General features: G+C 53.6%; 55 protein-coding genes and 1 pseudogene (1 of these 56 only partly in view). 8 read left to right on the forward strand and 48 right to left on the reverse strand.

All coding sequences use genetic code 11. The features are described from left to right. The 30 genes from NSJP_RS18465 to NSJP_RS18610 all read right to left on the reverse strand — a co-directional run. Positions 1 to 653 carry the 5' portion of a glycosyltransferase gene (locus tag NSJP_RS18465; protein WP_080888336.1) on the reverse strand. 352 nt of this gene lie to the left of the window's left edge, so the window shows 653 of its 1,005 coding nt (coding positions 1-653); its start codon is at positions 651 to 653; its stop codon lies off the left edge, out of view. A gap of 106 nt (positions 654 to 759) precedes the next feature. After that, a complete protein-coding gene (locus tag NSJP_RS18470; RefSeq protein ID WP_080888337.1) occupies positions 760 to 1,524 on the reverse strand; it encodes an FkbM family methyltransferase in 765 nt (254 codons plus the stop codon). Positions 1,525 to 1,569: 45 nt separating this feature from the next. Further along, positions 1,570 to 2,433 (reverse strand): glycosyltransferase family 2 protein, encoded by an 864-nt coding sequence (locus NSJP_RS18475; protein WP_197685447.1) that lies wholly within the window; start codon positions 2,431 to 2,433, stop codon positions 1,570 to 1,572. Positions 2,434 to 2,456: 23 nt separating this feature from the next. Continuing rightward, positions 2,457 to 3,293: a class I SAM-dependent methyltransferase gene (locus NSJP_RS18480; RefSeq protein WP_080888339.1), complete on the reverse strand. Its 837-nt coding sequence runs from the start codon at positions 3,291 to 3,293 to the stop codon at positions 2,457 to 2,459. Positions 3,294 to 3,355: 62 nt separating this feature from the next. Next, entirely contained in the window at positions 3,356 to 4,864 is a 1,509-nt protein-coding gene (locus NSJP_RS18485) for a DUF6298 domain-containing protein (protein ID WP_231989436.1), read from the reverse strand. Then, a complete protein-coding gene (locus tag NSJP_RS18490) occupies positions 4,864 to 5,955 on the reverse strand; it encodes an SGNH/GDSL hydrolase family protein (protein WP_155970483.1) in 1,092 nt (363 codons plus the stop codon). The genes NSJP_RS18485 and NSJP_RS18490 overlap by 1 nt, the downstream gene beginning before the upstream one ends. Positions 5,956 to 6,320: 365 nt before the next feature. Beyond that, positions 6,321 to 7,166: a DUF5672 family protein gene (locus NSJP_RS18495; protein ID WP_080888342.1), complete on the reverse strand. Its 846-nt coding sequence runs from the start codon at positions 7,164 to 7,166 to the stop codon at positions 6,321 to 6,323. A gap of 36 nt (positions 7,167 to 7,202) precedes the next feature. Then, positions 7,203 to 8,096, reverse strand: coding sequence for a glycosyltransferase family 2 protein (locus NSJP_RS18500; RefSeq protein WP_080888343.1), 894 nt, complete (start codon positions 8,094 to 8,096; stop codon positions 7,203 to 7,205). Between the two features lie 112 nt (positions 8,097 to 8,208). Further along, positions 8,209 to 9,714, reverse strand: a complete 1,506-nt coding sequence (locus NSJP_RS18505) for an alginate O-acetyltransferase AlgX-related protein (protein WP_080888344.1) — start codon at positions 9,712 to 9,714, stop codon at positions 8,209 to 8,211. A 46-nt stretch (positions 9,715 to 9,760) separates the two neighbouring features. Further along, positions 9,761 to 10,480, reverse strand: coding sequence for a polysaccharide deacetylase family protein (locus tag NSJP_RS18510; RefSeq protein ID WP_172834470.1), 720 nt, complete (start codon positions 10,478 to 10,480; stop codon positions 9,761 to 9,763). 46 nt (positions 10,481 to 10,526) lie between these two features. Then, positions 10,527 to 11,540, reverse strand: a complete 1,014-nt coding sequence (locus NSJP_RS18515) for a glycosyltransferase family 2 protein (RefSeq protein WP_080888346.1) — start codon at positions 11,538 to 11,540, stop codon at positions 10,527 to 10,529. Between the two features lie 91 nt (positions 11,541 to 11,631). After that, complete coding sequence (locus NSJP_RS20240; protein ID WP_080888347.1) at positions 11,632 to 12,729, reverse strand: Gfo/Idh/MocA family protein; 1,098 nt, start codon at positions 12,727 to 12,729, stop codon at positions 11,632 to 11,634. Between the two features lie 19 nt (positions 12,730 to 12,748). Then, on the reverse strand, positions 12,749 to 13,681 hold the full coding sequence (locus NSJP_RS18525) for a phytanoyl-CoA dioxygenase family protein (protein WP_080888348.1): 933 nt from the start codon (positions 13,679 to 13,681) through the stop codon (positions 12,749 to 12,751). Between the two features lie 36 nt (positions 13,682 to 13,717). Continuing rightward, a complete protein-coding gene (locus tag NSJP_RS18530) occupies positions 13,718 to 14,746 on the reverse strand; it encodes an ATP-grasp fold amidoligase family protein (RefSeq protein WP_080888349.1) in 1,029 nt (342 codons plus the stop codon). 48 nt (positions 14,747 to 14,794) lie between these two features. Then, positions 14,795 to 16,102: a DUF4910 domain-containing protein gene (locus tag NSJP_RS18535; protein ID WP_080888350.1), complete on the reverse strand. Its 1,308-nt coding sequence runs from the start codon at positions 16,100 to 16,102 to the stop codon at positions 14,795 to 14,797. 25 nt (positions 16,103 to 16,127) lie between these two features. Next, entirely contained in the window at positions 16,128 to 16,658 is a 531-nt protein-coding gene (gene rfbC / locus NSJP_RS20245; RefSeq protein WP_080888351.1) for a dTDP-4-dehydrorhamnose 3,5-epimerase, read from the reverse strand. Next, positions 16,655 to 17,890: a class I SAM-dependent methyltransferase gene (locus NSJP_RS18545; protein WP_080888352.1), complete on the reverse strand. Its 1,236-nt coding sequence runs from the start codon at positions 17,888 to 17,890 to the stop codon at positions 16,655 to 16,657. The genes rfbC and NSJP_RS18545 overlap by 4 nt, the downstream gene beginning before the upstream one ends. A 55-nt stretch (positions 17,891 to 17,945) precedes the next feature. Then, positions 17,946 to 19,004 (reverse strand): NAD-dependent epimerase/dehydratase family protein, encoded by a 1,059-nt coding sequence (locus NSJP_RS18550; protein WP_080888353.1) that lies wholly within the window; start codon positions 19,002 to 19,004, stop codon positions 17,946 to 17,948. Positions 19,005 to 19,014: 10 nt separating this feature from the next. Then, on the reverse strand, positions 19,015 to 20,211 hold the full coding sequence (lhgO, locus tag NSJP_RS18555; protein WP_080888354.1) for an L-2-hydroxyglutarate oxidase: 1,197 nt from the start codon (positions 20,209 to 20,211) through the stop codon (positions 19,015 to 19,017). Positions 20,212 to 20,214: 3 nt separating this feature from the next. Beyond that, the gene (gene rfbF / locus NSJP_RS18560) at positions 20,215 to 20,988 is read right to left on the reverse strand and encodes a glucose-1-phosphate cytidylyltransferase (protein ID WP_080888355.1); all 774 of its coding nucleotides are present in this window, start codon (positions 20,986 to 20,988) and stop codon (positions 20,215 to 20,217) included. 153 nt (positions 20,989 to 21,141) lie between these two features. Next, positions 21,142 to 22,431: an ABC transporter ATP-binding protein gene (locus tag NSJP_RS18565; protein WP_080888356.1), complete on the reverse strand. Its 1,290-nt coding sequence runs from the start codon at positions 22,429 to 22,431 to the stop codon at positions 21,142 to 21,144. Beyond that, the gene (locus NSJP_RS18570) at positions 22,431 to 23,309 is read right to left on the reverse strand and encodes an ABC transporter permease (RefSeq protein WP_080888357.1); all 879 of its coding nucleotides are present in this window, start codon (positions 23,307 to 23,309) and stop codon (positions 22,431 to 22,433) included. Before NSJP_RS18570 ends, NSJP_RS18565 begins: the two co-directional genes overlap by 1 nt. 109 nt (positions 23,310 to 23,418) lie before the next feature. Then, the gene (locus NSJP_RS18575; RefSeq protein WP_080888358.1) at positions 23,419 to 24,309 is read right to left on the reverse strand and encodes an XrtA system polysaccharide deacetylase; all 891 of its coding nucleotides are present in this window, start codon (positions 24,307 to 24,309) and stop codon (positions 23,419 to 23,421) included. After that, positions 24,306 to 25,379: a TIGR03013 family XrtA/PEP-CTERM system glycosyltransferase gene (locus NSJP_RS18580; protein ID WP_172834471.1), complete on the reverse strand. Its 1,074-nt coding sequence runs from the start codon at positions 25,377 to 25,379 to the stop codon at positions 24,306 to 24,308. The genes NSJP_RS18575 and NSJP_RS18580 overlap by 4 nt, the downstream gene beginning before the upstream one ends. Continuing rightward, on the reverse strand, positions 25,351 to 27,561 hold the full coding sequence (locus NSJP_RS18585; RefSeq protein WP_172834472.1) for a polysaccharide biosynthesis tyrosine autokinase: 2,211 nt from the start codon (positions 27,559 to 27,561) through the stop codon (positions 25,351 to 25,353). The genes NSJP_RS18580 and NSJP_RS18585 overlap by 29 nt, the downstream gene beginning before the upstream one ends. A gap of 93 nt (positions 27,562 to 27,654) precedes the next feature. Then, complete coding sequence (locus NSJP_RS18590; protein WP_080888361.1) at positions 27,655 to 29,211, reverse strand: hypothetical protein; 1,557 nt, start codon at positions 29,209 to 29,211, stop codon at positions 27,655 to 27,657. Beyond that, the gene (locus NSJP_RS18595) at positions 29,192 to 29,833 is read right to left on the reverse strand and encodes a polysaccharide biosynthesis/export family protein (RefSeq protein WP_080888362.1); all 642 of its coding nucleotides are present in this window, start codon (positions 29,831 to 29,833) and stop codon (positions 29,192 to 29,194) included. The genes NSJP_RS18590 and NSJP_RS18595 overlap by 20 nt, the downstream gene beginning before the upstream one ends. Before the next feature lie 64 nt (positions 29,834 to 29,897). Next, positions 29,898 to 30,578 (reverse strand): polysaccharide biosynthesis/export family protein, encoded by a 681-nt coding sequence (locus NSJP_RS18600; protein WP_080888363.1) that lies wholly within the window; start codon positions 30,576 to 30,578, stop codon positions 29,898 to 29,900. 113 nt (positions 30,579 to 30,691) lie between these two features. Further along, entirely contained in the window at positions 30,692 to 31,195 is a 504-nt protein-coding gene (gene nusG / locus NSJP_RS18605; RefSeq protein ID WP_080888364.1) for a transcription termination/antitermination protein NusG, read from the reverse strand. A gap of 45 nt (positions 31,196 to 31,240) precedes the next feature. Continuing rightward, positions 31,241 to 31,588 carry a PilZ domain-containing protein gene (locus NSJP_RS18610; protein ID WP_080888365.1) on the reverse strand — a complete coding sequence of 116 codons (348 nt, stop codon included), beginning with the start codon at positions 31,586 to 31,588 and terminating at the stop codon, positions 31,241 to 31,243. Positions 31,589 to 31,958: 370 nt separating this feature from the next. Here NSJP_RS18610 and NSJP_RS18615 point away from each other — a divergent pair, with 370 nt between their 5' ends. Both NSJP_RS18615 and NSJP_RS19425 read left to right on the forward strand, forming a co-directional pair. Next, on the forward strand, positions 31,959 to 32,564 hold the full coding sequence (locus NSJP_RS18615) for a response regulator transcription factor (RefSeq protein ID WP_080888366.1): 606 nt from the start codon (positions 31,959 to 31,961) through the stop codon (positions 32,562 to 32,564). A 157-nt stretch (positions 32,565 to 32,721) separates the two neighbouring features. Then, positions 32,722 to 33,204 (forward strand): hypothetical protein, encoded by a 483-nt coding sequence (locus NSJP_RS19425; RefSeq protein WP_155970489.1) that lies wholly within the window; start codon positions 32,722 to 32,724, stop codon positions 33,202 to 33,204. A 10-nt stretch (positions 33,205 to 33,214) separates the two neighbouring features. Here NSJP_RS19425 and glgA read toward each other — a convergent pair whose 3' ends face one another. The 17 genes and pseudogenes from glgA to NSJP_RS18705 all read right to left on the reverse strand — a co-directional run bounded on the left by glgA (position 33,215) and on the right by NSJP_RS18705 (position 48,941). Continuing rightward, positions 33,215 to 34,729, reverse strand: a complete 1,515-nt coding sequence (gene glgA / locus NSJP_RS18625) for a glycogen synthase GlgA (protein ID WP_155970492.1) — start codon at positions 34,727 to 34,729, stop codon at positions 33,215 to 33,217. A 23-nt stretch (positions 34,730 to 34,752) separates the two neighbouring features. Beyond that, positions 34,753 to 35,094: a hypothetical protein gene (locus NSJP_RS18630; RefSeq protein ID WP_080888369.1), complete on the reverse strand. Its 342-nt coding sequence runs from the start codon at positions 35,092 to 35,094 to the stop codon at positions 34,753 to 34,755. 113 nt (positions 35,095 to 35,207) lie between these two features. Next, complete coding sequence (locus tag NSJP_RS18635) at positions 35,208 to 35,657, reverse strand: DUF971 domain-containing protein (RefSeq protein WP_331714043.1); 450 nt, start codon at positions 35,655 to 35,657, stop codon at positions 35,208 to 35,210. Beyond that, entirely contained in the window at positions 35,596 to 36,348 is a 753-nt protein-coding gene (recO, locus tag NSJP_RS18640; protein ID WP_080888371.1) for a DNA repair protein RecO, read from the reverse strand. The genes NSJP_RS18635 and recO overlap by 62 nt, the downstream gene beginning before the upstream one ends. Positions 36,349 to 36,405: 57 nt before the next feature. Next, the gene (gene mgtE, locus NSJP_RS18645; protein ID WP_231989437.1) at positions 36,406 to 37,866 is read right to left on the reverse strand and encodes a magnesium transporter; all 1,461 of its coding nucleotides are present in this window, start codon (positions 37,864 to 37,866) and stop codon (positions 36,406 to 36,408) included. Positions 37,867 to 37,875: 9 nt separating this feature from the next. Then, positions 37,876 to 38,760 carry a GTPase Era gene (era, locus tag NSJP_RS18650; protein WP_080888372.1) on the reverse strand — a complete coding sequence of 295 codons (885 nt, stop codon included), beginning with the start codon at positions 38,758 to 38,760 and terminating at the stop codon, positions 37,876 to 37,878. A 4-nt stretch (positions 38,761 to 38,764) separates the two neighbouring features. Then, the gene (locus NSJP_RS18655; protein WP_080888373.1) at positions 38,765 to 39,115 is read right to left on the reverse strand and encodes an FtsB family cell division protein; all 351 of its coding nucleotides are present in this window, start codon (positions 39,113 to 39,115) and stop codon (positions 38,765 to 38,767) included. 9 nt (positions 39,116 to 39,124) lie between these two features. Then, entirely contained in the window at positions 39,125 to 40,411 is a 1,287-nt protein-coding gene (gene eno / locus NSJP_RS18660) for a phosphopyruvate hydratase (protein ID WP_080888374.1), read from the reverse strand. A 42-nt stretch (positions 40,412 to 40,453) separates the two neighbouring features. Further along, positions 40,454 to 41,890 carry an Asp-tRNA(Asn)/Glu-tRNA(Gln) amidotransferase subunit GatB gene (gene gatB / locus NSJP_RS18665; protein WP_080888375.1) on the reverse strand — a complete coding sequence of 479 codons (1,437 nt, stop codon included), beginning with the start codon at positions 41,888 to 41,890 and terminating at the stop codon, positions 40,454 to 40,456. Positions 41,891 to 41,897: 7 nt separating this feature from the next. Further along, positions 41,898 to 42,209, reverse strand: a complete 312-nt coding sequence (locus NSJP_RS18670; RefSeq protein WP_080888376.1) for a YtxH domain-containing protein — start codon at positions 42,207 to 42,209, stop codon at positions 41,898 to 41,900. After that, a complete protein-coding gene (locus tag NSJP_RS18675; protein ID WP_080888377.1) occupies positions 42,199 to 42,606 on the reverse strand; it encodes a DUF948 domain-containing protein in 408 nt (135 codons plus the stop codon). Before NSJP_RS18675 ends, NSJP_RS18670 begins: the two co-directional genes overlap by 11 nt. A 24-nt stretch (positions 42,607 to 42,630) precedes the next feature. After that, on the reverse strand, positions 42,631 to 44,097 hold the full coding sequence (gene gatA, locus NSJP_RS18680) for an Asp-tRNA(Asn)/Glu-tRNA(Gln) amidotransferase subunit GatA (protein ID WP_080888378.1): 1,467 nt from the start codon (positions 44,095 to 44,097) through the stop codon (positions 42,631 to 42,633). Positions 44,098 to 44,172: 75 nt separating this feature from the next. Further along, positions 44,173 to 44,529, reverse strand: coding sequence for an aspartate 1-decarboxylase (gene panD, locus NSJP_RS18685; RefSeq protein ID WP_080888379.1), 357 nt, complete (start codon positions 44,527 to 44,529; stop codon positions 44,173 to 44,175). A 33-nt stretch (positions 44,530 to 44,562) separates the two neighbouring features. Then, positions 44,563 to 44,850 carry an Asp-tRNA(Asn)/Glu-tRNA(Gln) amidotransferase subunit GatC gene (gene gatC, locus NSJP_RS18690; protein WP_080888380.1) on the reverse strand — a complete coding sequence of 96 codons (288 nt, stop codon included), beginning with the start codon at positions 44,848 to 44,850 and terminating at the stop codon, positions 44,563 to 44,565. Positions 44,851 to 44,888: 38 nt separating this feature from the next. Further along, entirely contained in the window at positions 44,889 to 46,718 is a 1,830-nt protein-coding gene (gene glmS, locus NSJP_RS18695; protein WP_080888381.1) for a glutamine--fructose-6-phosphate transaminase (isomerizing), read from the reverse strand. Positions 46,719 to 46,821: 103 nt separating this feature from the next. Next, a pseudogene (gene glmU, locus NSJP_RS18700) lies at positions 46,822 to 48,276 on the reverse strand (bifunctional UDP-N-acetylglucosamine diphosphorylase/glucosamine-1-phosphate N-acetyltransferase GlmU); the annotation flags it as partial. Then, a complete protein-coding gene (locus NSJP_RS18705; RefSeq protein ID WP_080888383.1) occupies positions 48,273 to 48,941 on the reverse strand; it encodes a DUF502 domain-containing protein in 669 nt (222 codons plus the stop codon). The pseudogene glmU and the gene NSJP_RS18705, both read right to left, overlap by 4 nt. Before the next feature lie 132 nt (positions 48,942 to 49,073). Here NSJP_RS18705 and tmk point away from each other — a divergent pair, with 132 nt between their 5' ends. The 6 genes from tmk (at position 49,074) to NSJP_RS18735 (ending at position 56,136) form a co-directional block, all read left to right on the forward strand. Continuing rightward, positions 49,074 to 49,757 carry a dTMP kinase gene (gene tmk, locus NSJP_RS18710; RefSeq protein ID WP_080888384.1) on the forward strand — a complete coding sequence of 228 codons (684 nt, stop codon included), beginning with the start codon at positions 49,074 to 49,076 and terminating at the stop codon, positions 49,755 to 49,757. Beyond that, entirely contained in the window at positions 49,747 to 50,775 is a 1,029-nt protein-coding gene (gene holB, locus NSJP_RS18715; RefSeq protein ID WP_080888385.1) for a DNA polymerase III subunit delta', read from the forward strand. Before tmk ends, holB begins: the two co-directional genes overlap by 11 nt. A 78-nt stretch (positions 50,776 to 50,853) precedes the next feature. Further along, positions 50,854 to 52,863, forward strand: coding sequence for a methionine--tRNA ligase (metG, locus tag NSJP_RS18720; protein WP_080888386.1), 2,010 nt, complete (start codon positions 50,854 to 50,856; stop codon positions 52,861 to 52,863). Beyond that, entirely contained in the window at positions 52,860 to 53,717 is an 858-nt protein-coding gene (locus NSJP_RS18725) for a hypothetical protein (protein ID WP_080888387.1), read from the forward strand. The genes metG and NSJP_RS18725 overlap by 4 nt, the downstream gene beginning before the upstream one ends. A 98-nt stretch (positions 53,718 to 53,815) precedes the next feature. Continuing rightward, positions 53,816 to 54,610 carry a glycosyltransferase family 2 protein gene (locus NSJP_RS18730; protein WP_080888388.1) on the forward strand — a complete coding sequence of 265 codons (795 nt, stop codon included), beginning with the start codon at positions 53,816 to 53,818 and terminating at the stop codon, positions 54,608 to 54,610. After that, entirely contained in the window at positions 54,607 to 56,136 is a 1,530-nt protein-coding gene (locus NSJP_RS18735) for a B12-binding domain-containing radical SAM protein (RefSeq protein ID WP_080888389.1), read from the forward strand. The genes NSJP_RS18730 and NSJP_RS18735 overlap by 4 nt, the downstream gene beginning before the upstream one ends. A gap of 7 nt (positions 56,137 to 56,143) precedes the next feature. On the opposite strand, the gene NSJP_RS18740 is transcribed toward NSJP_RS18735, so the two are convergent. Next, on the reverse strand, positions 56,144 to 57,574 hold the full coding sequence (locus NSJP_RS18740) for an ArnT family glycosyltransferase (RefSeq protein ID WP_172834474.1): 1,431 nt from the start codon (positions 57,572 to 57,574) through the stop codon (positions 56,144 to 56,146). Between the last annotated feature and the right edge of the window lie 97 nt (positions 57,575 to 57,671).

Below are 57,671 nucleotides of genomic sequence, written 5' to 3' on the forward strand. Positions count from 1 at the left end.
GAGTGCACTCGATACTCCGCGAGAACCTTGTCGATATACAGAAAAGAGTGTTTCGTAGATACCCGAAGCCACAAGTCCAGGTCCTCGCAGGTCTTGAAGGTCTCATCAAATCCACCGAATTCCTCAAGCACGTCTTTCGCGGCCAACACGGCACAGGTGCCGATGCAGTTACCCAACATCAGCTCCCAGTACAACTGACCATAGGCAAGGTCACCTTCAGTTACTCTGTGTTCTTCAAGCCAGATCTTAAAATGCGGCCAGCAGGCAGAAGGCAGGATTACTCCGGAGTGGTCGAACATGGCGTAGTCAGAAAATACCAGTGCAGCATCGGGAAAATGTCGCAGCGCGAGAATCTGAGCCTCGATCCTTCCGGGGAGCCAGCGGTCATCTGCATCCTGAAATGCGACAAGAGACCCACGGGCCTGCCTTAGGCCGAAGTTCCTAGCCGCTGAAACGCCTTTCGGTTCTTGATAGAAATAGCGGACTTTCTCACCGTACCGCTCAAGTGCTTGCTTGGTATCATCAGTTGAACTATCGACAATGATAATTTCGAGGTTTGCATACGTCTGTTTCAGAACCGTATCGACCGCCTCCCGAATATAATCTTGGGAGTTATATGTGGGAATGATTACGCTGACCAATGGCTCGAACATTCAGATTCCTCTGCAACATCGTGCCAGAGTCTCAGGGAGGCCAGCGGTCATGCCCTTTCCCCTAATTCAGGTCAAAAACGGACAGACAAGGGATTCAACTCTCTGATCAGAGAGAAACAGGATGAGCAATAAAGTAGTAGTTTAGGCCCTTATTAAACTGTTCGCAAAATCCATCCCGCGATAGCGGCTGTCGACCAACCAGCCAGCCATCCAGAAGCGAAATACCAAGACCGCATTCATCACAAAGAAGATCGTATATCTGCTCGGGCCTCGTCCCGTAGCAATCCGCTGCACCAATTCCGTGCTCGAACACAATAATCGGCTTGCACCTGTTGATCGTACGGGCGCCTCCTCGGAGCACCTGAAACTCAGCACCTTCAACATCTATTTTAATGAAATCGACGCAATCATGCTCGCCGATTATCGAATCCAGGCGGTCGGTGGGTACGGTAATCGTGCAATCCGTTTCGTTGGGGCGATCGTATCTTCGCTTGAGCAAACCGCTGTACGCAGGATTCGAAACGACATAGTTAAATGACACGACATCTGCACGATCACTCAAGGCAAGATTAAACACTCTTACGGGAGGAAACGTAAATGAATCCGAAAGTCTCTTATACAGCTCCGGCAAGGGTTCGAACGCAAAAAATGTTCCCTTCGGAGCCATCTCCATCATCCACCGAAGAAACGAGCCTGCATGGCATCCAACATCCACGCAAACGGATCGCTCCTTCAGGCACTTCTTCATTACCTCATAGGACAGAACGTCGTAGAATTGATTCTTGTCGATCATGCCGAGCAATAGGCGAACTTTCGGAGCGAACGCAGGCCCGGCAATCCGTTTCAGTAATTGTCTTGTACGGAGAATCACGGCTAATTGTGCCCCTCATGATCGGACTATATAGAAGTGTCCAGATTACCACCATGGGGTCACATCTTTCCATCGAGCGGCAGGCTTTATGAATAGCCGGACAAGCGGCAGGACCGCTTTCACGACCGGGTGATTTATGATCATGTTGTAATTCGCCTCGTAATAGGAGAACTGGGTCGCCATCTCGTCCAGCCGTTTCCGAACATACTTTTCTCCTCCCGCCCTGATCACCACCACCGCCGTATCGATAACCATATGATGCCTAAACGCGGTTGTCTTCGCGGTTCCATGTGAGAGGGAAGTAGATAAGAGAGCTTCAACGGCTTGGAACTGTACGCCGCATTTAGCCATCCGTAGCCAATAATCCACATCAAATGCAATATGTGTGTGTTCGTCAAGCGGGCCGACAAGTTCCCATGCCGATCGCCGGAAAAAGCAAGATGGCTGCAGAAAATCCCCGCCATCCAACCACTGACAAAACCGCTCGAATGTGAGTTCCCCTGCTTTTCTAAAATATATCTCCCGCCCGGTGGTATCTACGATTCTCCCGTGACCCACAAAGGCGCCAATCTTGGGGTATCGGCGGACATGGTCGGCGATCAGGTGCAGAGAGCCCGGCTCCACGCAATCATCAGAGTTAAGCCATGTCATCACCTCTCCAGTCGAGTGGTGAAATCCCTTGTTGATAGCATGACTTTGCCCTCGGTCTTTCTCGCTTATCCAGTAAGCCAGATGTTTCTGATATTTCTCAATGACTTGGACGCTATTATCGGTACTTCCACCGTCCATCACGATATATTCGAGATTGGGATAGTTTTGATCGAGGATGGACGTGATGGTCTGCTCGATAAATCGACCATGATTATAGCAGGGAGTTACGACGGTAATTTTAGGGTACGATTCCATCATCCATCCATCTGTTCAGATTGCTTTCAGTCCATCACTTCAAGCTGAAGAAGGGCATCCTCCTCGAACAATGCGGCTCCCATTTGTTTGATTCCCGCGAGGAGACGGACCGATAACTCCGAGCCCAACTCCATGTGCTCAAGCCGATAGCCAAACTTTTTATGGTAATCAGAAATTGTTTCTCGCGCAGCCGGAAGTCTGAATGGATGCTGGGTTCGACCGGTGCGGCCGAAATCGTCCTTGACTCCATTGAGCTTGAAATCATACGCCACTCGACTTCCCGGAAGCAGTTCCTTGGCAAGTAGAGACAAGAATCTGTCGAATGTATCGGTATTGACATAGGGACTCACACCTTCCATAAACACAAACCCTTTGCCCGTCCGATTCCGACTCAGCCATGATTCCAATTCTGGCCATGCCGCATCATTCAAGTTCACGGACATGTAAGCCACATGATCGAAGACTCCCTGCCTCCGAGACATCTCCTCTTTTTGCGCAATGGCCACAGGTTGATCACACTCTAATACCTTGATTCCTTTTTTCTCCAATGCATCGTTGAACCGGTACGGACGCGTATCGGTTCCGCACCCCACATTGATGATGAATCGCACATTATCTTCAATCGCATTGAGGAACAGCCTGTCGTAGTATTCTGTCCTTGCAACGAGATAATAGTAAAAAGGATCGGATCTCAGGTCGGCAAGTTTTCGAGAACTCAACAACGCGCATTGCCATCGCCTGAAGGTGGGGATGAATCTCCGAACCCATGTATCCGGATTCTTGAATTCTCTGGCCTCACGAACGGACTGAATATAACGCAATTCTGCGACAACCATTGAATTACTAAAGCCGGTTCCCGCCATATTAACTCTCCCTTGTCCCTCAATCGATATTACGAAACACTAGGCACACGTGCCTCAGATATCTACTTATTCCCTGCTCGATCTTCGATAGAAACCAGATGCAGAACTGCATCCCCCGGATAAGGAACAGTAAATAGATTGCCGCCCACCCTGGCTACAAGATTCCCGCTCATTCTCTCACCTGTTTCGGGATTAAACCAGTTCATGTGGAATTCTCTCGCAGGAAGGTCCACGGTAATGGTCCGGCTCGATTGAGTGGTTGACGACGCTTCGGACGGAGGTGGCACGTAGATGAGGTATTCGCGATTTTGCTGCGCTAAACAGTAGGTCGTCGAGGAAACTTCCGGTCTGGGTTCCATCAGAGCAAGGTTGATCTGGCCTGCGAATATCAACGTATCTCCCATGGCTCGTCGAGCGGACTCGTCGGCTTTTGGCTGGTCCTGCCTTCCATAGGGATCCATATAGATGGGATTGAGGCCGCGCATGAAACTCTTCCATACCCATACCCGATCTCCCCCAACTCCCCATAGATGATCGGTATCAGTAATAATCACTTTCGCATGACTGGCGACAGGAGGATCTTCACGATAGGACATCGTCAGTGGATCGCCTGGCGCCTCTCTGGTTCCCGGTGATATCCAGTCCGCAGGACTGTCCCATAATGAGTAATTGTGTGGCGCAGCGCCGCCCTGCATCCCCTGAAAAGTCATGCCAACGGGGTGCTGCTTTGGTTTCACGGCTTCATAGGCCTTCACATATCGGACAATGTGATACTGCCATTCTGTAGAGGCTTCGACTATTTCGTTTCCAACTTCGTAGAGCACATTATCCAGATCATTGACCGTATCAATGACTTTGCTGACATAAGCCTCTTGCCTCTTTAAGCGAGTCACTTGGCGTGGATCCGATCCGAGCGTGTGTACTTCGTCCCCCTGATCATTGCCGTTGATGTCGCCATCCACACCGTTCACATTGTTGTCGCGATGAAATGGATGACCGAGCCAAGGATTTCCTGGAAGTCCCAAATCCTCAAACGGCATGACTCCCCATCCATTGAATAACATGATTGACACGTAGATCCCTCGCGCCCCTGCCGCGACGACACGATCGCGGAGACGGTCGAAATATGCTGGGTTGAACTGATCCAAATCGAATTTCGGTTTCCCGTCTCGAGCCATCCCTGGTCCAATCCTGTTGTAAGGCATTGGAGAAAGATAGTAGTCGCTGTGAAGGTCAGCAGAAGGAAACCACCGTGCCTGTTCTTTGACCCAAAGTCGTATGAAGTTATGATTATGTCGCTCCATGAAACTCAGATACTCGGAGTAGTCGAAGAGAGGGGGAGGATCTGATTTTCCGCCATCCTGAAAACTGAACCAATGATGAGATCCGGTCAAATAAACCGGATGCCCTGCTGGATCAATGAAATAGCGTGGGTTGGACTTCAGCAGGCGAAGAGGACCCATTATTGTGGGGTTGCCGTGATCAGCGGGGACAGACGTGCACCCCGCCGCCCCAACCCAAGACACAGCCGCGCACAACACAGAGGGGATTAGACGAGAGGTTATCTTCATCAATGACTCGTGCTCGGCGCCGACGATGCTGGGGGCCGCTGGAACAGTTTTGGAAAGAGGGTACGTAAATGATCGCTGATCAATAAACCAGCCAACCGGTGTCCCTCGACACTCCAATGGCCCATATCTATGTGAAACACATCTTCTCCGCGCTCATATGCTGCGCGGACTTCTCCGGCAATGTCTGGGAAAAATACAATGTCCGATTGATCGGAAATCATTTTGAACGCAGTGTCATATGGTTCGGCTTTCCAGCAAGAGAACGCCACGATTGGAACATCGCCGACGCGCAATCTCGTCTTACGCACCAGCTCTCCAGTTACGCGCATGGCATGTTGAAATCCTTTGTGGGAAAGCCCCTCCTTGGCAATATCATCCTCTACGGTCTTTCCGGGATGCATAGCCAACAATCTATCCCAGCGGGAGAAAGTCCAGTGAAAGAACCGCGAATATCGCTGCGCCCACATGCGCAAGGACCCAGTCCACGTTTTGGGGAGCAGATATTCGATGCGCCCGTCGACCCAATAAGGCCTTCTCCATCCGTTGTTGTTCATTGAACTGGCCATTTCCAACGCCGGGTCATTGTTGATGAAGTCATTGAGACAGAATTGCCACAAGATCAGTGAGGGATGGATCATGTCCACATAGCGATCAAGAATCATATATTCCTGAAGCGTCCCAAACCCGCCGGCACCATAAGCAAAAATCTCAGCGTTAAGTTCGCGCTTGATAATCGCAAAATACGTATCGCCATCGGACACTTGGCTCGCTTGAGTAAATGAATCACCGATGACCAAAATGGTGGGCTTGCCCGATCGGAGATCACCAAACATCCTAAATCCATAATCATGCTGTGAACGCGTGACGGGATATCGCTTTCCATGCGACGTAGTCTCTGTAACTTCGTCATAGTACCCCGCCCTTGCACGCCAACCGAGCGTATCGTCCAAAACAAGCGACCAGGCAGGATTCCAATCCTCTTGTTCCAAGGATGCTCGAATCGGAATTCCATAGTCCCACCGCTGATACAGCCGAAAGACCACTTCCGCCGCAGCCAGGACAAACACGACAGAGAGAATGGGCAGCATCACGATGACAACTGTCTTCAGACTCGGGCTCAGTCTACGCAGAACTTTGCCTATCACTGGAGTTCTCGCGGACGCTCATCAAACGCTTGCTGCCGATGTGGTTGAACGCGGGCCTCCGGATTACGCAGAAGGTTGTTATCAAACCTGTAGGACGGCACCGGCGGCCAGACAAAACCGCTCGCGATTCTATATTCGCGGCAGACGGCCTGACCAATGGTCATGTTCGTCGGATGTACGGAGGTAATGGACTCGACCTCGCGACTCACACGTTAAGGATCAGGCGCTTCGCCCTGTGGTCGCTTCAATTTGGAATGGTTATCGATGCTGGAGATAGGTTGCACCTAGACACGCACTGCGATACCCCTGATTTATTTCAAAAGATAAGGCTCCCAAAACGCCCGGTCATATCGCGGCCAAGCATGGCATCCGAAGGGAAGTTGGTAGTTGTTCATTTGATAACAGAGTCTGGGCGCTACTTCGAATGCAAACCGAAGACCTACCTTGAAGGGAGCGACGTTAAACGGCGGATAGTATCGAGTCGCTTCATCGGCCCAGAAATAGTCCTCATTACCTTTTCCATCCGTCCGAAATGGCCACTGCGCAAGCTCGTGCTTTACATTGTTAAAATACACGAGACGTTTGAGAAACTTACGGGGAAGATTTAACAATTGAGTAGGAAGTGGATGAGCCCGACAAAACCCCTCCCAGTATTCATCCGGATCCACCCAGTGCCGATCCGAGTCAAATACTCTCAAAAAACTCTTGATCTTCCGCAACGATAATCCTCCGTTTCCGACTCGCGACACTTCCACCCAAGGGGTCGCATCACACTTGATCCATGGGGGACCGATATAGTCAAATCCCTCTTCACACCACTTTAGCAACTGATCGGAAAACACAAGCGCGTCAAGATGATGGATGAGGATGTATTCATAGTCCGAAAACGAGTCGTAGAACATTGCGGAGAGCATCAATTTCGTATGCGCAACGATGCTTCCGAAATACCGATCGTCAAACCGTCGGATGCGTGACTCAGGAAAGTCGATGTCCAGGCTCTTAGGAGTCACAAAATATCGATCATACTTTCCGAGGAAGTGCACAAGTTGCTTGTAAGAAATTTCTTCGTCTACCGTGAATGTCGATCGATTCGACAGAGGAATGACCACAGCTACTTTCCTCTTCTCTTGATCTCCAAAAGGCTGGCCGAAATGCATTGGATGCCTACCGCAAGGAAAGAATGAGCGTCATCGTCATACGCCGGGGCGAAAAGGAAGCGGAAGCGGTGAAGTGTGAAACTTGAGGCTTCCGTGGAACACTCCAACCTGCCAACCGAAGTACCACATCCATCTATTCCAAGCCAGCTTGGTACGGACTTTCGGAAGCAACTCAAGTAACCGGATCCAGTTCTTCACATATTCTTTCCAGGCAACCACGCCCTTTCTTGTATCCACACTGTGGCGTTTCGAGAGCAAGACATTATAGAGAGCCCATTCGCGTATCTGGTGAAATCTGGCTGTTGAACCAGGTCGACATCGGACGTGAATAACCGCTTCCGATACCCAGAATAACTGATAACCCGCCAACTGCACTCTAAAGCAATAGTCAGTATCTTGTAGAGCCGGAAAAGCCTCGTCAAATCCACCGATTTGATTATGAATCGCACGTTTGATACCCAAGGTCCCACCCCCGGCATGCTGAAGATAAGGCGGATACCAAGCTTTCTGAAGCCCATGGTGTTGCTCGTGATAGGCATGCTGCGTGGCCAGCGACGGTTCATTCAACTTGGTGAAATCCACACGACATGCGACACAATCCATGCTCTCTAGGGCAGTTCCTATTGCCTTCAACCATCCCGCTCCCACCATATCATCAGCATCACAAAAGGCTATGGCATCGCCTTTTGCGGCGGCGACGCCGGTATTGCGAGCGTAGGATTTACCTCGTCGTTCATAGGCTTTGACGACTCGAAGACCCGGCACTTTTCCCAGGTATTGTTCGACAACTTCAACCGACTTGTCATCCGAGCGATTGTCAACGACGATGACCTCCCATGGCTCTGCCCAAGTCTCTCCAGCCAAGGCCTTGAGCAAATCGCCGATGGTCGATGCCGCGTTGTAACAGGGAATGATGACGCTCAGTTTCATGACATCCTCAATTAGGGAAGAGCACATCCAAGACTCGTGGCATCGGCGGGATCATCGTCCCTACTTTGTTTGGATGGAAATACAACCGTGGCAATTCCGGAGACATACAGTATTATGTTGGGCGTTGTTTCCATAGGGATTGCACAACCGTGTTTGAACGACTTGCAGACTGTCGTTGAACATTCAACCGCTTGCCGACAATTTCCGCGACCACCTCATGGCCTCGCTCATTCCAATGATCATCATCTCGAAAATACAATAGCTCATTTTCCGCATAAGAACGTAGTGCTTCCGACAAATTCACCACCCGAAAAGAGACCGCTCCCGCCTCTTCCGACACGGCCTCCAAAAAATGAGCTCGATCAGAGGCTTGCGGGAAATCATCGAAGTAACTTCCGTAGAGTCTTGCATCACTCGGTGCTAGTAACATGACGACCTCAAATCCATGTTTCTTAGATAAGGCAGCCATGTCTTGAATCGTCCGATGTAGTGCTGACCGGTTCGGATGGCTAGCCACATATTCTCGAGTCGACTTCGCACGTTCAATCTGAAGCGGCGAAAACAGCTTGTATCCGAATCGGGGAGAACGGTAGAGGGGTGTGGCCAATTGTATCCCGTCGACCCAATACGCTCCTCCGCTTCGACCAGCACCCGACATCAAAAACGTTGCGCGCCCGGACCGAAAAATATCGACGACTGATTGATGCTTGATCACACGTGGAATCTTCCAGAGTCCAGAGAGAAGCGTGTTATCCAAGACTTGAGTCATGGTGGACTCAGAAGTCGGACGAACGGTATCGTACGAGTCCTCCAAGTCGTTCCCTTCGAAAATTAGCCATAACAGGAGGCCATGATCCAGACGGAGCTTTCCCTGGTCCAGTAAATGCTCCAACAATAAGTACTCCTGCCTTGGTGAGGAATCATGAATGCCAAGATTGTAAATAGTTTCTCCTAATGATCGTTCAAGATGTCCCACCCATGTTGCTTCCTCATTGACTCCCCACCCGAACGTAAATGAATCACCCAAGGCTACAATTCTCGCATTTCTCGCATTATCAAACGCCTTTCCTCCTCGAAACCCATCCTCATTGATCGCAATTTTGACGTATTTTCTGGAAAGCACCGATTCCATCAGCGTCTTAGACTTAAGCATGCTCGGTGTGTACATATCACCGAAGTGGAACCCTTCTACAACGCGACTGGGCTTATGAAGCCGATAGTTCTCATGATCTGGATAAAATAAATCAGGATACAATTCGCCAACCCAGGAGTTACGATCGGATACCCGCGAGATTTCTCGGTCCCATCTTAATGGTTGTTGAGAACTAAGGTAGCCGCTGTAGGCCGTATCGAGGGCAAGCATTGCTCCGAGAATCGCGATCGCTCCACCACCAATCGCATAGGCCTCACGAGAGGAAAGAACCTGAGACTTCAACGTCCATTGACCAAGCGCCAAAATTAAACATACCCCCACAGCTGCTATCACTACGACGTCGCGGAGTCCAACGGATACGCCAACGATCGTTTCGTCTAGGATACTGACGAAAAGCCCATAAGACCAAAGGAGTCCGACTGCGCATCCGATGGTCAAGAGCGGAAACACTTGCTTCTTGGGCACAAAATCCCCTCTGAAACGAAATTTCCAGGGAACAATTTAACTATGGTCAGTAGACGAACTTCTTGAACCAAAATGTCCGGTATGGGCTCCCACGACGTAGCAGTTCTGGCACGGTGACAAAGTGATACCTACCACTGAGCCGCTTGAGCGCCTCATCCAAGGCTTTCAGCATAAACTTACGATCGGCATGGGATTGTCGTTCGTGTTTTCGTTCACTAGCCGGCTTAGATTGATCGAACAGTGCATCGTGTAACAATACGACGCTTCCTGGCTGAAGCCATTCAACTAAACGATTAGCCATTAAAGACGCGTCTAGTTCATACCAATCTCCGACATCAAAGCTCCAACCGACCACCTCATATCCCAGCCTAAACGCATCAAGACGCGCGGCCAAACTCTGCTCCCCGTAAGGCGGTCTGACTAGTGGTGATCCATAGGGCGCTAGGGCCTCCTGACACGCAAGCATTTGGCGACGACGCTCAGAGCCAGTAAGACGACGAAATGAAGAGTGATCCCAGGAATGGCCGCCAATGGCATGGCCGGCCTCCCCCACTCTTCTTACCAAGTCAGGATATTGCTTGGCGGCCTGTCCGACCATGAAAAAAGTAGCCTGCGCCCGATGACGATCCAGAACATCCAAGACTTGGGGCGTAAATTCAGGATGTGGTCCGTCATCGAAGGTCAGTGCGGCTACTCGATCCTTCGTAACAACACTAGTGAGGCTACCGAGTATTTTTTTTATTTCAGCTTTTACTTGCGTGATCACAGGACGCATATCTCACCGGTCGACCGATACTTGGCCTTCGCCCTTCTCAGCGAAGATGCCGCAATATTCTCGTTGTCAGGGGACGCACAATTGTCGCCACTGACTCCGGACACCAGAGTCGGGCAAGTGACAACCAAACATACTCTACGCCCGGAGAGGTGGGATTATTGGTCACCAGCCCCCACAAGAAGCGTGACGCCCATATCTTTTGTCCTCGATCTCCCTCTTCTCGAGTACGCTCAGAAGCTATTCGCAGTTTATTTCTAATCTGCTGTTTCAGAAACGGCTTCACCTCTTCCGAACAAACCAAGAGGTGCCGCTTGCGCGCCGCAAGGCCGGATTGCACAAATCGAAAGAATTGCATTTGCAACGGGCCGGAGATACTGGAGGTGTGACACCGATAACGTACTAGCGGCTTCTTGACAAGCACCGCTTTGAATTTTTCAGTGAGTCGAACATAGAAGTCATAGTCATCGGAGCGACACAGCGAAAACGGACCAACTACGCTTATCGCACTCGCTGGAATCATGACTTGCGAAGGAGTATCAATCATACAACCCCGCAATGTTCGGCGATAGATATCGGCTTCTAGAGCCTCCCCCTCTTCCATGGCTCCGCATAGGGAATCACCTTGGTCGTGAAACAGCGACGTGCCGAGAATTCTCCCATTCTCATGATTAAATGAAACCCCGTCGACCGCGATAAGCCCCGCATGAGGAAAGCGCCGTGCGGTCTCGACTTGCACGGCAATCTTCTCGGGCTCCCACAGATCGTCACCATCCAAGAATGCCAGGTACTCCCCCCTAGCGATGCGAATCCCCGTATTCCTTGCTGGACCTCCCTCGGCGTTATTCGCCAACCCTTGGTTGGTCTCATGTCGGATATAGGTGATTTGGTCTAGAAAGGGCTTGACGCGATCCGATGTGTCATCCGTCGATGCGTCGTCTACTACGATGATCTCGATATTTCGATAGGTTTGTGCCAAGACAGCGCGAATCGTATCCTGGATACACCATCCCAGATTGTAGGCGGAGACAATAACACTGACCAACGGTTCCATTACTGTTAATTCCTGGGTTACCTCTCGCCATCCATGTTCTACTGCTTTCCAAGCTGTGAACTGGCAGAAGTTCCATCCGACTCATTTTGACTTAGTGATATCTCCTAATCCGTACCCATGTCATGTCCGCCATGGCTTCTTCCACGGCTGCCACTCCCTCTTGGGCTGCGAGTCCTTCATAGAAGGAGGCGTCAACCTCGCCATCAAGCTTCCCGCGAAGACAGGCATCTACGAAGCTCCGCATCATTGCGCCCAAACAGTGCGGAGACTCATCGTCCGTTTTGTCTGGAAGGCATAACTCGTCCCACGTAGGTTTGCTTGGGGTGGATACTTTTAGCACATCCACCCCCCCCCTGCTCAATGAGGCCCGCAAAGCTCCTTCGTCTCCAATCACTTCAACAAAACTTCTTTCTGCCAGCGGGGGGGTCACTCGACTTCCAAACCACTGCCCTCGCACTCCGCTTTCGTGGACAAACCAAGCCGAGGCGAAATCATCCGTTTCGACCTCCTCTTGTATAAGAGGCCCGACATTCCTACGATGACGCGGGATCATCTTCGAGAACCCCGTAACGGACTCAATCGGACCGAGCACAAAGGACACAAGGTCGAACAGGTGAGGTCCAACATCGTAGAGAACACCCCCCCCCGCCAGATCTAGTTTGTCACGAAAGCCCGCACTGAACGACGGGTGTAAGCCGTCCCAGCAGTCATAGTGCGCGCGCACATAGTGCGGCACTCCAATGTCTCCCTGATATATTCTCCGCCGAAGCTCGCGAATCCCGTGGAGGTACCGATATGTAAATGCAACCTGATGGACCTTTCCGCTCGCTTCGGCAACTCGGACCATTTCGCAGGCATCTGATAGATTTGTGGCCAACGGCTTTTCACAGAACACATGCTTTCCGGAAGCCAATGCGAGACAAGCTTGCTCGGCATGAAAGCTATTCGGCGTCACGATGGTCACGGCATCGATGTCGGAACGACTGAGCAATTCTCGATAGTCCGTTGAAATGATAGGAATACTGAACCGGTCGGCTAGGTATTGAGCACGGTCTTTTCGCCTGCCACAAATCGCACGGACTTCTGCTTGTGGATGGGATTGGAGACCAGGCACATGACAAGTTTCGGCGAATGCCCCAGTCCCTAAAACTGCAACCCGTAATCTGCTCCCAGTATGTTGATGCGACATGAGAGTCTAACCACTCGGCTTAAGCACCAGGTTCGGAGGGATTGAACACCAGTTCCCCTTCTATCCCGCTGCCGTCATCATACAATGCGATCAGGCTGTCGGGAATATGCGAGAAATCAGTCCCTCGCAAGTAGTCTCTCATGGTCGTTCCCGTACATTCTTCGTCGACGGATGGAGCACCTTGCTTTTTCCTGACATCGTCTTCGTGCACGATCCTAAAATCTATACTAAATCTCGTCTTTCCGGATGTATTTGGAACGCTCGAATGCATTTGCGCACCGGAAAACATGATTATCCCGCCCGCGGGCACAATGAGACGGATCTGAGGATCCAGATCCAACGCTTCAGTTGATTTGGGCAATGGCCGTGGGTCTTCTTTTAGGAATCTTGCGACATGGGCTCCGCGATTCTGCTGGTTCCAGAGGTAGTAGTTATATCCCTTGGAACTGTTCTTAACCGGTCGGTTCCAATATCGAGGATGAAATGCCATGGCGTTGTCTGCTTGAATGCCATAAATCGGAATCCACCAGTTGATCTGGCAAGACGGCGCGGAATACCACGTGTCGCGGTGAGGATGCCACGCATAGGCAATGCCGGTGGTCAGATAGTTGTCGCTGGTTGAACTGCGCATCTTCGGAACATCAAAATAGGTTTTCTCCAGGTCACATCCCATCTCTCTGAACAAATTATGAATGAGTCGTTTTGACTCGGGATGATGAATAAAACCCGGCTTCAACTTAATCAATACCTCGGCGTATTGCTCAACGGACATTTCATACTGGGCCAGTTCGGGATTTAGCGGAGCAAATGCCTCCTCAATCAGTTTCCTGGCAAAATTGACAAATGCCAAGGAGCTTGGACGAGGAGAATAGACAAACAGCTGGCCTTCGAAGAGAAGCTCTCGGCGCCGGTCATCTGAAAACATCGGATCATAATAGACGGTGTTATTCATGATCGCCTCTTGCCCCCTTTTCAGCCCTAATAGCGGCTATGAACTCCGCGGACTGCCCAACAGTTTGCGTGCGCCGTGCCATTTTGACCAGATTCTGCTTGCGAGAGATGCGTTAACGGGTCGAGGAAGTACGAGTGTCTTCCCTATCTCCAAATCATATTTCTCTGGATTGAACAGTCCCATGCCACCCTCCGGATACCATGTCATTTCTCCGAAAACGACTCGTTCTCGCATCGAATAGAAGTCGACTCTGACGAATGGGAATCCCTCCGATAACGCTCTTGCCAGACCCACCATGGTTTCAAGGTGGTAAGGTTTGGCTATCTGGATAGCACTTGTCGGATACGAATATTGAAATGGAAGCAATTTCCATTCGAGATCGAACAGATCACGACGGTGGTCGGTAAATCGGTCAGTGTCCACCTGAACGAATCGTGGCTCCCCCTTGAAACAGAACAGCTTATAATCAGACGGGATATGTCCTTGGTCATCTGTCAAGAATTTCTCGCAGATAACTCTTGGTTTAATATTCTTATAGGCCCATTCTCTTCCAATCCAGTACTCGTTCTCCTGCATCCACTTCTTAAGTTGAGATCTCGCCTCTGCAATGTTCAAGAGTGCCTTATCTTTACAGAGAATATTTTGCCCGGATCCCGACGTTACCTTAAGCACAAACGAATCAGGAAGTTCCTCAAAATTTACGTCATCCGGATCTTCCCAGACGCCATACAGATCATTAAGCGGCCACTCGCCAACCCGTGCCGCTACATGCTGACGAACTCCATACTTATCCGCGAGTTGAGTCATTTCTGGAATTCTATAATGCAACATTAGCCAGTGGATTTTTTCATTGAACGTCGCAGGCGTTTCAAAGTTTGGGTCCCTCCCAAACTTTTCCCTAAACTGCGAGGCCTGTATGTAGCGATCGGGGAAAAGGTCGGAAAGTCGTTGCTTGAATTCACTGCGACATTCAGCGAGCAGTTGCCGCTTCCTGAACAGTGCCATTCGCCACGAAGACGGAAAGATAGCACGTACCAGTAACCTCAGCTGCCCATCCTCGCTCATCGTCTCTTGTTCCTGATTCTTGATAAAAACTATCTGCCATAAATGAGACTATTGTGCTGGACTGAGCAAGGCATGCTCCATCAGCTTTTCTGCGGCCGCAGCTAAGACCTCAAACCTTATATCGGCCCGCTCGGCGATCTCCAACAGGGAATGGCTGCCGTCTGAAAGGTTAAGGACCCACAGCAGCGCCATTTCCATTGATTTCTCACCGGCCTGGCCTCCGATGCCACGATATAGGCCACGCTTCCCCAACTGAGGTTCGCAATGAGGATTTCTATTTAGATACACTCTGTTTCTTTCGAGAGTCTCCACGGCTGTCCGACACTGCTCCAATGATTCTTCGAGTGATTCTGCCTTCACAAATTCCACACTATCTCCAGATGTATGATACTCAGGATATTGACTATGCGGAGTACGGCTAAAGCAGCCAACAGGCAAATTGAATCCAGGCGAGCAATACTGGCGCTCATCATAGCCATAGGGAATGAACTCAACAATGTTATGCGGACTACCCGAATGACGGAGAAGATTAGCCATTATTCGATCAATTTCCGAATCGCCTCGACGACTCCTCTTATACGTAAAGGGTCCTGGGTCTCCCACCCCTGTTAAGACCAATCCGTGCTTAATGTGCGAAGTCTGCCCTCTGTTTTGACTCAACCAGGTAATCGACCCGATTGTTCCCGGAACAAAAAGAAACCGATAGGAATATCTTCGTGGTTTAGATAACACCCATTCCGCCAGGAACGTCGTCACCACAATTCCAGACAAATTATCGTTGCACAAAGAAGGGTGGCAAACATGGGTAGAGAACAGCACCTCATCTCTAACTTGTCCTGGCACAAAAAACTCTCCGTATGAAAGGGACCCTTTTGATAGAGATGCATCGATGCGTACATCGTATTCAGCGTCCTTGAGGTTCTGCAATTCATTATGACTGAGGCAAAATCCCCAGCTGTCTTTATAGTATGAGGTGCGGTAAGGAATCCAAGTGGGATGCTCGGGGAGAGAATGTAGATGGTTCTTGAGCTCATCCAAACTAATTCGGCGGTTGATCGGATGACTATAATTGACCACGTGCAGATTCGACTTCTGAAAATCTATGATGCGATGTCCATTGAGATCCTTAATGTAGGCATCATGAATATTCCACTCCAATGGGACAGTCCAATCAAATACCTGCGTTCCGCTAGGCACTTCCTGAATGGTAAGAGGAATGCGCTTCTGAAGGGCTCGCAGTGTCGCACGAACCCCGTCACCAGTGATGCTTCGGCATATTGGGAATAGGTCCAAGAGCACATCATGCATTGCTCTTCCCACTCCAATATGTTCCCCGCTATCGCGGATATGGCGCATCGTCACCGTCTGCCTTTGGGCTCAACTAGGGAGTGAATAATGGGTACTGTCTATCTCGAGGTAAGATAATACGGTCGGCATCAGGCCACGGAATATCGAAGCATGGATCGTCCCACCGCACCCCTCGGGCACTCTCCGGATGAAATGTTTCAGATATCTGATAGAACACCTCAGAATCGTCCTCGAGAGTTTGATAGCCGTGCGCCACCCCCTCAGGGATATAGAGCAAGAGCCCATTGGCTTCCGTGAGCACGACACTGGTATGTCTCGTATAAGTGCTGGAACCAGGCCGCAGATCAATGACGACGTCAAAGATCGCACCACGGGTGCACCGTACCAACTTCACCTCCTCGTGAGGTGGAACTTGATAGTGCATCCCTCTCAAGGTCCCTTTCCTGCTGTTATACGAGACACTGCATTGAGAAATTTTTGGGTTCAATCCATGCTTAGAATACTCTTCCGTAGACCATGTTCTGGCGAAGAAACCTCGCTCATCCTCTTTTCTTTCGGGCTCGACAATAAAAGCGCCCTTAAGAATGGTCTCGTGGAAAATCACGAATAAACCTTTACCTCTGGGATAGGCACGACAAACTTACCACCCCATTCACGAACAAATGCCATCTGCTCCATGATCTCATCCCGAAGATTCCACGGCAGAATGAGGACATAATTAGGCCGCGTGAGTTTTATTTGATCTGGCGAATAAATGGGAATGCGTACCCCGGGAAGATAGTGACCTTGTTTGTGGGGACTACGGTCTACAGTGTATGCAACAAGGTCGGTACGTACACCGCAATAATTCAGAAGGGTGTTTCCTTTGGCCGGGGCCCCATAGCCGGCAATGGTTTTTCCCTCCTGCCGAGCCTCGATGAGAAACGAGAGCAATTTTCTCTTGGTCGCTTCAACCTGGGGTCCAAATGTTAGATAGTGACTGAGGCGATTGAATCCTCCGGCCACTTCTCGCGCTTTCAATTCCCTTGCCCTATCCGTTGTGGGCTTTGAGCCATCTTCGCTATGCCGTCCGTAGATCCTTAATGACCCACCATGTGTTGGCAATTCCTCTACATCAAAAAGAGCTAAGTCATGACGCGCAAATACCTGCTCAACCGCCAGGAATGAAAAGTAAGAAAAATGTTCATGATAGATGGTATCGAACTGATTCTGATCCATCAATCGGAGGAGATGAGGAAACTCCATCGTCACCGCACCAGTTGGCTTCAAGAGAATCTTCAATCCCTTCACAAAATCGTTGAGATCCGGCACGTGCGCAAGAACGTTGTTGCCGATGATAAGATCGGCCGTCCAACCTTCGGACTTGAGATCGAGCGCGGTCTTCTCTCCAAAGAAGGCCACTTTCGTATTAATGCCTTTCCCCTTTGCCACTTCTGCCACGTTTCCTGCGGGCTCCACGCCTAGAACGGGGATCTTACGTGCCACAAAATTCTGCAAAAGATATCCATCATTGCTGGCGATTTCGACCACCTTCGAGCATGAATTGAGATTGAACCGAGCAGCAATCATTTCCACATAGGCCTTCGCATGCGCCAGCCACGAATCCGAGAAAGATGAGAAATAGGCATAGTCTGAAAAGATGTCGTGCGGACTCGTAAACTGCTCCAGTTGAACCAACCAGCATTTCGCACAGACATATACGTGCAACGGATAGAACGGCTCCATGCGATTTCGTTGTTCCGGCTTGACATAGGAATTCGCGAGTGGTGACATACCCAAATCAACGAAAGTATGTTCAATCGCTGCGCCGCACGATCGACAGAGTGATTGTTTCATGCCTGCCTCTTCTTTCTCTATCGCGACTGACTGTTTCCCTGCCTTGACACGCCCCTCAAGCCCGACCACGTTCTTTCCAAAGGAGATCTTCAGTCACCTGTCCGCCTTCTCGTAATTTTCGCAGCGTTACCAAGCGGACGAACTCGCCCGTCCGAAAATCCTGATCCTGGAATTTCATTGCTGCGAGACCGTTCCGAATGTCGACCACGGCGCCGGGAAGATCAACGCTCGGAAGATATCCCTGCGCAAGCTTGGAAAATTTGGCGAAGCTTACACGATAGGATCGCTTATCCGGTTGCGCGTCCTTATTGATCAAGACTTCTACATTCTCCACCACATTGGCCACTGCAGCTGCCAACTCCTTAACCTGATAGTTCCATCCGTCGCTTCCGACATTAACCGTCAAAAACGTTCCACCGTCGCGATAGTCCCGCTGCACAGCCCAATCGATTGCCCGAGCCATATCCTTCACATGGATGAGAGGACGCCACGGAGTTCCATCGCTTAGAATGTTGATCCGTTTTGAGACGAGTGCTCCGGCGACAAAATCATTCAAAACCAGGTCGAGCCGGAGACGATCACTCATGCCGCATGCCGTCGCAAACCGAAGACATGTAACACTAAAACCGTCAGACGCCAATCCGGAAAGATCCCGTTCCGTGAACACTTTTGATTTGGCATACGCCGTTAATGGATTCAGCGCGTCTTCCTCTTGTCTAGGTCCCCCTTCCGCAAAGCCATACACGCTGCAACTGGAGGCAAACACGAATGACTTCACACCCGCGCGCTTGGCCTTTTCGGCAAGCTTCACGCTGGCTCGATGATTGATGTCAAGCGTGACGCCCTCAAAGAGTGCTCCCATTGGATCATTGGATATGGCACAGAGATGAACCACTGCATTCACGCCACGCACAACGTCATCGGAGATATTACGAATGTCGCCGAAGTACTGCAGATCCACCAGACTCTCGGGAAATCTCTTGGCACCGGTCAAGCATTGAGCGAAGTAGCCCGCGTCGTACCCGATGAGTTCTGCACCAGGATGGGCTTCCCGCAATCGGCGTACCACCAATGGTCCAACGTAACCCATATTACCTGTCACGAGAATCCTCATACTGCTCCCTTCAATTCAGGACCGTCCGAATGTGTTCACACACATGCTCAGAAAACGGAATACTACAGGTGAATGCTGGAGAAACGGCGTTCAAGACGTGCATGGAGGATCGGTCACCTTCCAAAACAAAATCCATTTCCAGTTTCCGTTTCTCAATATCCACCAACTGGGCTCGAATGCCGGGCTTTCCCCACTGCTGATAGTGGTCCGGCTTTACTCCTTCCGCCAGAAGGCTTGCCAGTGCAATCATCTTCGACTTGGAATACTTTGCCAACTCTCTTACTGCAAGAGACTTGAAGTCAAAATTTGAGTTGACCAACAAACCGAGCCCTCTGACAGCTACCTCGAGAAACTCATTCAAGTGAAAATTCTCCGTCCATCCATACTGTTCCCGCCAGAATCCAGGAATCGCCGTTGGACCAATCTTGGCCTTTCCTCCTGCGCCCACGGTAAAATGTACACCCAGGAATGGATTCTTGAGGTCAGGAACTGGATAGATGTTTGTGCGAATGGATCCTGGAGGTTCACTGGAATAGAGATACAGCCCCTTGAATGGAAGGATTCGATATCTGGAAGAGAATCCGTAATCGCGTGCAATGCGGTCAGCATAGAGACCGGCCGCATTTACGACATATCCGGCCTCCCTCGTACCTTGGGTGGTCTTCACTTTCCCACGTTCACGTCCGAGATAGCGGACGCCACACCAAATCTGCACTCCTTCCTCGGTCGCGTCCTTCTTCATGGCCTGCATGACTTCGGTAGGGTCAACTGTGGCCGTGGCAGGTGAAAACAACGCACGTCCACATGTCTTCACACGGGGCTCAATAGACTTCGCTTCCTTCTCGGATATTTCCTCCAGCGGAATCCCATTCGCTCGGCCCCTCCGCAACAGTTCATCAAGCCCCGCATGATCTTCAACATTGCGAGCAACAACCAATTTCCCACATTTGTTGAGCGGAATATTTTTCCTCTCGCAATACTCGGTCAACTGACGATTGCCTCTCCATGTCAGTCGCGCCTTCAGACTTTCTGGAGAGTAGTAGAATCCCGCGTGGAGGACTCCGCTGTTTCTACCACTGGCATGCAACCCACATGCGGCCTCTTTTTCGAGGAGGTGGACCGACGAATCAGGATAGAACTTTCGCAGGCCACGCGCGATGTTTAGGCCTATCACTCCCCCCCCGATGACTAGGAAGTCCGAATGCACTGATTACCATGCCTTCCAGGGCGCTTTGCCGGATTGCCACTGATCTTCAAGCACACTCTTGTCACGTAAGGTATCCATATTCTGCCAGTATCCGTGGTGCTTGTAAGCTGAGAGCATTCCCTCATCAGCAAGCTGTCTCATGGGTTCTTCCTCCCAAACAGTTGAGTCTCCACGGATATAGTCCAAGACATCGGGTTGCAGCACAAAGAACCCGCCGTTAATCCAAGCACCATCTCCCTTCAGTTTTTCTCGAAAGTTGTGAATTTTGGTTTCTTTGTCCGGGAGTGAAAAGGCACCAAATCGTCCAGGCGGCTGGACTGCAGTCAGCGTCGCAAATGTTCGCTGTGCCTTGTGAAAGGAGATGAGTCTGCCGAGATTGACATTGGAAACACCGTCACCATAAGTTAAGCAAAACGTCTCGTTTCCGATGTATTCCCTCACACGCTTAATCCGCCCACCTGTCATCGTATGATCACCGGTGTCAACTAGTGTTACTTTCCATGGCTCAGCAGAGCTGCGATGAAATTCCATCTTGTTGGACTGGACGTCAAAAGTTACATCGGAGGTATGAAGAAAATAGTTCGCAAAGAACTCCTTGATAATATAGCCCTTGTAACCACAGCAAATGACAAACTCCGTGATATTGTGAGCCGAGTAGATCTTCATAATATGCCAAAGGATCGGCTTGCCACCGATCTCCACCATTGGCTTCGGCCGTACAATCGTCTCTTCAGATAATCGAGTACCCAAACCGCCTGCAAGAATCACTGCTTTCATTAAAACCCTCCAAATATTTCGCGGAGTGAGTCATGAGCCGAACAGCTCGAATATTCTAGGCAGGACGCACCAAGTCTCACTACGTCTGCTGGACAACCCAATATTTACGACACCCTCCAGCTCCACCAATCGAGTGCTTTATCACGAAATGAGTCAGGACTCCCCATTGTCTGCAGGATTGTGATAAGTGGTCCACTTAAGCAGTGGGCGGATGACGCCAAGTATATCTCCAGCATAGTCTCCCCTTGCTGAAGTCCCTACTCCGCTTTCATGCACATGAAAGGCAACGGCATCTAGAACATGACAATGATCATGAAATGGAACTTCGGTAATAACGGCGCAATTGACGATCAGAGTCCCTTCAGTAAGTAGATGCCCAGGAATCCATGCGGTACTGACATAACGACCAATCGGCCGAGGACGGCGTATCCATGCCGGATCACGATCATATGTTTCGAAGACGACGACTCCTTCTTCGGTATGCAGTAGAAAGCACGGAACCAAGACCTGGCCGGGTTGAAGGACATCAAATTCCAGCGCGATGCCAATCGACTCACCAATGTCGACCGAATCCTTTACGAACTCATTCTCTGTCCGAACACGAAGTGAGCGAAACCGTATCGTGTCGTTTCCTGGCGCAGATTCTGGGTCTACCCACTCTTTCGAAGGGGTGATGCTGCCAGCCGAATACAGATACTCCCCAACAACTTGGTGCGCAGGGCCTTCGTTAATCAGGCGTCCTTTTTCAAGTAGTATTGCCTTCTTACACAACCGTGCAACAGCCGACATGTCATGCGACACGAAAAGCACTGTTCGCCCGGACTTTCCTGCTTCAGCCATTTTATCGAAACACTTCTGTTGGAACCGACCGTCGCCGACAGCCATGACTTCATCAACTATCAGAATCTCCGGATCCATATGTGCGATCACAGAGAAGCCTAGGCGGACATGCATACCGCTCGAATAGTGCTTGACCGGCGTGTCTATGAAGCGCTCAACCTCAGAAAAAGCGACAATTTCGTCAAATTTTCGATCGATCTCACGCTTCTTCATTCCCAGGATCGCGCCGCTCAAGTAAATATTGTCCCGGCCCGTTAGCTCAGGATGAAATCCGGTTCCTACTTCCAGAAGGCTGCAAAATCTCCCCTCCATTGCCGCACGACCGCTTGATGGTTCTGTGATTCGTGAAAGTATCTTCAAAAGTGTGCTCTTGCCGGATCCATTACGCCCAATGATACCGACAGAATCACCCTTGTTGATTTCAAACGTGACGTCCTTCAGAGCCCAGATCAAATTGTCGTCAGGCTGGGAACTGGCACCGATTCCCAAAAGGTTACTAGCCCGATAGGCCAGTGCATCAATCAGACGATCGTGCCGGCGGCGCGTAGACCCGATCCGATACTGCTTCGAAAGACCTTCCGCTCGTATGGCTGCATTCCCCATTAGATTACGTCCGCGAACGTCCGCTCCATCCATTTGAAATATAAAAGACCACCCAAGAGAAGCATGATCACTACTCCTGTACTCACGCCAATCGCAAGAAAATCGGGACTTACCTTTCCAAGTAAAGCCCAACGAAATCCTTCAATCACTCCAACCATCGGATTGAGACTGTAGAGCGGCCGCCACTTTTCCGGCACCATGTTCACCGAATACACGACTGGAGAAGCATACATCCACAACTGAATGATTAGAGGAAGTACGGCTCCAATGTCTCGATATTTGACATGGATGGCCGACAGCCACAGTGACACGGCCAGTGAAGAGGCAAGTGCGAGTAGGAGTAGAAAGGGAAGTGCCAAAACCCCGTATGTTGGAACAACGCCATACCAGATCATCATTCCGATCAACAGCACCAACCCCACGAAGAAATCCACTAGTCCAACCAGTGTGGCAGAGATTGGAATGATTACTCGAGGGAAATACACCTTTTTGATTAATCCGGCTTCCGCGACCAAGCTTCCGGCACTCTTATCAAGACTTCGCGAGAAGTACAGCCAGGGAAGTAATGCCGCAAAGGCGAAGAGAGGATATGGAAGCCCGTCTGACGGGAGTTTCGCCCAGTAGCTAAAGATAACCGTGAAAATCGCCATGGAAAGTAATGGCTGCACGAGTGCCCAGCCAATCCCCATTGCCGTTTGTGCATAGCGAGCTTTCACATCGCGCCATGCAAGGAATAGCAGTAACTCCCGATGCATCCAGATGGCGCCAAAGTCTAAGTGAAAAAGGCTGCTTGTTGGTTCAATGAGAATACGGTGGCCGCCTGCAACGTCCACTTGCAGAGTAGGTGTCGGAGCAAAGATGTCTTTAGCTGCGGTCATTGAAGTTTCCTATCTGAGTCTAGCATAGGGATAGGCCGAGTAAAGAAAGCACATGGAGTATTGGTCTCAAATTTGCGAGACGGGATGGACAGCGCGCGAGGAAAAGATTTTAGCCACAAACCGCGCTTTGGAGTGATTCTCGATGAGAATGCTCCATACCTTCAATAAGCCTCTGAATCGGGCCAAAACGGAACTCGCTTAGCAGGGACACAAGCCTCGGTTCTGTCTTATGAAGATTGTTGTAGTGGCGAAATCTCGACAGCAAAGAACCTTCCATGCGAGGTTGGGCTGGGTCAAGCTCCCAGGGATGAAGGTACATAACCAGCGGCTGTCTCGCACGCTCGATTCTTTTGAGAAAGCGGCGCAGAATTATGTACGGTATCAGACGGAAGTAGCCGCCACCAGCAACCGGCCATCGGAGACCGAATACTTCAATCGTGGAAGGGGGAACTTCCCACAGAAAACCGGCTTTTGTCGCTAACCGGTGGCAATGTGGTTCTGCGCCAGGCATCCCGTATCTATCGTGAACGATCGGGAAGACACTAGAGTCATATACATAGCCCTCTTCCACAAGAATTTCCAAGGCCCATCGCGTTTCATTTGTAATTGAAAAACTCGGGGCTCGGTAGCCTAATATAGGCTTTCCAATAGCATTCTCCAGTATCTGCTTCGCCTTCCGAATATCGGCCCTGAAGCTTTCAGGCGTTTGCGTAGTCACCAATTCATGTGAGTAGCCATGAGAAGCGATCTCATGACCTTCCAGAGAAAGTGATCTGATCAATTCCGGATGGCGCTCCGCCACCCAACCAAGCACAAAGAATGTCGCCTTCATATCATGAGCTGCCAATATATCGGCGATCCTGCGCGTATTGTTTTCAACACGACTCTCAAGAGAATCCCATTGTTGCCTTCTGTTCTCAGACCAAAATGCGGATACCTGGAAATGCTCTTCCACGTCGAACGACAGACCGTGATGGAGTGCGGATTTTGCGGAATTCATCGAGCCCCTTCACCCAAACTAATCACTCGGACGGTTTCGATCAAGATACGAAAATCCAATCGGAGTGACAGGTGCTTCACATAGTACAAATCATATTGGAGTTTGACATGGGAATCTTCAACAGAGGCGCCATAGCGGAACTGGGTCTGAGCCCACCCCGTAATTCCAGGCCTTACGGCGTGACGAATATCATAATAAGGAATGACCGACCGGAGTTCCTGAACAAACACCGGACGTTCCGGACGAGGACCAACAAGACTCATTTCCCCTTTGAGCACATTGATGAGCTGCGGAATCTCATCAAGCCTCCATTTCCTCAAGTATCGACCCACTCTTGACACACGCGGATCCTTTTCAGTTGTCCAACGTGCGCCACCCTTTTCGGCATCGATAAACATCGAGCGAAACTTCCAGATCATATATGGTTGAGCGCGAAGACCAACTCTCACCTGGCGATAAAATACCGGACCAGGCGAATCTAGCCGAATGATGATTCCAACCAGAACCATTACCGGCAGGAGGGCCGCGAGCCCTACAAATGATAGACACACATCGATAAACCGCTTGAGCGTTTTCACGATAAAGCCAGCGCGAAAACCTGTGGAAAAAATGATAGCACTAGGCTTAAGCTCGTCTATCGGAATCCGGCCCGACTCTTCTTCATACAAATGATGTCCGTCAAATACATCAATTCCCATCCCCTTCAAATCGAGCAACTCTTTGAGGGGAAGTATTGCCCGTCGATCTTCTAGACAAACGGCAATCGTATCCACCCGGTGACGCTCGACGACATCGACGAGCTGATCCATTACACCGATTACCGTTTGTTCTCTCGAGCCTTCGAGCATTTGCGCATCATCTTTCGCCAGCATTCCCACCACGTCTGTGAACATCCTTCTTCGAGAAAGCAGGATCTGCGAAAGGTCGCGGGCAAGTGGCCCGGTTCCAAGAATGAGTATTCTTCGCTTGGCGCCGGGTACGCGAAAAATCGCCTTCGGTGCACGCTCGTCGACGAAGGGCCGAACCCTCTGCGATCCTGATCTATCTGAGCTGCTTACGATTAGACTCATAAACCCTACTGCTGTAGTTGTAATAGGAGTACGGTGCATCCTGCGCTTCAACTCCATTCAAGATGACCGCAACCGCTCTTTCCTGCCCAATCATCTTGATTGCGCTACTCACCACGTCGCGGGAAGTGGCTCGAGCCCTAACGACATGGGCCACCACATCCGCGGACCTAACTATGAGCATGGCCTCTGCGACGGGGAGTAAGGGCGGAGAATCCACAACGACATAGTCGAATCGCTCTCTCAAACTGGCAATGAGTTCGGAGAGTCGGTCAGCATGAGTCAGAGCAGCAGTTCCAGACTGCTCGATTCCGGCCGGCAGAATCCAAACCCCCAATTGCTCATGGTATTCTAAGCACTCCTCCAATGTCTTGTGTCCAAGTAGCACTTCAGCTACTCCCGCTGCCAACTCTAAGCCTGCATAGGCATGCACCATTGGTCTTTTCAGGTCACAGTCCAGAAGTACTGTCTTCCTATTCAAGTCTCTTGAAAGAACATGAGCCAGATTCAGTGCCGTAGAGGTTTTCCCTTCCCCCATCAAAGCACTCGATATACACACCACCGTGCTTTTTTGTTTATCGACCATTAGACCAAGTCTGGTAGCAGCCACGCGATATTGCTCGGCAACAGCCGACCTCGGATACCACATAGCCACAAGCTCCGGTCCAACGGCGACCTGCATAGCACCGGACGTTGTTGAATCCTCCCGATTGAGGCCCGGCAAGGACAGCAGCCGTGGTTTTCGCGCGACCGGTTCCACCGATCCCTTGGCGGATCCGGGCCAAGCCGACTCAAACTGAGAAATAGCCGCAAGAACCGGAAGCCCGAGAGTCAGTTCCACCTCTTCCGCAGACACAAAGCCTCGCCGCAACAGTTCTATCCCAAAGGCTGAGCCAAAACCTACCGCACATCCAAAACCGAAACCTCCAAACAGGATGAAGTAGATATTCGGTTTCTCAGGCAGATTGGGCAAACCGGCTTGCTGAACGATGCGCAGCTTGGTCCCCTGACTCTTCTGCTCCAAATCACTAGCCATACCGATCGTCATTTTCTTTTCGAGAATCGATTGGTAGTTTTTCTGCAAATTTTCATAGTCACGCTGTATCGACATCAATTCTTGCTGGTTTACTGTCGTACCCTCAATCCTAGCCTCATATTTTCGGATCTCAGCCTTGATACGAGATTGTCGAAGCCGAACCAGTTCCAACTCCCTCAGGATGTCTTCGCGCTGCTTCGTCAATTCCGTCTTATACGGATCAATGGCCTTGCGTTTGCGCTTGACGCCGGTGTCACTATCAATGGCAGGCTCTTGATCTATATAGAGCTCAATGTAATCTTCGGTGCTCATCGCCTGCAATTTTTTGATCTCATTGCGGACGCTCGCAACATCAGGATATGACTCTTTATATGTGGATTGCAGTGCGGCTAGATTTCGTTCCAACTGCTTGATCCGCGACAGACGCGGGTCTTTCGTGGCGCGCTGAGGCCCTACATCGCTGGCAGGATCCTCATACTCTCTAATTGCCTTGTCCACAGAATCCAGACGCAAGCTGACCGTTTTCTCCACCTCCTGCTGCGCAGCCAATTCAGTTTCCAGGCGATCAATCGCGTGCATATTAGAATTGAGCTGTTCGGGAAGCTGTCCCAGGTGGGATTGTTTGAATTCGGCGAGCGCCTTCTCCTTCACCTCTAATTTTTTTTTCAGGACATCTAACTCGTGCTGCAAGAACTCCGATGAACTTTCCGCAATGACGGCACGACTTTCACTGTGTTCTTTCACGAAAAGGCCCGACAGTCTGGCTATTACGTCCCTTGCCATCTCCGGACTAGAGTCGGCGAAGGACACCCGTACAAAAGGAGCTTCTTTCACGTCAAACTTGACTTCCTTACGCATCCTTGAGGCGATATAGTCATCGTATTCTCGAGTCGACCCTTCCTTTTCATAGCCGTAGAGGTGGAATTCTTGAGCCACCTGCATTAACAATTCTTGCTTATACAGCCATTCACTCATCGCACCGACTCGATTGGCCATGACAAACTCAGGCTTGTCTCCTGCGGGTTCATCGACACTTTGAACATAGCGTACTTTTTGTTCTTCGAATTGGACTAAGACACTGGACCGATAACTCTTTGGCAACCATTCATAGAGTCCCCAGGAGAGCCCCGTGGACACCACGACGGCCACGATGATCATCCATTTATGATTATTTACGACTCTGAGATAGTCCTCAGGAGTATTGAGACCTGTGTACACGTCTTCGCGATGCTCCTTATTCTGTTACTTTCCAGGCCCCAGTAGGGTCCCACCACCGGACGGAATCGCCCCAGGTCCTGCATCTGAAGGAGTCCCACCTTCAGCGGGAGCGGCCGTTCCAGAGGTTCCGAATGACCCCAGCCCCCCCATGCGGAAGAAAGATTGATTGGTAAACGCGTAGGAAAGCGTTAACATCACCATCTTCTTTGAAAATGCATATTGATCTTCAATTCCAGTTGGCTGTTCATTCATATTAGAAAAATACATCCATCTGTAGGTCAAATTGGCAAGCACTGGACCGATTAAGTAACTGGCCCCAACACTCGCATTTACTGAATCGAATGTTGATTGGGGATCACTGGTTGAACCATGCGAATAGTTAAGGCCTAGCTGACCCGAAAGTTTGGAAGTAATTCCACCGGTGATATTTGCCCCAGCAATGTGTGTTTTCATTGGGCCAGATCCAATAACGAAACTGGGATAGACGTTGTAGTTGTAACTCAGCCTGGTTCCGAACTGACCGGGTGGCATGATCCCACCAGGCATCAATGTCCCTTCCAAAGCAGGCAAGCCATCGAACGGCGCAGGGGCGGCTGCACCAGCAGCTCTAAGTCCCTCAGAAAATGTTACGTAGTTTAAATTAGCAGTGATGGCAGGAGCTACTTGCAATGGAACCCTTTGCCCAGCACCCGTCGAATCGATAGGCATAGTCATGACACCACCACCCATCAGCGTCGTGCTCAGCGTTGGGGTCCATTTTCGATCCCAATTCAACGTTCCATTGAAGGTAGTGAAGGAGCTCGACCCCCCGGTATTGCCTTGTTGATCGAAATGGGACATCCGCGCAGTGGTTCCCACTGTATCCCGGAGCGACAATTGGTTCGCAATGGTCATTGTGGCCTGATGGCCGTCTGTATCGAAAAGCTGATTCTCAACTCCTCCGGACTGGCCACTGAAGTGGATCTTGGAATAGTTATAGCTGCCACTTACAGTTGTGGTACGCGTCAGCAAGTATCCGGCATTTACTCCAAAATTCAGGTTGTGTGTGTACACGCGGTTCGTGACTTGTCCGACGTTCAGCGGAGAGGTTATCGTCGTCGCTCCTGCTCCGGCGCCGATACCTCCTCCCGTCGCTCCAAAGGAGGTCACGGACGGGGTGAATTGATATGTTCCAAAAAGGCCGAAGGAGACGATGCGTTGGGAAATTCTGTCTGCGTAGTTCTTGAGGTCAAGACGTCCAGTAGCATTGAGTCCCGTATAATTGAGATTGCTGTTGTGCGCGTACATCGAAACGATGCCTCCGACCGCAAAACTACTTCGCACACGCGATCCTAATTGCGCCACGTTGATCTGAGGCGTAATCTGCGTGATGAAATCTTCAGGTTGAGTGCCTGGCTGCAATAGCGACTTGGGGGTATAAAAGACATTTGAATCATAAGTCTCAGTGACCGACACGGTTGGAATAATACGTGTCTGTGCAAACGCACTCATGTTCATGAACCAGCCGAGGGTTGCAAGCATGATGAAGGTGAAGAGAGCCCATTGTCCAGTTAGGCCGGAATCACGGTACAACAATGACATCACCAGCCTTCAGGACGATATTTGCCTCCAGGTTTCTGCCTTGGACAATATCTTGATAAGGAACCGGAATCATGACCTGCTTCGTTTCCCCCTGTCCGTTCTTGACCATTCTGAGAACATGCACATTATTTCTGGATGCGAAGGTCGTGAACCCTCCGGCGTATGAGATTCCTTGAAGCACACTCGCAAAAGACTTCAGTACGTACTTGCCAGGCTTAGCGACTTCACCGACAACGAACACATGGTAACTATTGATTTCTTTAACCTGCACTGACACGGTCGGCGTCGACATGTATTCCGCGAGCTTGTCCGCGACCTGCTTTGACAAATCCTGTGCGGTAAGACCGGCCGCTGTTATATCGCCGATGAGAGGAAGAGAAATTTTCCCATCGGGCCTGACAATAACCTCTTTGGAGAGGTCCTGATTCCTCCAAACAGTGACGACCAATACATCTTCCGGGCCAATAAGAAATTCGGTGGGAGGCACAGAGGAGCCGCGATATTGCATATCTTGCGACTGACAACCCACCATCGAATATTGCAGCAACAGTACGAGAAGCCCTGCAATAAGACGCCCTTTGCCGTTACGTTTACCACTGAAAATGCTTTTCACTACGCCCATGTTGGCTCCATGAGACCAGAATTTCTATATGTACAGCGCTCGTCGCGCGATCTTAGTTCAGCTTCTACCGACTCGGCAGCACCACCATGGTCTCGGATGGGACGACGATCTGATCACCTGGCTTCAATTCGATGTTTTGACTGGACCCATCTCGTACAACAATGTCGTCGTAGCTCGCCTTGAGCTTGGTCTGCCCTTCGCCGTCCTTCGTAAACCGGAACACCACAATCTTGTTTCGGGCCGCCATGGGCGTGAACCCGCCAGCAACAGTAATGCCTTGCAGTAAGGTGGTCTTGCTCTTCAGGGGAAACTTTCCTGGCTTGTTAACTTCGCCCAAAACGTAAATGTTATAGCTCTGTACATCCTTTATCATGATGGAAATCGTGGGATTTTCCATGTAGGCCCTGAGTCCTGTCGAAATCTCCTCGGTCAATTGAGTGGGTGTCTTTGCGACTGCGGAGATATCTCCCAAGAGAGGAAGCGAAATTCTTCCATCTGGCCTCACCTGGACTTGCTTTGACAGATCTGCGTTCTTCCAGACGGTAATCTCCAAAACGTCTTCAGGACCTATAATATATTCCGGCGTGACTATTAGGAGTGATTTTTCGGCAGCGCCAGGTGCCGCTGCTTTAGTGGAAGCCGCACCATGCTTCTTGGGATCAACCTCTTGTGCTGAAACGACTGACATACCAGTCAGTAGTGTTAGTAGCACCGCGTACACTCCAAGTACATTTGTCTTCCGCATGTTTATGACCTCATAAGAACATAATTGTCGGCATCAAGGCAGGCTACCGCCCTTGAGGATACACCTCTCTCACTTGAAACCAACTCAAATAACAGACCCGTCTCTCACTATACTTATACAGCTTCGGGAAATTTTTCGATATCCGAAAGCTGTATGACTGCTCGACTTTGATAGAGAAGAGTCCGAAGGAGGACCACAACCCGTTCCTTACTCGGCAAAGAAGAGCCAAATATGCCTTTAATTCCTGCCAACGGACCGTGATTGATCTGTACAATTTCACCAGGCTTGAAACTGGGCAAGTGGATCGTATGCGTCCGTTCCAGTCGAATTTTGATCTCGTCTAGCAAAGAAGACTCGACTTCTGCTGGAAAGGAGCCAAACATCACTATCTTTCGAACTCCTCGACAGTACGATACAATCCGATATTGCCTGTCATAATCAAACTTGGCGAAAAAATAACCAGGGAAGAGTCCAGCTGGTCGAGTCCGTCGCTGACCTCGAATGTTAAAGACTTCTCTGATCTCTGGATAATACGTGTCAATTCCTACCTGCCGCAGGACTGAAGTCGTCGTATATTCCTGCTTTGGTTTCGCCATGATGGCGTACCACTTCTCCATTCAGATGATCCTTCCTTGGCCTTCACCAAATAATGGCTGTTCTGATCAAAACATAAACTTCAGCCCTACAAAATATGGGCCGAATCCATTGGAGTGGCTAAACGGCAGTTTTCTAGTCCAGCGCACCTCAGCCAAGGTAGGAGTGTCTGCAACGGCTGTTGGTGTCGGCACATACACTTTTAATACCTGTTCAATGGCTGGAGGATGATCCATCAACAAGAGCATTCCGCCATTGCTGATATTGACAGATAGGGCTTTTCCTTGGCGGGTTGAGGGAGCTGGATCCTTAGCTGCAGCCGTAATCTCGTATGGAATTGGCCTCAATAATGCCACTCTCTCATTATGTTTTTGAAAATCCACGGTAATCGGCCATTCCCACTCATTGTGTGCCACGACTCCCCCTTTCGTGCATGCCTTTCATGGGACATCTAACTCATTGCTGTCCGGCCACTTTCCCTTTATCGGGGGAAGTCCAGCGCTTCAAAAGCCGAACTCCTGTGAACTGCGTGACAGCAGAAAATGAGCTCCGATTAGGGAGATTACAGATAGGAGGAGTATAGAAATCGATTGAGGAACGAACAATACCGAACTTGTATGCCACGGTTCCCTTAAGGTGGGTGTTGACTCCCCCAAAAGGGTTAGGTAAAGTTTCCATACTGTGGTCTTATTAAAAGATTAGTACCGTTTACGTAGATTAACAGAAATCATCCGATTGTCTAGCATTGGCATTATATTGTAGGGTTCCTCGAAGGCTTCCTCGCACATGAGTGAATCACCGGCACCAGGTAGTTCTGAAACACTTGCTGACCAGCGCGCTGGTCCCGGCATCGTAGTGCTGTCCGCATCCATGCAGCTGTTACATATGAATCGTCAGGCTTCGGAATTGGCAAGACAGATTAATCTTGCCGAACATGGAGGAAATAGTTCTCGGCCTGCCCACGGTGTACTTCCCTCTGTATTGACCGAGCTTTGCGGAGAAATTGTCAAGGCACTTCATGTTCGTACTGAGGCAAAAGACTGGGAGCAATTTGAGATTAAGCGCGTGACCGGAAACCCTGAGCAACCGGTTCTTCTCCGTGGATTCGGATTGCCCGACCGGGGAGGAGTTCAGTTTGCAAGGTTAGTGGTGACCCTGGAAGAATTAGGACGGCGACAACAACTGAATACGGATCAAGCCAAAGAGAAGTTTCAATTAACGAATCGGGAACAGGCCGTCGTTGAGCACCTTGCAAAAGGCTGGACAAATAAGGAAATTGCAAATGCTCTCCAAATAACCGAACAGACAGTCAAGGAACATATTAAACACATCATGAGAAAGACGAATGCCACTACCCGCACAGGGATCCTCGTTCAGATTTTTAATTCCTAGATCGGCTTCAGCCCAAACCACTATATGGTGTATCAAATATGTAACGGTGCGCGATCTATGCGACACTCGCAATCCGAGTGAATTAGATTAATGTCTTGTTTACAATGAGTTACGCCTCATAAATTCTCGGCCCGCTGATTGCATTTCCATACATGGTATGAAGAAAGCATTCTTAATTCTCCTCGGCCTTTCTGTCTTGACACTGACGGGTTGTCAGACGCAGAACCACGTTAAAGATGGAGAAGGCACAAGCTTTTCAGCCCTCTGGAAAACTTATTCCCATTGCAATACTGGGGACACGCTCGACCAGATGAGCCATGATGCTCAAATTTTGAGAACCGCAGCAAGTCATTCACGTTCGCTTGATGGATTTGTGATACCTCTGCCTATTAAGATTGAACGACTTGTGTCTGCCCCTTCCGCTCGTCTAGCTGTTGATGTAAAGGCGATGGCTGCCTCATGTTCGTTGCGCGCGGGCCAGGCAGCTGCTCAAGTCGGCCATATCGAAATGGCTAGATCGCTTTTCGAAAGCGTTTTGGAGTACAGACCTCAGGCCGAGTATGCCTACTATTCTCTGCAAGCGAAGGCTGCGCTTTTGAATCTCGATAATCCTGCCATTACGGTTTCCCTTCATCACTGAGAACTCCGCTTCAAGTTCCCCTATCTTGATCAGTTGCATTTAGCAAACTGATAAACAGCTCTTCATAGGATCGTGCGCTTCGTGCCCATGATACGTCGGTCTTCATGCCTCTCTGAACCATATTGCTCCACAGCGCCGGTCGTGCATACGCAATAATCGCTTCACGCACGGCGTCGACCAACGCATCAGCCGTTGGCGCCAAGAGATGAAAACCCGTCGCTGTATCTGAGTTCTTGCCATCGCTGCCTAAAGGCAATACAGTATCTACGAGCCCACCCGTCTTGGTTACAATGGGTACTGTTCCATACCGCAAGCTGTACAGTTGACTCAGCCCACAGGGCTCGTACCGAGAAGGCATAAGAAATATATCGGCCCCGCCTTCGATTTGATGAGCGAGTGCTTCGTCAAATCCTATGCGCAATCCCATTCGGCTTGAAAATTGATCTCGTATTTTTGCGAGATTTGATTCATGTACGGGATCTCCAGTTCCTAACACCACCAACTGCAAACCCAGACTCATGAGCCTAGGGATGGCCTCCTCAACCAAATCGAGCCCTTTTTGCGAGGTGAGACGAGCAATGACTGCAAGGAGCGGCACATCTTCACTGGGCAATCCAAACTCTTTCTGAAGTGCCCGCTTGCACTGAACCTTACCGGTTGGTTTGTCAGCTGAATATCGGGTAGGAAGTGCCGGGTCGGTTTCAGGATTCCACACATCGACGTCGATTCCGTTGATGATTCCCTGTAACTTTTCTCGCCTAGCCTGTAGCACTCCTTGCAATCCGAAACCAAATTCCGGCGTGAGGATTTCCCGAGCGTAGGTAGGACTCACGGTCGTCAATCGATCAGCGAAGAGTATGCCACCCTTTAGCAAATTCACTGATCCGTAAAATTCGAGGCCTTCTTGCCTAAACAAGGGTTGCGGAAGGCCCGTCTGCCAGAATTTCTCTGACGGAAAGATTCCTTGATATCCCACATTGTGCAGCGTGAGCACCGTCTTGATCGTCTGAACCTCTGGCCTGGCACTGTCGAGTGTCTTGAGGTACACGGCACACAGCGCGGTCTGCCAATCATGAAGATGTAGGATGTCTGTTTGCCAACGCTTCTGACGATGAAGGTAGCGGATTACCTCAATCACCCCTCGAGAAAACCAAGCGAATCGTGCGAGGTTGTCGTCGAAGTCTTTCCCTTGGGCTTGATAGAGGCCTGAGCGGCCGAAAAATTCGTCGTAGCGTAACGCCCAGACTCGTACCGGTAGCTGTCCGGGCGTGGAGACGACATCTTCTTCGATCGTGGCCTCGCTCGCACCAAGAGATGTGTACATTGGAATGCGTTCGAGCACACGGAAGGTTCGCCCGGAATCGTCTAGGCTGGGATATCGAGGCAAGACGAGGATGACGTTGTGACCCAGTTTGGCCAGCTCAGACGGTAATGCTCCTGCGACATCGGCCAGCCCTCCTGTCTTGGCATAGGGAACGGCCTCGGACGCGGCCATGACGATATTCAGCGGACGAGATTGGTTCACGACAAGCCTGCAAAAATCCCTGGCTAGTGGGAAGCGGGGCTTTCAAGCCGAGACCGGTACCGGTCTTCCATCTTCCAATCTCGTCCCAACGTATGCAGCTGTGCCGCCGTCAGTGCCTCCTTGTATACCAAGCGCTCATCAAGGAAGACCAAGAGCCAGCCGCGATCTGGATAGACCAAGAATAAGGCCTCGCCGGCCTCAACTCCGGCATCCCACCCTTTCGGAGCTTCTCCGAGAGCCACACGAGACCGCGGTACGAACGATCCATCTTTCATGATAAAAAACTGCATAAATTCCACCCGTTGATAGGGTGGCACGCCCCAGACCCCGGCAAACGCCCGAGGCGTCAGTTGGTGAAGAGGCATCTCATTATTCTTGATATGCTGCTCCTGTTCAGCCAAAGGCGGGATACCGCTGCAGCCCGCAAATATGCCGAACAAGCAAATAATCAGCGCTCTCCGCCAGTATAGAGAATATCTCACAATAACTTCCGGCTTCGAGGTTGAGTCGGTTTGATTGGCTGACAAAGGTCACATTGACAGAGCCGTCTCAGCAACTGATAGGAATAAATACCAGTATCGTGTCCATCGCTCCATTTGAATTGGAGCGCGTATCGCCCGACCGACTCAATGTCCTGCAACATGATCAAGAGCGGCACTTCGTCTGCCTTCAGCCTTCGTTCCCCCGTCCATTCGTCCACGCAAGCTGCACAGGGACATTGTTGGCGCAGATATCGAACGGGATACACCCCTCGATGTCCGTCGTTCCATTCTATACCCAACACACCTTTGTCGATCCAAGACATGTCCTTGGGTTCGAGCACTATTTCCGCCATAGTATCTTGCCTGCCTCCGTGAGCGTGCTTCTCAGACGGGCTGTGAAAGGAAATCAACAGGAGGGAGTCGTTTTCCGACGACAACCGTGACATAACCTTCGATAGCTTCCTCGACCTCTGATCTGACCTGACCGCTTGCCTTTAATCTGGTGATTACTGCGGGAGCGAATCGAAGCGCTTGCTGGAGGAATGCCAAGCTTCCTCGTGAAAGGGGCACACAATGAAATTGTTGTCGCGTCGCGCATGCCGCGCAGACCAACCCTCCGGAAACGGGAGAAAATTGCGATTCTGGAATCGTTCGTCCTCGTCCGCAAGCCGAGCAGTGATCTGTCTGTGGACGGAACCCCGTAAGCCCGAGCAATCGAATCTGGAACAGCAATGCCGTCAGTGCAGGATCTTCGCTTACAGCAAGCGAGTATAACCCCTGTTCGAGCGTCTCAAAGAGCTGCGGATCAGGGTCTCCATCCGGCGTAATGGCGGTAACGACATTGGCCATTCTGGCCGCCGCGGCCATTAACGTCAGGTCTTCTCTGAAACACACAAACGGTTCGACCATATCAGCCTGTGAGACCCGATAGAGCGAATCGCCAGACTTTTCGAACAGATTTAACTCGCAAATTGTAAGCGGTTCAAGCGTCGCTCCCAGCCGGCTCTTCGGTCGACGAGCTCCTCGGGCAACGCCGCGAACCTTTCCGGCAGCTCTCGTATAGAACGTGACGATACGATCCGCCTCGCCCCACTTTCGACTCCTCAGCGTGACCGCGGCGGTTTTAATGAGTGGCATGCAATCCGGGTCTTTGGAAATCGGGAATCACCATTCAATCCTCTGCGCTGGGCTCCGCTATCGGAGATACTCCATGAACACCGTGGCAAGGGTAAGATAGATGGTGATTCCGGTAATGTCATTGGCAGTCGTCACGAAAGGGCCGGCTGCCACGGCCGGATCCACGCCCATTCGCTTCAGAAAAATGGGCATGAACGTCGCCATACTGGTGGACACCAGAAAGGCGGTAATAAGCGACACGCCGACGACCATGCCCAAAAAGCCCTGGTGCCAAATCCAGCCGACTAGAGAAAGAATCATTCCACACGCCACGCCCATCAGCAGTCCGATCTTGACTTCTCTCACAAAGACCGACCAGACGTCGGTCAATTCCACTACGCCGGTCGCCAGTCCTCGAATGATCAGCGTTGAGGACTGCAAGCCGACATTCCCGCCCATGGCCGCTATGACCGGAATAAAGCTCACGATCGCCACGACATCCTGAATCGTATATCGAAACTCCCACAAGATTGCTCCGGACAGCAGACTTCCCACAAGATTGGTAAACAGCCACGGCAACCGGACTTTTGCTGCAGAAAGACTCGAGGACTTCGACACGGCTTCTTCTTGCACCGCGCCCGCCATCTTCAACATATCCTCGGTCGCTTCCTCTCGGATGACGTCCACGACGTCGTCCACGGTAATAATCCCGACCAGAATACCTTCCTTGTCCACAACCGGAATGGCCAGTAGGTTATAGCTCGCCACCTGACGCGCCACTTCTTCCTGATCCATGTCGACCGATACGCTGATCACGTCCCGCGTTGCGATATTTTTCAATGGTGTCGAGGGAGGAACCGTCAACAACTGCCGCAGGGAGAGCACGCCGACCAACCGCTCATCTTTGGCCGTAACGTAAATGTAAAACACCATTTCTGCATCGGTCGCCTCTTGAAGACGCCGGATGGCATCCTGTGCCGTTGCATCCTCCGACAGCGCAAAGAACTCGGTCGTCATGATACCGCCGGCCGTGTCCTTCGGATACTTCAGGATGTCGGCGACTTCCGTCGAATCCTCGGTTCGCATGAGCGAAAGAATTTCTTTCGCACGTTCTTCGGGCAGCACGCCGAGAATATAGGCGACATCATCCGGACCCAAATCTTTGATCAACCATGCGATGTCCGATTGCAGCAGATCCGCCAACACCTGGGTGATACTGTCGGTGTCGAGCTCGCTCAGAACTTGTCCGCGTTTCGAGTCTCCTCTGACCAACTCGAAGACTTCGCGCTTTTCCTTCGGAGAAGACAGATGCACGATGACCTTGGCGACATCGGCCGGATGCATCCGTCCCAGCATCTTTGCAAGATTGGTGATCGCTCCACGCCGGAGCAGCCTCTGCACGGACAACAAGACGATGTCGGACTTCGTCTGACCTCGATCCGCCTGATCCCGTAACGCATCGCGTAGAAGATCTCGATCTCCTACGCGATGCCGCGACTCTGTCTGGCGGCTTTCTGTGAGCTTATCCGTCTGATGCATATCGCGTTCTCAGTACCCTAATTCGCTCAGCGCGTGCTCGTCTTCCCGCCAGGCTTCTCGCACTTTCACCCACAGTTCCAGAAACACCTTCATGCCGAATACCCGTTCCATTTCGATCCGAGCCTCTGTGCCCACGACCTTCAGCCGTTCCCCATGCTTGCCGATGATGATGGCCTTGTGAGACTCGCGTTCGACCAGAACCGAAGCGCTGATTCGTGCTTTCTTCCCCTCCTCGACGAACTGGTCGATTTCGACCGCGATCGAATGCGGCACTTCTTCATACGTCTGCCGCAGCAGCTTCTCCCGGATCATCTCCGCAGCCAACGTCCGCATGGACTGGTCGGTGATCGTGTCCTCATCGTAGGCGGCATCTCCCATCGGCAGATGAGCCACTGTCACGTCGAGCAAGCGTTCGACATTCGCCCCGGTTTCGGCCGAGACCGGAACGACTTCGGTCCACGGGTACAGCCGGGCATAGGTGTCGATCACGGGCAATAACTTCATCTTATTTACCCGATCGATCTTGTTCAAAACCAACATCACCGGCCTGGCCTGTTTCTGAATGGCGGCCTTGACGTGCTCCAGCACGGACAAGTCACCGGGACCAGGAAGGCTCGTGGCATCCATGAGCACGAAGAACAAATCGGCTTCCTCGAGCGTGTCCAGGGTCGTCCGAACCATCCGGCGATTCAGCAAATGCTCAGGCCGATGGATGCCTGGAGTGTCCAGGAACGCCACCTGCGCACCGGGGGCATGAACCACGCCAAGGATTCTTGTCCTGGTCGTCTGGGGCTTTTCCGAGACGATCGCGATCTTTTCTTTGAGAAGCCGATTGAGCAGTGTGGATTTCCCCACATTTGAACGCCCAACGATGACCACTGTCCCGAATTTCATGGCGTCATGGTCTCGATCGATCTTGAGTGGCTTCCGGGTACAATTGATAGACGGTTTCTCCCTTGCGCACATACCCGAGTTGCTCGCGGGCCAGTTGCTCGATCTTCAGCGGGTCATGCTCAAGACGATCGATATCACTGCGCAACCCCGCAACTCCCCGTTGGAGATCGAGAATCTCCGTCTCCAGCTGCTGGGCATGGTTCTTCATGGAAAAATAACGCGGCAACCCCATCTCTCCAAAACACAAAGCCAGCAGAAGCAGCAGGCATGCCCCCAGACCGGCATACTGTGCGCCAGTGATAAGCCGTCGCTGCCAGTCGAGCCACTGTTTGCCTCTGTTCTGCTTAATGAGCATGTACGATCGTTACTGCCTGCCCGGCATGGCGTCTCGGCCCCGATATACCGCTGCCGCTCCTAATTCTTCCTCGATGCGCAGTAGTTGGTTGTACTTCGCAACCCGATCGGTCCTCGACAGCGAGCCTGTTTTGATCAATCCGCTGTTCGTCGCAACCGCCACGTCCGCAATAATCGTGTCCTCCGTCTCCCCGGAACGATGGGAGATGATCGCCGTGTAGCCGGACCGTTTTGCCAATTCGATGGCTTCGAGCGTCTCAGTCAGGGTTCCGATCTGGTTCAGTTTGATTAAAATCGAATTCCCGATCCCTTCCTTGATGCCCTTGGAGAAGATTTCCACGTTGGTCACGAAAATGTCATCGCCCACCAGCTGAACACGGCTTCCCAGCTTGTCGGTGAGCATTTTCCATCCTTTCCAGTCCACTTCGCTGAGACCGTCTTCGATCGAAAGGATCGGATATCGATCCAGCAATTTTCCGTAATAATTGATCATCTCCTCCGAAGATCGCTCCCGGTTCTTTTCTGCCTCGAGTACGTAGCGGTTCTTGTCGTACAATTCGCTGGCCGCACAATCCAAGGCCAACGCGACTTCCTGGCCGGGTTGATAGCCGGCCTCTTCGATCGCTTGAATGATCAGCGCCAATGCCTCTTCATTGGATTGGAGGTCCGGCGCAAAGCCACCCTCGTCTCCCACCGCCGTACTCAGTCCCTTCTTCTTCAACAGCGCCTTGAGCGAATGGAACACTTCCGTAGCCATCCTGAGTGCTTCGTGAAAATGCTCGGCTCCGACCGGAACGATCATGAACTCCTGCAAGTCCAAACGATTGTCGGCATGGGCTCCGCCATTGATGATATTCATCAGTGGCACGGGAAGCACCCGCGCATTTGTGCCCCCCAGATATCGATAGAGCGGTTGACCTGTTTCCGCGGCAGCCGCCTTTGCGACAGCCAACGATACGCCAAGAATCGCGTTCGCTCCCAACTTGCCCTTGGTCTTCGTTCCATCGAGCCCGATCATCGTCTGATCGAGGCCGGCTTGGTCGAATGCTTCCATCCCCAACAGTTCAGGCGCAATGGACTTACTGATGTTGGCCACGGCCTTCGACACTCCCTTGCCGAGCCATCGCTTCTTGTCGCCGTCCCGCAGTTCAATCGCTTCTTTCTCACCCGTGGATGCTCCCGAAGGCACGGCCGCCCGCCCGCGCGCGCCGCTTTCCAACACCACCTCCGCCTCAACAGTTGGATTGCCTCGGGAATCGATGATCTGCCTGCCTCGAATCTCCTTAATCGCGCTCATAATCACATGCTCCCGTCCACATCATGGTTCACGTCGCTCATGTCACCGAGAATCGCCTATTTTGCTTTTGAGTAGCTCGTTCACCTTTCCGGGATTTGCCTTCCCGCCGCTGGCTTTCATCACTTGGCCGACCAGGAACCCCAGCACTTGATGTTTGCCTTCCTTGAACTGGGCCACCTGCCCTGGATTCTTCGCCAGCACCTCCGTGACAAGCGATTCCAGAACCCCCTCGTCGGACACCTGCGTCAGCCCTTTGTCGCGGACGATGTCCTCCGCGGATTTTCCGCTCTGGTACAACTCGGGGAAGATCTCCCGGGCGACTTTCAAACTGACCGTCCCCCGGTCGACCATTGCCAGCAGACCGACGAGTCGCTCCGGAGAGACCGCCGACGAGTCGACATCCACGCCCGCGGTGTTCAATTCCCTGGTAAGCTCACCCATCACCCAATTGCTGACCGTCTTCGGATGAGGAAAGAGGCCCACGCACGCCTCGAAATAATCAGCCATGGCCTTGGAAGCAGTAAGAAGGCCCGCGTCATACTCGGGCAGACCATACTGGTTGACGAAACGGCCTGCACGGGCCGCCGGCAGTTCCGGTACGCTGTCGCGAAAATCTTCAATCCATTGAGGGTCCAGCTTCAGCGGCACCAGGTCCGGATCGGGGAAATATCGATAGTCATGCGCTTCTTCTTTGCTCCGCATGACCGCGGTCTCCCCGCGATCCAAATTCCACAAGCGCGTCTCCTGCCGGATGGCACCGCCGTCCTGCAAAACTTTGGCCTGCCGCTTTACCTCGTATTCGATCGCGTCTTTGACATACTTGAACGAATTGATGTTCTTCAATTCGACTTTCGTGCCGAACTCCTGTTGTCCGAGGGGACGGATCGATAGATTGGGCTCGCAACGGAAACTGCCTTCCTCCATGTTCCCGTCGCAGATTTCGAGATACATCAAAATATCCCGAAGCCCCTTCAAATAGGCGACGACTTCTTCCGACGATCGCATGTCCGGCTCCGTGACGATTTCGAGCAGCGGAGTCCCGGCCCGGTTCAAATCCACCCGGCTGCCGGCTGAAGCCGATTCATGCACGCTCTTTCCGGCATCCTCTTCGAGATGAGCTCTCCGGATACGGATCCGTTTCCGGCCGTCGCCCGTGGCGATGTCGATCCATCCCTGTTCACAGATCGGCGCCTCATATTGGGATATCTGGTAACCTTTCGGCAGATCCGGGTAGAAATAATTCTTCCGGGCGAACCGGTTTGCGCGGGCGACGGTGCAATTCAGCGCCAATCCGGCGCGCACGGCCATTTCAACCGCGGCCTTGTTGATCACCGGCAAGGAACCAGGCAGCCCCAAGCAGACGGGGCAGGTCTGACTGTTCGGCGACAGACCGAAGGTCGTCCCGCACCCGCAGAACATCTTGGATTTGGTCCGCAGCTGGGCGTGAACTTCGACGCCGATGACGACTTCGTAGGTCACGCGTGCGTCATCCTTCTCCCCGAACCCGATCGCGCTCGCGCTTCACCGCTTCCCGTCCCGCTTCGAACGCCTCCCGCAACACGGATTTCTTGGATTCGACGAATTCCTTCCCCTGATCGATCGCGCCCTCAAGCGTTTCACCGGCCTGACCGGCAAGATCACGCAAGCTGTCCTCCGCCTGTCTGGCATAGCCGCGTAATAATTCCCGTGAATCACGACCAGATCGAGGCGCCAGCAGCAACCCCGCCACCGCTCCCAACGCCGCCCCGCTGAGAAACGCCAACACCACGCCAGCCGCCGATCCGTGATTATCCGCCATTGTGTGGTTCTCCTTCCCTCCGGTATCGCTCCCGCACGACCTGCGTCGCGGCCTTCAATCCCGCCACCACGCTTGCCACATTGGTCAGGAGCCCGCCGCTCGATCCTCGAACGACGTTGTGAACTTGTTGAACCGATTCTCCGACTTCACCGACCGCGTGCAAGAGTACCGCGGCATGCTCCACCCCACCGCGCGCCTGCTCGGCAAGATCGTTGAGGTTCTGGCTCATCGCCCGCAATTCCGATACGAGTGCCGGCATATCCGTGTTCATTTTGGAGAGCAATTGCTCCGACTCGGCGACCGTCTTGCGTATTTGTATCAACAGCGGCACCAGGTATCCGACCAGAACGGCAAAGGCGACGGCGATCAGGATCGCGGCAATTTCGACGGCATTCATGCTCTGAGCCTCCGGCTCTTGGATCTAGCGAACGACGGGCTTCCTCTCGTGCCATTGAGTCGACTGCTCATAGGCGTGGGCCGCTCGAAGCATCGTCTCTTCTTCAAAGGCACGCCCGATGATTTGCAGGCCGATCGGCAGACGAGTCTTGCTGAATCCACAGGGCAAAGCGATGGCCGGCAAGCCGGCCAGGTTGACCGATATGGTGAAAATGTCGGACAGGTACATCTGCAGCGGATCTTCGGCTTTTGCCCCGAGCTTGAACGCCGGAGTGGGGGTCACGGGCGTGACGATCAAGTCCACCTCCTTGAATGCCTCGGAAAAATCCTGGCGAATCAGCGTCTGCACCGCCTGAGCTTTTCCGTAATACGCCTCGTAGTACCCGGAACTCAGAGCATAGGTACCCAGCATGATCCGTCGTTTCACCTCCGGTCCGAAGCCTTCCTGTCGCGTTTTCATATATAGATCAAGAAGATCCTTGGTCTCCTTGGCTCTCAAGCCGAACTTGACGCCGTCGAATCTTGCCAGATTGGAACTGGCTTCCGCCGTCGCGATCACGTAGTACACTGCGACCGCCGCGTCGGTCCGCGGAAGTTGAATCTCCTTGATGTCGGCCCCCAGATTCTTGAGTTCGTCGATGGCGGCTCTGACGGCCTGCTCGACTTCCGGATCGAGTCCCTCCCCGAAGAACTCTACGGGCACGCCCACCTTGAGCTTTTTGAGATCCCTTTTCCTCAATGCCTTCATGTAATCCGGCACCGGAAGGTCGGCGGAAGTGGAATCCATCGGATCATGCCCGGCAATGGCACCGAGAAGATACGCGGCGTCGGCGACGGTTTTCGTGATCGGACCGATCTGGTCCAGAGAGGACGCGAAGGCGACAAGCCCGTAGCGCGAGACCCTCCCGTAGGTGGGCTTCATGCCAACCACTCCGCAGAACGCCGCAGGCTGTCGGATCGATCCGCCGGTATCCGATCCCAGCGCAGCCACGCACTCATCGGCGGCGACGGCGGCGGCCGATCCACCGCTCGACCCGCCCGGCACGCACTGCAGGTCCCACGGGTTTCGACTGGGCCCGAAGGCCGAATTCTCGGTCGAGGATCCCATCGCGAATTCATCAAGATTGGTCTTTCCCAGCAACAGATATTCTTGATCTTGAAGCTTCGCGGCCACCGTCGCGTCGTAGGGCGGAACGAACTCCTTGAGCATGCGCGAGGAGCAGGTCGTCGGAACGCCGGACGTGCAGATGTTGTCCTTGATCGCCAGAGGCATGCCCATCATCGGCTTGGTATGGCGCCAGGTCTTGAGCTTCTCGTCCAATGCCGCCGCCCGCGCCAACGCTGACTCGGTGGTCCTCGTCACATAGGCTTTGACCTTCTGTTCCACCTGGCTGATCCGTAATGAATAGGCGCGCACGATTTCGACGGCGGTCACTTCCCCCGCCGTGAACTTCTTTTGCAAATCACACAGTGACAGCTTATGAATCGACATCACTTATCCCCGGGAATACTCGCGACACTCCACGTGTTTCTGCCCGCTCGCCCCGCGCGGGCACATCCGGCGGCGTCATCCTTTGCTCACTATCCGGTTTTTGTCATTGACACGCACGATGATCGGCGCGTGCTTCTTGATCTCTTCTTCGGCATAGTATTCGTAACAAAAGATGATGATCTGATCGCCGACCGCCGCCTTGCGTGCGGTCGGACCGTTGAGCACGATGTCTCCGCTGCCCCGCTTGCCGGCAATCGCGTACGTCATGAAGCGCTCGCCGTTATTCATATTCGAGCAGATGATCGCCTCATACGGAAGAATGGCCGCGGCTTCCATCAGATCCTGATCGATCGTCAGGCTGCCTTCGTACTCCAGATGCGTGCCGGTAACCGTCACACGATGGATTTTCGACCGTAGCATTTGTCGGAACATGAACGCCTCAACCTTTCGATAAGAATCTTCGAATCACTCAATGATCTTCGGCACGCGAAATCCGTCGGCTTCCCGCTCCGGCGCATTGGCCAGCGCGAGATCCGCTGGCAACGACGGACGAACGACGTCTTCTCGAAACACGTTGGCTTGTTCCAGCACCGTCGTCGTCGGCTCGACACCCGCGGTGTCGTATCGATTCAACGTCTCGACGTGGGTCAGGATCTGACTCAATTGCCTGGCGAAGGCCTCCCGCTCGGACGGAGAGATGGCCAGGCGCGCCAACTTCGCCACCTTTTCGACTTCCTGTTTGGTAATCTCCACCCTTATCTCCCCGTGGCTTCGGGATGTTCAACATCCCACTACTCGACCGTCACGCTCTTCGCAAGATTCCTCGGCTGATCCACATCCGCGCCGCGCAGGACTGCGATGTGATAGGCCAACAACTGCAGCGGAATGGTGAACAGGATCGGCGAAATAAGCGGATGGGTCTCGGGAATCGTAAAGACCGCGTCGGCGGTCTTTCCTAATTCTCGCTCCCCCTCGGCCACAAGTGCAATAACCGGAGCGTGGCGGGCTTTGACTTCCATGAGATTGCTGACAGTCTTTTCATACAACCGATCCCGCGGAGCCAATACCACCACCGGCATGTCCCGGTCGATCAAGGCGATCGGGCCATGTTTCATCTCGCCCGCCGCATACCCCTCCGCATGAATGTAGGAAATCTCCTTGAGCTTGAGGGAACCTTCCAATGCGATCGGATAATTGATGCCACGGCCCAGAAAGAGGAAATTGCGTTTTTTGTAATATCGTTTGGCGATCGCCACGATCTCGGCCTCACGCCGCAGGACGCTTTCCACCAGCACGGGGAGGCGCACCAACCGATCGAGCCAGGCTTTGCCGTCCGCTTCCTTCATCACGTTGCGGACGCGGGCCAGATGCAGCGCCATCAGGTAGAGCGCGGTCAATTGAGCCGTAAACGCCTTGGTCGACGCCACTCCGATTTCTGGGCCGCAATGGGTGTACAACACGCCGTCCGACTCCCGGGCCAGGGTGCTGCCGACGACGTTGACGATCGATACGACGCGCGCGCCCTTCTGTTTGGCCTCCCGTGCGGCGGCAAGAGTATCGGCGGTCTCGCCGGATTGAGAGATCGTCAGGAAGAGGTCCCGTTTGCCGACCAGCGGGTCGCGGTAACGGAACTCGCTCCCGATATCGACTTGAACCGGAGTCCGCACCATGTCCTCGAAGAGATACTTACCGACCAGACCTGCGTGCCATGAGGTTCCGCAAGCCACGATCCAAATCCGGTCCACGGCCGCAAATTCCTTGGGCGTCAATCCGATGTCCGGCAGATCGGCTTCGCCGGTTTCATACGAGTACCGTCCGCGCATCGTGTCCAGAATCGTCTGCGGTTGCTCGTGGATTTCCTTGAGCATGAAATGGGGAAATCCGCTTTTCTCCGCATCCGCCGCGTCCCAGGTGATCTTGGACGGTTTCCTGGCCATGGCATGGCCTTCCACATCCGTCATGCGCACATCGGAAGCGGTGACGACGGCGACGTCGCCTTCCTCGAGATAGGTGACGTCGCGCGTATGCGCCAGCATCGCCATCACGTCGGAGGCGACGAAAGACGCGTTTTTCGTTCGGCCGACGACCAGCGGGCACCCCAACCTCGCCGCGACCAAGGTCCCGGGCTCCTGCTCGGAAATCACGGCCAACGCATAACTTCCTCGCACTTCCTTCGTCGCCGCCCGGACCGCGTCAGCCAAACCCAATCCCTTCTGCATGTGCTTATCGATGAGATGGGCCACGACTTCCGTATCGGTGTCCGAGTGAAACTTGTACCCTTCGCGCTCCAACTGCTGCTTGAGCGGCTGATAGTTCTCGATAATCCCGTTGTGCACGAGGACGCAGCTTTTCGACCGATGCGGATGCGCATTTTGTTCGGACGGTTTCCCATGCGTCGCCCACCGCGTGTGGCCGATTCCCACCGCGCCGGCGATCTCCTTCTCCTTGAGCGATTTTTGGAGGTTCGCCAGCTTTCCCACGCTCCGCCGGACTTCGATCTTCTGGCCTTGCAACACCGCGACTCCCGCAGAATCATATCCGCGGTATTCCAGTTTCGCGAGTCCACCGATAAGGATCGGGACCGCTTCCTGATCGCCGACGTATCCGACGATTCCACACATAGGCGACTTACCTCCGTCGCTTGGCCCGGCTCGCAGACGGCCGCGGCTTCGATGTTTTGGCCGGCGATGCTGCGCGGGCATCCTGCGGCGACGACAACAGCGCGCGACGACGCGCGGCCCAGCCCGCACGATTGACTTGAGGCACACGGGCGATCACCAATGCGTCCGACGGCACATCGTCCGTCACGGTCGTCCCGGCCGCGATGATGGCGCCGGCCCCGACCGTGACCGGCGCGATCAGCTGCGTGTCGCTTCCGACGGCCACGTTGTCCCCGATGACCGTTTGATGCTTGTTGACTCCGTCGTAATTCACGGTGATCGTTCCCGCACCGATATTCACGCCCTTCCCGATCCGGGCGTCTCCGAGGTACGTCAGATGGTTGGCCTTTGACCCCTCGCCCAACTCCGCATGCTTCATCTCGACGAAATTCCCCACCTTGGCCTTTCTGCGAACGATCGCACCGGGACGAAGGTGCGCAAATGGTCCCAGTGTCGCATGATCGTCGACGCGCGCCTCGCGGAACACGCAATGGCCCAGGATCTCCACGCTGTTGCCGACGGTACAATCCGTCAACCGCGTGAAAGAATGCACGATGCACTCCTCCCCGAGCACGGTCCCGCCGGCAAGCGTCACGTTCGGATGAAGCACGGTATCCTTGCCGATCGACACTCCGGCGTCGATCCAGGTGGAGGCGGGATCGATCATCGTCACCCCCGCGTCCAACCACTGTTCCCGAATCTGACGGCGCAGCACCAATTCGGCCTCCGCCAGCTGCCGGCGTGAATTCACACCCAAGCCCTCGTCTGGATCATCGAGCGCGACCGCGCATACTCGACGCTCTTGCGCGACCGCCATTTGCAGAATGTCGGTAAGGTAATACTCCCCTTGCGCGTTGCTGGGGTCCAGCCGGTCCAGCGCCGCAAAGAGAAAGGGGCCGTCGACCACATAGGTGCCCGCATTGATTTCTCTGATCGCTTTTTCGGCCGGACCGGCATCACGATCTTCGACGATACGCGAGACGGGTCCGTCGGCGGATTGGCGGACGACACGTCCGTATCCGCTGGGATCCTCTAGGTTCGCCGTGAGAATGGTCACCGCGGCCCGCTCGCGTTGATGCACCTGCAACAGACACCGGACGGTCTCTTCCCGTAGCAGCGGAGTGTCGCCATTGAGGATCAAGTAACAAGCCGGCGCCGGTTGCCCCGGGACGTCGAAAACGGGTCTGGTCTGTAAAACGGCGTGGCCGGTTCCCAACTGTTCGCGCTGTTCGACGATCGCCACCGCCCGACCCTCAGGGGCCGCTACGGCGCCTTCGATGACCTGTCGCACCCGCTCGGCCTGATGGCCGACGACGACAGCCACCCGATGATCGGCCACTCGCAAGCCCACGTCGATGGAATACATCACCATCGCTCGCCCGGCCACCGCATGGAGCACTTTCGGATGCTTGGACTTCATTCGCTTGCCGAGTCCCGCCGCCATGACCACGACGGCAAGTCCCGGAACACTGGCGTGACCGCCGGCAACCGACGCTGTTGCTTCTGTCGAACGACTCATCCGATGGGCACTCCCGGATCCGGCTGTTTGATCGAACCCCATTTGGCCTCGGCCGAGGCGGTCGCGGCGAGCGACGGGGTGGGTGAATACAGCCCCCCGGATATGATCAGCTTCATCGCCTCTTCCACGCTAATATCGACGGAGGTCACTTCCCGCTCGGGCACGAGCAGAAAATATCCGGACGTCGGGTTCGGCGAGGTGGGAACGTAGACGTGAACCAATGCATCCTGTGTAATCTCTTGCATCTCCCCTTTCGTCACTCCGGTGACAAAGGCAAAACAGTAGTGGCCGTTCTTTGGAAACTGGATCAGGACGACGCGATGATACGACCCCCGTTCGGAAAACGAGAGAATATCCATCATGGATTTCAGGGTCGAATAGATCCCGCGCACGAGCGGCACGCGATTGAGCCACCCTTCCCATACCTTGACGATTTGCTTGCCCATGAAATTGGCCGCAAACAAACCAGTCGCAAACACCAATACGATGAGCGCAAGAATGCCCAGTCCCGGCACATAATGATTCGGCACCATCTCGGCCAACAGGTTGCCGAGAATGCCGTCCACCGCCACGAAAAGCGTCTTCAAAATGAGGACAGTCCCCCAGATCGGGGTAATCACCAGAAGACCCGTCAGAAAGTAGCGTTTTAGCGAGGCTTTCAGCATGAAACCGCGCCCGTAGAGGTAGCATCACATCATACAGAGTATACGGAGAGCCTCGCAAGCCTTTTCTTGCTATTTTCAATAACTTGGACTACGATTCCGCCCGTTTTTCCCCCCTGCGAGGCCCCTGATTCGATGAAAGCACGGACGTGGATTCACCGAGGTCTGTTCATTACCCTTGAAGGCCCCGAAGGGAGCGGTAAAACTACGCAGATCCGATACCTCGCGACGGCCTTGCGGAAAGCCGGGTGCCGAGTCGTCACTACCAGAGAACCGGGGGGTACTCCGATCGCCGAAGCCATCCGTACTGTCCTGCTGCTTTCCAAACGGAAAGAGCCGATCAGCGTACAAGCTGAAGCGCTGTTGATCCTCGCAGCCCGCAGCCAGCACGTGACTCAGGTCATCAAGCCGGCGCTGAAGCGGGGCGCTGTGGTTTTATGCGACCGCTTTTCCGATTCAACCATGGCCTACCAAGGATTCGGCCGCGGGCTGGATCGAGAATGGCTGGCGCAAGCCAACGCGGTAGCCGCGGATGGACTCCAACCGGATCTCACAATCCTGCTGGACCTGCCCGTCGCCATCGGCTTGGCACGCAGACGCGCCGCGCGAGGGCAACAAAACCGTCTGGACCGCGAAACGACGCGATTCCACCGGCGCGTTCGCCGGGGCTTTCTCGCATTGGCCGAACAGGCACGGGGACGGATCACCGTGATCCATGCGGACCGGTGCGTCGAGGACATTCGAGCCGAGATCGAGCCGCTTGCACTACGGTGGGCGGCGCGGTATGTAGGATACCGGCGAGGGGTGCATGCCGTTTGATGAGGTCATCGGGCACGAGGCGACGATCGCCGCCCTGCAAACCGCCGCAAGCGGCGGGCGACTGGCCCATGCCTATCTGTTTCACGGAGACGTCGCCATCGGAAAACGGCTGACGGCGTCTCGATTCGCCCAAGCTCTCAATTGCGAACGGATGGAGACGGCGAAGCCGCCCGACGCATGCGGCCTCTGTCGTTCGTGCCTGCAGATCGAGGCCCGCACCTACCCGGATTTCTTCGTGATCGAGCCGGACCGGGAATTGGCCGTACCCCAGATCAAGATCGAAGAAATTCGCAACCTCGAGCAGCAGATGGTGTACCGTCCGTTGGTCGGCGAGCGAAAGATTTGTCTCATCGACGACGCGGACCGCATGACCATCGGCGCATCCAACGCCCTTTTGAAAACCCTGGAGGAACCGCCGGACCACAGTCTGTTTCTGCTGGTCTCAAGCCGGCCCCACGCCTTGCCGGCGACGATCCGTTCACGATGCCAGCAACTCCGGTTCGGCGTTCCGTCATGGACACGGGTGGAAGCGGCGCTCATTCGCGATCGGGAGAAGAACCCCGCGGACGCTCGCTTGCTGGCCGTCTTCAGCGAGGGGCGTATCGGGCAGGCGTTCTCAGCCGATGCGGGACAACTCCGTACCCGACAGCGCGAAATCCTGGAACTGGTCAACCAGCAGACCCTGCAATCGAGCGCGTTATTGCTCACCGCTGCCGAATCACTCCACAAATCCGAACGTGCGCAAGACACCCTGACGTGGCTGGCCCGGTGGATCAGAGACGTCGTATTCGTCCGAGTGGGAGGGGATCCTGACCAACTCCTGTTCGCCGAGCACATTCGGGCGCTCGAAGCCTGTGCACGCCAGGCGGATACGGATTCTCTTCTCCAGCTGCTTCAGGATATTGAGCAGACGGAGCAACAGTCCGGCCGGCACGTCAATCTCCAAATCGCCCTCGAGAACATCCTCCTCCGCCTGCGTGACGCGATCTTCCCGCAGACTCCCGTCCCGTCATCCTGACGTCCAGTCGACTCGGCTCCTTCCATTGACCGCGTAGCTTTCATTCCGTGCAACCTGGTATCTTCTGGTCGATTGCCCATGAGCGCAAAAAACACCTTCTACGTCACCACCCCGATCTACTACGTCAACGACGTGCCCCATATCGGTCACGCGTATACGACCATCGCCGCCGACGTGCTGGCCCGTTACCGGCGATTGAAAGGCCGCGATGTTTTTTTTCTCACCGGTCTCGACGAGCACGGCCAAAAAGTCCAGCAAGCCGCGGCCAAGGCGGGGATCGATCCTCAGGTGCATTGCGACAAGCTTGCGCCTCAGTTCCAAGACCTCTGGACCCGCCTCAATATCTCCAACGACGCCTTCATCAGGACGACTGATGCACCGCACAAATCAATAGTGCAACGATATCTTCAAGAGCTATTCGATAAAGACTTGATTTACAAAGGTTCGTATACGGGATGGTATTGCACGTTCGACGAACGATTCTGGACAGAGAAGGACGTCGAAAACGGCCTCTGTCCGGATTGCAAACGCCCCGTCGAACAGATCAGCGAGCACAACTATTTTTTCAGGATGGGGCAATATCAGGATCGTCTGATCGACTACATCAGGACACACGATCGGTTCGTGCGTCCCGAGCCGCGCCGCAATGAAGTCCTGGGCTTTCTTCAGACGCAGAAGCTCGGCGATCTCTCGATCTCGCGGCCGAAGTCCCGGCTGTCATGGGGCATCGAACTGCCGTTCGACGCGCAATACGTCACGTACGTATGGTTTGACGCGCTCGTGAATTATCTCTCCGCCCTCGAGTATAAATTGCCCTCGCCGGCCGTCGCCCGGTATTGGCCTGCGGATCTCCACCTGGTGGGCAAGGACATCTTGACCACCCACGCCGTCTATTGGTCCACGATGTTGATGGCGCTCAATTTGCCTTTGCCGCAGACGATCTTTGCGCACGGCTGGTGGACGGTCGATGGAGAAAAGATGTCCAAGAGTCGCGGCAACGTGGTTGATCCCAACAAAATGGCGGCAGTTTACGGCGTCGATCCCTTTCGATATTTCCTCCTCCGAGAGGTCCCCTTCGGTCAGGACGGGGATTTTTCAGAACAGGGTCTGGCAAGACGAATCAACAGCGATCTGGCCAACGGAATCGGCAACCTCTTGAGCCGAACATTGACGATGATCGAACGGAATTGCGCCGGCACGATTCCGGACGTCCCTCACGACTATCTCGACGGCGAGGAGGCGCAGAAACAGTATCCGCTCCTCGTTCAGGCGAGAGAGTCCCTCCGAGCACTGGGAGACCGACTGGATGTCTTGTTCGATGGTTTTGAATTCAACACCGCCCTCCTCCTTCTCGCGAGCCGGGCGTCCGATGCGGACACATTCATCGACAAGCATGAACCCTGGAAACTTGCGAAAGACCCGGTCAAGCGTCCCGAACTGCACGCGGTGCTCTACAGCGCTGCAGAGTGCCTGCGCATATTGAGTCTCTATCTCTATCCGGTGATGCCGGCCACGGCGCAGAAGATCGCGGAGCAGTTGGGCCTGAACATTGATTTCACCGTACCATTGTTACGCAACACCATCGAGTGGGGCGGGCTCCAAGCCGGAACGAAGATTCACAAGGGGCCCGCCCTCTTTCCACGCGTTGAACCGAATCCAGAAGGAGCCAAACCCGTGAACGACTCCGCCACCCCGTCTCAATCGGCCCCCACCGCACCGACCTCGGCCACCGCCGCGCCGACACCGGCGGCTCCGGCTGCTCCCGCTCAGATCGCCATCGACGAGTTCATGAAGATCCAGCTCAAGACCGCGAAGGTCCTCGCGGCCGAGCGGGTCCCGAAATCGGAAAAACTGCTGAAGCTCCGCGTTTCGCTGGGGACGGAAGAGCGTCAAATTGTGGCCGGCATCGGCAAGAAATATGATCCCGAATCCCTGATCGGCAAGACCATCGTCATCGTTGCCAACCTGAAGCCGGCAAAACTCATGGGCATTGAATCGCAGGGCATGGTGCTCGCTGCCGGCGATGGCGAGGTGCGCGGCCTCGTCACCATCCTGGAGGAGGTCGAGCCGGGAACCAAAGTCAAATGACCAAGCCGGCAGGCATCCTGACACTTCTTCTCATGGCCCTCCTGATTCCCAGTCAGGGTTGGTCGATCCCTGCGGAAGAAGAGCCTCCTCCCGATCCGCATCTCAACGAACCGAAAGCCACCACGATCGTGGTGCGGGTCGTCGCCCATGGCGCGATGGTCATCGGCCGCGAAGTGGGAGGCGCCCGGGTCACGATCGCGGACGCAGCGACAAAGCAGATTCTGGCGACCGGCATTCAGCAGGGAGAAGCCGGTGATCAGAATCAAATCATGCGGACGCCAAGAACCATGGAGGAACCGATCTACAGCTCACGGCCCTCTGCGGCCTTTACGACGACGCTGGAATTGAACCGCCCTACCTTCGTGGAGATTTCAGCTGAGGGTCCGCTCGCCCATCCCGCCTCGATGCAACGGACGACCGAGACCGTCCTTTTGGTCCCGGGACAAGACCACACGAACGACGGCATCGTGCTGCACTTGTACGGGTATCTTGTCCAGGTCGAACGTCCGAAGCCGGGCGACTCGCTCATCGCGAAGGAAGATGCGAAGCTCAGGGCATCCGTTCGCACCCTGTCCGGAACCCTGGTCCGTCCCCACGGTGATTGGGATTCGCGCAAGATCACCATTTACGGAGAAGTGTTGATCGGCAACCGCATCGTGGAGCGCCTCCAGATGTTTTACTCCGGGGAAAGCAGCAGCTTTGAAGCTCCCTTTTTCGTCCCGGCGGTAAAAGACGCCCCGGACGGCATCATGCTGCGTGTAGTGGCCACCGATCTCTCCACGGGAAATTCCGGCATGGGCACCGCCACCTATCCAGTCATCACCGAACGATTGAACCCGGCTTTGCGTCACTGACGGATGACACGTTCGGTTTCATTCCGTTCCACTCCTCGACATCCGATTACCCTGCCGACAAATAGCTGATTTGTTTGACATTCTCCACCGACCACGAGATGCTCACCAAGGGCATCGCCGACACGCGCGTCATGAAGCTATCGATCATCATTCCCGCCTTCAATGAAGCGGAGACCATCGAAGCGGTGGTCGAGCGCATCCGTGCCGTCGACCTCGGGAACATTTCAAAGGAGATCGTCGTCGTCGACGACGCTTCCGACGACGACATGCCCCGGATTCTCGACCGTCTGACCGGAATCCAGGTCATCCGTCACTCAGTCAACTCAGGCAAGGGCGCGGCTCTTTCTACCGGCATCCGAGCCGCCACGGGCGAGGTCGTCATCTTCCAAGACGCCGATCTCGAATACGCTCCCGAGGACTACCCCGCCGTCATCGAACCGATTCTGAACGGCGTGTGCGACGTGGTGATGGGATCGCGCTTTCTCCGAGAGCGACCCGTGTTTTGGGGTCAACACAAGTCACCCTATCTGAATCACTACATCGGAAATCTGTTGATCCAGCATGTGACGAATATCCTGTACGGCAGGCGATTCACGGACTACGAAGGGTGCTACAAGGCATTTCTGCGGTCACATCTGCTGGACACTCCCATTGAAGCCACCGGATTCGAATTCGACAATGAGCTGATCTGCAAACTGTTGAGAAAGCACATGCGCATTCGCGAAGTGCCGATCAGGTACAACCCGCGGACATACTCGCAGGGAAAGAAGATCACCTGGCGTCACGGCCTCATCATCCTATGGACCATCGTGAAATGGCGGTTCCATCCCTTGGAGGTCACGGGGCCGGCGCCTATCGGTACGCGGCGATATAGGTCCGACCCGTCTTCATGATCGATCACGTCTGCCTTATCATTCCGCCCTCGCTGTTCCTCCTGGACGAGCGCGTCTTCATGAGCCTAGGAATTCTGAAGGTCGCCGCGGTGCTCGAGCAGGAAGGCGTCACCGTGGAACTACTGGACCTGTCCGGGGTATCCAATTACGAGGAGGCGCTCGCGGCCCATCTCGAGATCAGCCCCGCACAATGTTTCGGTCTCACCGCGACGACCCCGCAGATGCCGGCGGCCACGAGCATCCATCGCACCATCCGCCGGCTGCGCCCGACCGCACGGATTATCCTGGGAGGACCGCATGCGACCCTCGTCTGTGCGGCGGCAAAGCATGAACGCAAGCGGAGCGTCATCGGACGTGCGGCACGAGCGGTCAAACAATTGACCGGTATGTTCGACGTCCTCGTGGCCGGAGATGGAGAATTCGCCGTCTTGGAAGCTTTGCAGGAGGCCCCTGCCGGTATCATCGACGGTGATGATCCCAGGTCTCAGCGATTTTTGACTCATGCCGCTCTCGAGCGCCTGCCCTTTCCGGCTCGCCATCTGGTCGACGTTTCGTCCTACCGGTTCAGCATCGACGGCACACGAGCCCTCTCCATGATCGCCCAGTTGGGGTGCCCGTTCGGCTGCGGATTTTGCGGAGGGCGAACGAGTCCGTCGCTGCGCCGGATCAGGACACGATCGCCGGAACACATCGTCAACGAGATGGTGCATCTGTACCAGGCATACGGCGTGACCGGATTCATGCTGTACGACGACGAACTCAACGTGAATCCCAAGATGGTTTCGCTCATGAGCTTGATCGCCAATACCCAGCAGCGATTGGGAATCGAGTTTCGCCTTCGCGGATTCATCAAGGCCGAGCTGTTCACGGACGAACAGGCCGGTGCGATGTACGAAGCGGGTTTCCGATGGATTCTGGTCGGCTTTGAATCCGCTCACCCACGGATCCTGGACAATATCCAGAAGCAGGCCACGCGTGAAGAAAACGCCCGGTGCATGGACATCGCCCGGCGGCATCACTTGAAGGTCAAGGCGTTGATGTCGCTGGGCCATCCCGGCGAATCAGAGGAAACGGTCCAGGCGACGCGCGACTGGCTCGTCGAAACCGGTCCCGACGACTTCGACGCGACCGTGATCACGACCTATCCGGGGACGCCCTACTTCGACGAAGCGGTCGAAACGTCCCCCGGCACCTGGACCTACACGTGCCGAGGATCACAAGACCGGCTACACAGTGTCGAGGTGGATTACCGTCACGTCGCCGAATACTATAAGGGAGCGCCGGGTAACTATACCGCCTTCGTCTATACCGACTATCTGACGAGCGGTCGGCTGGTCGAGCTGCGTGACGAGCTGGAAACCGACGTGCGCGCGAAACTCGCTCTTCCCTTCAACCCCGCCGATCCCGGTCTTCGCTACGAGCATTCCATGGGACAGGGATCGCTTCCCCCGTTCATCCTGCGGGCATCGAGTCCGTCAACCATGCGGGCGGGAAACCGGACGCTCAGAATTCTGCCGTCACGGTAGAAGCCGATTATGAGAGACGCCTCGCCGCGTGTCCGGCATCAACCGCCCGTTCCAGTGCGCCCCGAGGAATGTCGTCGCATTCACCGAGTTCGATCACGCCCCGGCACAGATAGCCTCCCGCCGCCAGCACGCATAGGATCGGCATGATCGGCATCCGAAAACGACTGTAGGCTTCCGGTCCGCTGCTCACCAGGATCACATAGACGGCGGTCAGGACCAACAACGCGATGTCTCCGTTCCTGAACCCCTTTCGCTTGAACAGCAGCACCACGCCGCCATACACAATCCCGAGAAACAGCACTCCCACGGTCCAAGACGAGAGAGCCGCCATCCAATAGCTCGGAGGGAAGCGTGCGAAGTCTCGCTGAAGGAAGGCGTCGCGGAGCGCCACATTGTCCGACCCGAGCAAGTGTGCCATGTTCGACGGTCCCAAGAGATTCGCCGCCATACCGCGCGATGTCGTCACCACTAGAAGGACCGGATGCGCGGCGATGACGGACTGCGCAAATTGTCCCTGACTTTCCAACAGGAGAGCCTGCGAGGCAGGGAAAAATTTCGGCGGCAGAGACGCTGCGTGCTCATCCGCCAATCGCTGCTGGGCTTCCTGAAGGGAGACGCCGTCGCGCATGGCAACGATGGCCGCAGCCTTTGCGATGAGGAGGTATTGGTTCTTGGCTTGGCTGAACGCCGTCGAACCGGTGGCGACATAGTTGCGGACTTGCCACCCCCCGACCAGCACAAAGAATATGATGCCCATGAGTGCGGCGGATGCGAGCGCCCGGCGCCATCCACCGGACCGCTGAATCGCCAGAAAGAGCACCATCGGCAACAGGAGTCCAAGATAGTAGCCGGTCGGACGGATATAGGTCGCCGCCGCCAGGCAGACGCCTGCCCATGACGGATATCGAGGCGACGGAATTCTGATCGCCTGCACCATACCGAGGAGACAGAGCGTAAGGGCCGTCCCGAACAGAGTTTCTGTCAGCATGACCTGCGAGTAATACATCGAGACGGGGTCCAAGGCGAGGAAGACCGCCGTGAGAAGGCCCGCCCTGGGACCGAAGAGCAGGCAGGCGATCCGAAAACCTGCGAGCAGGGTCACCACGCTCAATGCAATTTGGACGGGGATGACGGCGTGAGGACGAATGCCCACGACCTGGTACAGCCCGGCAAGCAGCAGCGGATAGGCCGGTGTCCGTATGATTTCGGGGTCGAGTGGAGGATTCACCGACCGCGAAAAGGTCCCATACCGCGCCATATTGAGCGCGAGCTGATGATATTCGTGGGCATCGGAACTCTCGAAGATGCCGTCAGGATTGAGGCTGAAGACCAGTGCCCCCAGCATGAGCTTGCTGAGTATGCTGAACAGGACGACCACTACCAATGCCCGCCGCAGGCGGTCGCCTCCGGTCGGCAGGACTGTAGCAAGCCATGTCACGTTGTATGCTGGGATGCGCGTTCAGACGAAAGTCGTTTCGAAACCGCCTCTCCGGCATTCTAACAAGGGCATCCCGAGGGTCCAGGGAAATACGAAT

The organism is Nitrospira japonica, assembly GCF_900169565.1.
In the GTDB taxonomy this organism is placed as follows: domain Bacteria; phylum Nitrospirota; class Nitrospiria; order Nitrospirales; family Nitrospiraceae; genus Nitrospira_C; species Nitrospira_C japonica_A.

What these genes read in the sequence shown, in the direction of transcription:
- NSJP_RS18475 (WP_197685447.1), bottom strand. Translation starts at nt 2,433, where the DNA reads ATGATGGAATCGTACCCTAAAATTACCGTCGTAACTCCCTGCTATAAT.
- NSJP_RS18480 (WP_080888339.1), bottom strand. Translation starts at nt 3,293, where the DNA reads ATGGCGGGAACCGGCTTTAGTAATTCAATGGTTGTCGCAGAATTGCGT.
- NSJP_RS18485 (WP_231989436.1), bottom strand. Translation starts at nt 4,864, where the DNA reads ATGAAGATAACCTCTCGTCTAATCCCCTCTGTGTTGTGCGCGGCTGTG.
- NSJP_RS18495 (WP_080888342.1), bottom strand. Translation starts at nt 7,166, where the DNA reads ATGCATTTCGGCCAGCCTTTTGGAGATCAAGAGAAGAGGAAAGTAGCT.
- NSJP_RS18500 (WP_080888343.1), bottom strand. Translation starts at nt 8,096, where the DNA reads ATGAAACTGAGCGTCATCATTCCCTGTTACAACGCGGCATCGACCATC.
- NSJP_RS18515 (WP_080888346.1), bottom strand. Translation starts at nt 11,540, where the DNA reads ATGGAACCGTTGGTCAGTGTTATTGTCTCCGCCTACAATCTGGGATGG.
- NSJP_RS20240 (WP_080888347.1), bottom strand. Translation starts at nt 12,729, where the DNA reads ATGTCGCATCAACATACTGGGAGCAGATTACGGGTTGCAGTTTTAGGG.
- NSJP_RS18525 (WP_080888348.1), bottom strand. Translation starts at nt 13,681, where the DNA reads ATGAATAACACCGTCTATTATGATCCGATGTTTTCAGATGACCGGCGC.
- NSJP_RS18530 (WP_080888349.1), bottom strand. Translation starts at nt 14,746, where the DNA reads ATGAGCGAGGATGGGCAGCTGAGGTTACTGGTACGTGCTATCTTTCCG.
- NSJP_RS18535 (WP_080888350.1), bottom strand. Translation starts at nt 16,102, where the DNA reads ATGCGCCATATCCGCGATAGCGGGGAACATATTGGAGTGGGAAGAGCA.
- NSJP_RS18545 (WP_080888352.1), bottom strand. Translation starts at nt 17,890, where the DNA reads ATGAAACAATCACTCTGTCGATCGTGCGGCGCAGCGATTGAACATACT.
- NSJP_RS18550 (WP_080888353.1), bottom strand. Translation starts at nt 19,004, where the DNA reads ATGAGGATTCTCGTGACAGGTAATATGGGTTACGTTGGACCATTGGTG.
- rfbF (WP_080888355.1), bottom strand. Translation starts at nt 20,988, where the DNA reads ATGAAAGCAGTGATTCTTGCAGGCGGTTTGGGTACTCGATTATCTGAA.
- NSJP_RS18565 (WP_080888356.1), bottom strand. Translation starts at nt 22,431, where the DNA reads ATGGGGAATGCAGCCATACGAGCGGAAGGTCTTTCGAAGCAGTATCGG.
- NSJP_RS18570 (WP_080888357.1), bottom strand. Translation starts at nt 23,309, where the DNA reads ATGACCGCAGCTAAAGACATCTTTGCTCCGACACCTACTCTGCAAGTG.
- NSJP_RS18575 (WP_080888358.1), bottom strand. Translation starts at nt 24,309, where the DNA reads ATGAATTCCGCAAAATCCGCACTCCATCACGGTCTGTCGTTCGACGTG.
- NSJP_RS18580 (WP_172834471.1), bottom strand. Translation starts at nt 25,379, where the DNA reads ATGAGTCTAATCGTAAGCAGCTCAGATAGATCAGGATCGCAGAGGGTT.
- NSJP_RS18590 (WP_080888361.1), bottom strand. Translation starts at nt 29,211, where the DNA reads ATGTCATTGTTGTACCGTGATTCCGGCCTAACTGGACAATGGGCTCTC.
- NSJP_RS18595 (WP_080888362.1), bottom strand. Translation starts at nt 29,833, where the DNA reads ATGGGCGTAGTGAAAAGCATTTTCAGTGGTAAACGTAACGGCAAAGGG.
- NSJP_RS18600 (WP_080888363.1), bottom strand. Translation starts at nt 30,578, where the DNA reads ATGCGGAAGACAAATGTACTTGGAGTGTACGCGGTGCTACTAACACTA.
- nusG (WP_080888364.1), bottom strand. Translation starts at nt 31,195, where the DNA reads ATGGAGAAGTGGTACGCCATCATGGCGAAACCAAAGCAGGAATATACG.
- NSJP_RS18615 (WP_080888366.1), top strand. Translation starts at nt 31,959, where the DNA reads ATGAGTGAATCACCGGCACCAGGTAGTTCTGAAACACTTGCTGACCAG.
- NSJP_RS19425 (WP_155970489.1), top strand. Translation starts at nt 32,722, where the DNA reads ATGAAGAAAGCATTCTTAATTCTCCTCGGCCTTTCTGTCTTGACACTG.
- NSJP_RS18630 (WP_080888369.1), bottom strand. Translation starts at nt 35,094, where the DNA reads ATGCCTCTTCACCAACTGACGCCTCGGGCGTTTGCCGGGGTCTGGGGC.
- NSJP_RS18635 (WP_331714043.1), bottom strand. Translation starts at nt 35,657, where the DNA reads ATGTCACGGTTGTCGTCGGAAAACGACTCCCTCCTGTTGATTTCCTTT.
- recO (WP_080888371.1), bottom strand. Translation starts at nt 36,348, where the DNA reads ATGCCACTCATTAAAACCGCCGCGGTCACGCTGAGGAGTCGAAAGTGG.
- mgtE (WP_231989437.1), bottom strand. Translation starts at nt 37,866, where the DNA reads ATGCATCAGACGGATAAGCTCACAGAAAGCCGCCAGACAGAGTCGCGG.
- era (WP_080888372.1), bottom strand. Translation starts at nt 38,760, where the DNA reads ATGAAATTCGGGACAGTGGTCATCGTTGGGCGTTCAAATGTGGGGAAA.
- NSJP_RS18655 (WP_080888373.1), bottom strand. Translation starts at nt 39,115, where the DNA reads ATGCTCATTAAGCAGAACAGAGGCAAACAGTGGCTCGACTGGCAGCGA.
- eno (WP_080888374.1), bottom strand. Translation starts at nt 40,411, where the DNA reads ATGAGCGCGATTAAGGAGATTCGAGGCAGGCAGATCATCGATTCCCGA.
- NSJP_RS18670 (WP_080888376.1), bottom strand. Translation starts at nt 42,209, where the DNA reads ATGGCGGATAATCACGGATCGGCGGCTGGCGTGGTGTTGGCGTTTCTC.
- NSJP_RS18675 (WP_080888377.1), bottom strand. Translation starts at nt 42,606, where the DNA reads ATGAATGCCGTCGAAATTGCCGCGATCCTGATCGCCGTCGCCTTTGCC.
- gatA (WP_080888378.1), bottom strand. Translation starts at nt 44,097, where the DNA reads ATGTCGATTCATAAGCTGTCACTGTGTGATTTGCAAAAGAAGTTCACG.
- panD (WP_080888379.1), bottom strand. Translation starts at nt 44,529, where the DNA reads ATGTTCCGACAAATGCTACGGTCGAAAATCCATCGTGTGACGGTTACC.
- glmS (WP_080888381.1), bottom strand. Translation starts at nt 46,718, where the DNA reads ATGTGTGGAATCGTCGGATACGTCGGCGATCAGGAAGCGGTCCCGATC.
- NSJP_RS18705 (WP_080888383.1), bottom strand. Translation starts at nt 48,941, where the DNA reads ATGCTGAAAGCCTCGCTAAAACGCTACTTTCTGACGGGTCTTCTGGTG.
- tmk (WP_080888384.1), top strand. Translation starts at nt 49,074, where the DNA reads ATGAAAGCACGGACGTGGATTCACCGAGGTCTGTTCATTACCCTTGAA.
- holB (WP_080888385.1), top strand. Translation starts at nt 49,747, where the DNA reads ATGCCGTTTGATGAGGTCATCGGGCACGAGGCGACGATCGCCGCCCTG.
- metG (WP_080888386.1), top strand. Translation starts at nt 50,854, where the DNA reads ATGAGCGCAAAAAACACCTTCTACGTCACCACCCCGATCTACTACGTC.
- NSJP_RS18725 (WP_080888387.1), top strand. Translation starts at nt 52,860, where the DNA reads ATGACCAAGCCGGCAGGCATCCTGACACTTCTTCTCATGGCCCTCCTG.
- NSJP_RS18730 (WP_080888388.1), top strand. Translation starts at nt 53,816, where the DNA reads ATGCTCACCAAGGGCATCGCCGACACGCGCGTCATGAAGCTATCGATC.
- NSJP_RS18735 (WP_080888389.1), top strand. Translation starts at nt 54,607, where the DNA reads ATGATCGATCACGTCTGCCTTATCATTCCGCCCTCGCTGTTCCTCCTG.